This window comes from Alteromonas sp. KUL42 (genome assembly GCF_006538325.1).
Classification (GTDB): Bacteria; Pseudomonadota; Gammaproteobacteria; order Enterobacterales; family Alteromonadaceae; genus Alteromonas.
Genome location: NZ_BJKK01000007.1, coordinates 115,344 through 173,014 on the forward strand (window position 1 = coordinate 115,344; position 57,671 = coordinate 173,014).

Below are 57,671 nucleotides of genomic sequence, written 5' to 3' on the forward strand. Positions count from 1 at the left end.
ACTTGCTTTCAAGTATGTAATGCATGGTTAATAACCGTGAAAAGAATTCGCTTTTGAAGAGGTTAATTATGAACAGACCTGCTAACAGGTTTCTTCTAAAACCCATCAGCTTAGCCGTTGCAGCGGGTATGATGCTCCCAACAACACTTGCTTACTCTCAATCAAATGAAGAAGAAGTGATTGAAGAGGTTGTTGCAACTGGTACGCGTTTAAAGGGTACCGCGACGGCTGTTATGGAAGAACGTAAAAACCAAGCTTTCGTTGCCGATATCATGGGTGCAGAACAGATTGCACGTACTGGTGACAGTGACGCTGCAGGGGCACTACGTCGTGTAACGGGTCTAACACTCGTTGATGGTAAATTCATCTATGTACGTGGTTTAGGTGAGCGATACTCATCAACTCAATTAAATGGTGCAATAGTACCCAGCCCAGATCCTACACGTAACGTTATTCCGTTAGATTTATTTCCCGCAAGTATCATTGAGAGTTTAGCCGTTCAGAAGTCTTATTCTCCTTCGATGCCTGCTGCTTTTGGTGGTGGTAACGTTGACATTCGTCTTAAATCTATTCCGACACAACGCGTATTTAACTTATCAGCTGCGGTAGGTATAGACACAGAAAACTCTGGTGATGTTCTAGATTACCAAGGTGGTGATCGGGATTGGTTCGGTGAAGATGATGGAACTCGTGGTGCCTCAGCTGCAATTCAAGAGCGATGGGACAGTAAGAACTTCCTAGATGACCTTGAGCCAGAAGAAGCGTTAGCTTTGTTCAAAGGTACTAATCGCAATTACGGTATTGAAAGAACTTCGGCAACGCCTGATATGCGCGTAAATGTAGCTTTTGGTGACAGTTACGACTATGACCAAGACTGGCGTTTTGGCTTCTTAGTAACGTCAAGATATTCAGCACAAACACGTTCGTCTGAAGAATACGAATTACAAGATCCAGATTTAGTTGGTGACAATATTATCAACGTACGTTTTTTCGATGATATCAAAGGAACCGAAGAAACTGTAACTTGGTCTACGTTATTGACGATGGGTGTTGACTACAACAGACAGCACAGAATCGACTACAGTATCATTGCACTTAACGATACGCGCGATGAAATACGTGAAATGTTTGGTAACACAGAAAACTTAAACCAAGCAGAAGGCTTACGTATTCGCGACATCGATATCCAGTATGAAGAGCGCTCTCTGTATACTAATCAGTTGAAAGGCCAGCATACTTTCCCTCAGTTTAACTTTATGGGGGTTGATTGGACGTATTCACTAGGTCGCTCAGTGCGTCACGCGCCAGGTAACTTTAATGCACGTTTTGTCATTGAAGATGCAAACCAAGATGGTGTGTTTGACGCAGAAAACGAAATTTTCTTGTCAGATGCCCAAACAGCAGCCCGCTACACGTTCCAAGACTTGCACGACAGACTGGAAAACTTCGGATACAACGTAACTTATCCTATGACAATGGGTAAGTGGGAGACCGAGTACAAAGTAGGTGCTAGCTTTGTAACAAAAACGCGTACTGCTGAAAACCGTCGTTTTGATATAAATACACTGGGTGTTGCTGACCGCTCAATATTGACGGGCAATGACTTTGGTGAAATTTTTAGTGACAGCGTGCTAGACACGATCTCTTTGTCGAGCAGACCGATAATTCGTGACACAACTATCGCGGGTGACGATTATGTTGCTGGGCAGAAGATTGATGCTTACTATTTTGAAGCTGATTTCTTCTACGACAACAAATGGCGCTTCACTGGTGGTGTACGTTGGGAAGATTTCCGTCAGGTGGTTGCTCCTCTCGATCCTCGCACAAACCAGTTCGACTTAAGTGATGAAGCAGACCGCGCACAATTAGCGTTCCAAGAAGATGACTTTTACCCAGCAGTAGCAGTGACGTACTTCTTAGAAGACGATATGCAATTGCGTGCGAGCATCGGTCAAACGGTAGTGCGTCCAGATCTTCGTGAAGTATCTTCGGCTACATACCTTGACCCACTAACGAATTTCCCAATTGCGGGTACGCCTGGTGTAAGTACAACGGATATTATCAACTACGATCTTCGTTGGGAATGGTATCGCGAAGCGGGCAATAACGTTTCAGTTGGTTTGTTCTATAAAGATATGGAAGCCCCAATTGAATCGGTACAGTCTCCTGCTCAGGATGGTCCGCCACTTATTCGTATTGCCAATGCCGAGTCTGGTGAAGTATATGGCATGGAAGTGGAGTTCCTACAAGGACTAGAGTTTATTGGTGACGGTATTTGGGACAACCTATTCGTTACGGGTAACGTAACCGTTAGTGATTCTGAAATTGTACTTGACCGCCAAAGCATTGTAGAGCAAACCGGCGTTTCTGCGGCTATTACTAATGAAGTTCGCCGTATGACGGGACACTCTCAATACGTGTTGAATATGCAGCTTGGCTTTGACTCTGATAACGGAGAGCACTCAGCGTCACTTGTTTACAACGTATTCGGTGAGCGTATCTTGATTGCAGGTATCGATGGCTTCGACGATAACTACGAGCAACCATTTCACTCATTAGATATGGTTTATAAGTATTATCCAGACTTTAATACTACCGTAACACTGCGTGTTCAGAATATGTTGGGTGAAGATCGTGAAATTGAATTCAATGATACTTTGCTAAGATCTGAAACGCGTGGCACTGGTGTTAGGTTGTCGTATAAGTACGACTTCTAATTGAAACTGCGTTTTAAAAAGGTCGCTGCTTAGCGGCCTTTTTTTGTGCCTTCGCCTTTGATGCGAATTATTAAATTATGACAGTTTCGTAATAAAACTGTCACAGAAAACTCCTATCCTACGCGCAGAAATTTATAGTCGGATAAAACCGATTTCTTTTAACTTTAAAGGTTTGAATGTATGAAGCTTATCAATGCCTTGCTTGTTGCCGGTGCGCTAGCAGCGACACCCGTGCTTGCACAAGACGATGAAGTCTTAAAACCCGTTGTCGATGAGGCAGCGAAAATAAACGAGTCAGCGGCGAAATCTCAAGAAAAAATCAATGGGATCACCGACCAAATTGACAGCAAACTTCAACAGTTCAAAACATTGATGAAAGAAATCGAAGGTCTTGATGTGTATAACACTCAGCTTCGTAAGCAAATCAATAGCCAAGAAAATGAAATGGCCGATTTGAACGCTGCCATTGATGAAGTATCAGTTGTCGAGCGTCAAATTACACCACTTATGATGCGAATGATTGACGGCTTGGAGCAATTCGTTGCACTTGACGTACCTTTCCTTCCTGAAGAGCGCAGTAACCGTGTTGCTGACTTACGTGCCATGATGGACCGCGCTGATGTAGCGGCTTCTGAAAAATTCCGTCGCGTAATGGAAGCGTTCCAAGTTGAGATGGATTACGGCCGTACCATGGAAGCGTATAGCGGTATTCACACTATTAACGGTCAAGAGCGTGACGTTGAATTCTTACGCCTTGGTCGTACAGCGCTAATGTACCAAACACGCGATGCAAGCATGCAAGGTGTTTGGAACAAGCAAACCCGTCAATGGGAAGAGCTTGATAGCAGCTACCGTACACAAATTACTAAAGGTCTGCGCATGGCGAAAAAGCAACTTGCTCCAGACTTGCTAATGCTGCCAGTGGCAATTACAGACTAAGAGGTTGATGAGAATGTTTAACACAGTAAAACGTATCGCTGTTGGTCTAGCAGCCCTTAGCATCAGCGTTGGTGCTTTTGCACAAAGCGACCGTGCTATGGATTTGGACGCACTTCTTAAGCAATTAGAAGAAGGTCAGTTCGCACAGTCACAACAAAATAAACAGCGCGAGCGCGACTTCCAAGCGCAGCGTGCAGAGCAAGACCGCATTCTTCGCGAAACCCGCGAAAAGCGTGACCAGATGCTAGTTCAATCTGAACAGCTTGAAACACAGTTTGAAGAGAACGAATTTAAACTAGCAGACCTTAATGGTGCGCTAGATACCCGTCTTGGTTCACTTAAAGAGCTATTTGGTGTGTTGCAGCAAATCGCAGGCGACACTAAGAATAAGTTCTACAATTCTGTAGTTTCTGCACAAATCCCTGGTCGTGCTGACTTCCTTGATAAAATGGCACAAGACATGGGTTCAAGCTCTAAACTAGCATCAATTGAAGAAATTGAGCGCGTTTGGTTTGAAATGCAGCGTGAAATGACTGAATCAGGCAAAGTCACCACGTTCACAACTGACGTTGTTGAAGCTGGCGGTGAAAAAGTGAATAAGTCTGTTGTACGTGTTGGTCCGTTTGCCCTAGTTGCTGACGGTAAATACCTAGAGTACAACGGTGTAACTGGTACAGTGTCTGAACTAGTACGTCAACCTGCTGACCGCTACATGAGCTCTGCGGCTGAGCTGCAAGGTTCAAACGGTGAACTTGTGCAGTTTGGTATCGACCCAACAGGCGGTTCAATTTTAGGTCTTCTCGTTCAAGCTCCTAATCTTCAAGAGCGCGTAGAACAAGGTGGTCCAGTTGGTTACATCATCCTTATCGTAGGTGCATTTGGTTTATTACTTGCCCTTGAGCGTTTAGTGTCGCTAACGCTTATTCGCATGAATGTGAACAAGCAGCTTAAGAGTAAAGAAGTTAAGACAAATAACCCACTTGGCCGTGTACTAAAAGTACGTGACGAGCATCCAAATGCTGACGTTGAAGCGCTAGAGCTTCACCTAACTGAAGCGATTTTAGGTGAGGTACCTAAGCTTGGCCGTAACCTGACTATTATCAAAATCATCTCTGTTGTAGCACCGCTAATGGGTCTGCTTGGTACAGTAACGGGTATGATTAACACCTTCCAAGCAATCACATTGTTTGGTACAGGTGACCCTAAACTGATGGCAGGTGGTATTTCAACAGCACTTGTAACAACGGTACTAGGTCTAGTTGTAGCGATTCCAATGACACTGCTTTACGCAATGCTTAACACACGTTCTAAGAACATTGTGTACATCCTACAAGAACAAGCGTCTGGCGTAATTGCAGAGCGCGCAGAGCGAGGCTAATCATGATCGAGTTTCTGGAAGCAATTCGCGATTTCACAGAAACAGGTGGCCAGGTTCTCCTGGTCATCGGTCTGCTGATATTCGTTATGTGGCTTTTGATCCTCGAGCGTGCCATGTATCTGATGGTTTGGCATAAGCAAGCTAAAAAAGACGCGGTTGCGATGTGGACTGCACGCACTGACCGCTCTTCATGGTTTGCTGAGCAAGTTCGTCAGAAAACTATTTCACAGTTAACAATACGCCTTAATGGCAGTATTCCTATCATCCAAGCGTTAGTGGCCTTGTGCCCATTACTCGGCTTGATGGGAACGGTAACCGGTATGATTGAAGTGTTTGATGTGATGGCAATTGCGGGCTCAGGTAATGCTCGTTCAATGGCATCAGGTGTATCAAAAGCCACTATCCCTACAATGGCGGGCATGGTTGGTGCACTTTCAGGCGTATTCGCCGCTACTTGGTTAACCCGTATGGTGAAATCAGAACGCACGCATCTTGAGGATGCATTGATTATTCAACGTTAATGCTTAACGAGCATTAAGGTAAGGTATTTATTATGAAGCAGCACTTTCAAAATTTAGTCGATGAAGAAGAAGCAGCCATCGACATGACGCCCATGCTGGACGTTGTATTTATCATGTTGATTTTCTTTATCGTGACTGCGTCATTTGTGAAAGAAGCAGGTATTGATGTAAACCGTCCTGAAGCAGCCACTGCTGTGAAAAAGGACCGTGCTAACATCCTTATCGCCATTTCTGATAAAGGCGAAATTTGGATCAACAAACGTCGAATCGATGTCCGTGCAGTTCAAGCGAACATTGAGCGTCTTCGCGCCGAAAACCCACAAGGCTCTGTTGTAATTCAAGCTGATAAAAAGGCCACAACAGAAACCCTGATTAAGGTTATGGACGCGTCACGAGCCGCTGGCGTTTACGATGTTTCGATTGCAGCCCAAGAGCAATAAATCATGCCACGATATTTAATCGCATTTGTTATTTCCCTTGCGATCACGTTAGGCCTGTTCTTCTTGATGCAATCGCTCATCAAGATGGGTGGCAGTGCACTAACTGAGCCGCCAAAGGGAAGCGTGCTTGACTTTGTAAGGGTTAAGCAGGATGAACAGGTTGAGAAGAAAGATCGTAAGCCGAAGAAGCCACCAAAGCCGGAAGAGCCGCCCCCGCAAATGGAGCAGCCGCAGATGGACTCTCCTTCTCCTGATGCAGAGGGGACATCGATGGACTTTGGCGCTGACGTTGGTGATGACATCTCTCTTGATGGCGGACTAGCGCTTGAGTCGGGTGATGGCGAGTACCTTCCAATTGTTAAGGTTGCACCAGTATATCCCAGACGTGCGTTACAGCGTGGTATCGAAGGCTTTGTTATTGTTGAATTTACGGTAACTAAGCAAGGTGCAGTACGCGACCCAATTGTAGTTGAAGCTAACCCGCAAGGCATATTTGAACAAGCAGCAATAGATGCAGCAATGAAATTCAAGTATAAGCCTCGCGTCGTTAACGGCGAACCTACAGAAGTGTCTGGTGTGCAAAACCGTATTACGTTCCAAATTGACGGGTAACAGAATATGATGAAAAAACAGACGAATACATTGCTTCGTGCTCTGGCGTTTGCATTTGCATCGGCCACTGTATCTGTACCAACCATGTTGGTTGCTACCTCTGCGATAGCACAAGAAGAAGCCCAAGAGCAAAAAGCCAGTGACAAGAAAACCCGCCGTGTACCTACGTTGCGCGGCAAGGTTTATGAACAGCTTGCTCGTGCGCAAACGGCGGCCGATGAAGCCGGTAATATTGAAGAAGCCATTGCAATTCTTAAAGAGGTAGAAGATAAATCTAGCTCAATGAATGCTTACGAAAAAGCCATGATGTATAACTTTTTCGGCTTCATTTATTACAACAACGAAGATTACGATAAAGCGCTTGCTTCGTTTGCCAAGGTGGTAGAGCAGCAGCCTATTCCTGAAAAGTTCGAAATGACCACACTTTTCAGCTTGGCGCAGCTAAACCTGATGCAAGGCAACTACGCAGACACAATCACTTATCTTGAGCGTTGGGAAAGTTTAAATACAGGCCCAATTCCGCCTAAGAACAAAGTAATTAAAGCGCAGGCATACTATCAGAATAAGCAATATGCTGAAGCAGCTGACTGGATCACACAAGCCATTCACGATCACGAAGAAGAAGGCATGATCCCAGATGAGGGATGGTTAATTCTTCAACGCGCCGTTTTTTATGAACTAAAGCAACCCGAAAAGGTGAAGGACGTTCTAATCAAAATGGTGAAGTTGTTCGACGAGCCTAAGTATTGGATCCAGCTTGCTGGTATGTACGGCGAATTAGGTGAAGAGCGTAAGCAGCTTGCCATAATGGAAACGGCTTATCAGCGTGGGTTTGTTGAAACGTCAGCAGATATCTTTAACATGGCGCAGCTTTATTACTATCACCGCGTACCCTACAAAGGCGCAAAGTTGATGGAACAAGCCATGAAAGATGGCGCGCTTGAAAAGAATCTTCGCAACCTTAAATTCTTAGGCCAAAGCTGGTCTTTAGCAAAAGAGCAAGATAAGGCTATTCCTGTCATGATGGAAGCCGCAGCGCTTTCTGAAGACGGTGAGTTAGATGCTCAGCTTGCCCAGATTTTGCTGAACGAAGAGCGATTTGACGATGCTATAGCTGCAGTAGATCGTGCAGTTGAAAAAGGCGAACTGAGAAACCCAGGTTTGGTTTACCTTATTAAAGGCATGGCACTGTACAACAAAAAGCAGTATGCCCTAGCCCTTGATCAATTAGCCGAAGCTGAAAAGCACCAGAAGAGCCGTGCTATGGCCCAGCAATGGATGCAATTTGTTCAAGGCGAAAAGCGTCAAGCTGATGCAATTGCACAAGAATTGGGTAGCTAATAAAGATTTTCACGTTCAAAGGCCACATATCATGTGGCCTTTTTTATTGGTTGACTGTATTAAGCAATTTCATACTAATCAAACTCATGTTCGAGTATTGCTAATAGCTAATTCAAAGCTACTTCATAGCTACCTTACAACTACTTCACAACTACTTCGAGAACTCAGGTAAAAAGTTAATCATAGAAGGAATAATTTGTTCATCCTCTAGTTCAAACCAATATTGCTGAGTAGCCAGTATGCGCTCTTTCACTGCAAAAAATTCGTTTACTAATTGTGGATCAAAATGGCTGCCTGCATGTTTCTCTATATAGTCAAATGCTTCATCTGCCGTCCATGCATTCTTATAAGGTCGTTTCATAGTAAGCGCATCAAAAACATCTGCTATAGCGACAATACGAGCGCTTTCGGGGATAGCCTTGCCTCGTAGCCCCGACGGATACCCTGAACCATCCCATTTTTCATGATGATTAAGCGCTATCTCTGCCGCAAGAATAAAAAGTGGCGTTGTTGATTGTGAAAGAATTTTATATCCAATATTAGAATGTGTTTTCATCACCTCCATTTCTTCATCTGAAAGCTTTCTAGGCGCTTTTAGAATATTGTCGGGTATGCCAATTTTACCCGTATCGTGCATAGGTGCCGCTTGAGACAACAACGTGGCCTGTTCGTACGACCAACCACAGCTTAGCGCCAAACATTTACTGTAGGCCGACATACGCCATATGTGATGGCCGGTATCCGTGTCGTTATAATGCCCTGCGGCAGCCAACATGCAAATTGCACTTTGTTGGCTTAACTCTAAGTCTTTTGTTCTTTCACTAACTAAGGCTTCGGTGGTACGCATTTGATGGGCTAAGCTCAAATGTGTTTTTACTCTGGCAAGGGTGATACTTGGGGAAACCGGTTTGGTGATATAGTCCACTGCGCCTACATCAAAGCCTTTTTCTTCATCTTCTCCTTGTGCTAGTGCGGTAACAAAAATAACAGGAATACGCGCTAACTCACGGTCAGTTTTAAGTTGTTTACACACTTCGAAACCGTCCATTCCCGGCATCATAATATCGAGCAAGATCAGGTCAGGTGTAAATTGTTGAACCACTTTTAATGCTACATGACCTGACGGCGCTACCTTAACGTTGTAAAACGGTTTCAATATCCCCAAAAGAATATCGATATTGGCAGGTTCATCATCGACAACGAGAACACTGAAACGTTTTTCGTCGTTGTGTGTGAGTTCATTCATTTTCTATACTTTCTCTTAATGCTCTCGCTTCATCAATCGCCGCGTCGAATTCGTACACGCCTACATACTGTCTGAGTCTGTCTAGACTATTTGCAAACAGACTGTCTTGCATGTCATGAGCTAGTTGGGTAACTAAGTTAATAGCCTCAGCATCATACATCTCTAGTGTGGATATTATATTGTAGAGTTGTGTTAAAATTTTTGCTTTATCGATACTACTAGACGTGTTTTTATCCTGCTTTGTATTTGCCGAATGTGCAATTAGGCGTAAGGTTACGTCCAGATTTAATGAAATTTTTGAGATTTTTCTTTCAAAAAAATCCTTATCTGCTGCAGAATTATTAAAAAACCTTTCTAGTATATTCACTAATGTTGTTGCGCCAATTGTGTAGGCGTCTTCAAGAAGTTGCTGCAGGAATGCCATGCTTTCTGGCTGTTGTGAAACAGCATTGAGTAGCGTAGTCATAATATTGGTTTGTCGATAGTGAGAATAAAAAGCTAACATGGCATTAAGCTGCTTGTCTTCACTGGTAAGCGTGATGGTATCGGCATTCCCTGTGTGTACGTGTAAATCTATTGCATGAATAATATCGTTAGCACTGGCAGGTTTGGCAATATACTCACACATACCCACATGTAACGCTTGTTTACGCTCTTTTTCTGAAGAATGTGTACCTAGTGCGATTATTGGCGCATACCAATTCTTACTTAAAAGCAAGGCTTCTGCGACGTCAAAGCCACTTATCCCAGGCAGCAAACAGGCAACCAGTAGCGCATCAAATTGAATCTTTTGACTGATTTCTATCGCTTGTTCGCCGGTTTTAACCGTAGTTACGTCTATACCGTGGTCTACCAAAATCTGTTGATTAATTTCGATGTCAATAAGATCACTGTCTACTAACAGTACTTTCTTACCGCTCAGTCGCCGACATCGCCACATCTTACTTTCTAGCCCTTGTTCATTAAGCTTTCTCTGTGGGTCAGGTAACGATGATAGAGACGATATTAGTTCCGAATCACTAAAAGGAAGTTCAACAACAGTGATGTTATCCGAGTACAGATTACCCATTCTCTTTCGCACATCAGCTTTACTTAGCGGGCTAATGATGGTTGTTACATTCAGATGTTCAAAATTGCCAAATCGAAACAGGTTTAAAAAGCGGCGCCATGCGTTATCTTTATCATCGAGAAACGCAACAGATTGCTCGGCGGTTTCTGGTAAGTTCTCATCTTCCATATCAGCTATTTGGCAATCAATATTCAAACGGTGATACGTATTTTTAAGTACCTCACATGCAACGTTTACTTTGTCACTGGATTGTAAACAAAGTACTTTTCTACTAATTGATTTTGGTAATGGCGCTGACTTAGGGGCTTTCTCTCCGTCAGAGCACAGTGCCAACGTAAAGGAAAATATGCTGCCTTTTTCTGGTTCGCTTTCAAGGGTTAATTCTCCCCCCATTAGTTCTACCAAACGCTTGCATATAGCAAGCCCAAGTCCTGTTCCGCCGTATTTACGAGATATAGTAGCGTCAGCTTGAACAAACGCATTAAATAGCCGAGTTTTACTGGTTTTGCTAATACCAATACCAGTGTCTTTGACCGTAAATGTTAAATCACCTTTATGCCTGACGATACTGAGCATAACGTAACCCGTGTCGGTAAATTTAATCGCATTCCCTAAAAGGTTGATCAGTACCTGATAAATCTTATTTGCATCGCCAGTACACTGAATATTGATGTTGCATTGAACATCAAACAACAGCTGCAAATGTTTTTCTCTCGCCTTTACTTGAAATACATGGGCGAGCTTTTCAATTACTTTTGCTAATGAAAATTGCTCATTGGCACTTTCTAATTTGTTTGCCTCAATTTTAGATAAATCTAAAATGCCATTAATAAGTTCAAGGAGCGAAGATGCACTGCTTTGCACTTTTTTTAGATAGATTTGTTTTTGTTCATGGTCATCGTCGTTAATCGCTAAGTGAGTTAGGCCAATAATGGCATTCATGGGCGTGCGAATTTCATGACTCATGGTAGCTAAAAACTCACTTTTCGCTTTATTGGCATCTTGCGCTTCTTCATAAGCTTTTTGCAGTTTTTGCTCGGTAGCCTTGCGGTCGCTAATGTCATTGAAAACACCTACATGCCCGTCTAAATTTCCGTTTTCATCGACCAGTGGGACAGCGATAATAGAGATGGGAAAAATTCTTCCTTGCTTATTAGTAAAGCAGTCTTCATCTGAGCGATAGGTTTCACCTTTCAGAATCGAAAGATTTACAGGGCATTGCTCTCTCGATTGTATGCTGCCGTCCAGTCGTTGATAATGGACCGTATCGTGAAACCGGCGAGTCTGTAACTCTTCTAATGTCCATCCTAGTAGGTGTTGTGCCATTGGATTCAAAAAACGCGTTTTTCCCTTTCCATCAACGGCGTAAACACCTTCTCCAATACTGTTGGTAATACTTTGGTGAAATGCTTGATCGTCTTTAAGTTTGTGTTCAAGGCGCTTTTGTTCTGATATGTCGGTACATATCACAACCATGCGATTGACGCGGCTATCATGTTCTACAATAGGTACTACGGTAGCGTACACCGTCCAGGGCGTTGAGTCTTTTGTGAAACTATTTAACTCCCCTTGCCAAATATTGCCCTTTATCAGTGACTTAAATGCGTCAATTTGCTCATTTTTCGATAAGTTTGATACGCGAAGTATGGCAATACTTTGACCGATGAGTTCATCCCGAGTAAACCCAGATAATTGGCAGCATTTGTCATTGGCTGACAACAACCTACCGTTAACATCTATCATTGCCACAATGCCATGCTTATCCATTGCTTCACGCTGAAGCAATAACTCATTTTTAGCAGTTTTTTTGTTCATTGATGAGTTCTAACACGCGAGAAGACAATTCGGATAAATTCGTGTAGTCCTTATCAATAGGGGGTTTATTTTGCTCAGTAAGTAGTTTATTGACCGACGAGCGCAATGTTTCAATAACATGTTGCTGTTGTTTGTTTTCCGCCCTTAGTTTTTTTATTAGCGGCCAAAAGCTCTTCTGAACTAATTTGTAGACTGCGATCTTTGAGTTTCATATCGCGTTCACTAAACGCGTAACTGTCTTCAATACGAGGAATAAGTGTTAGCAGACCTTGCTTTAGTTTCGCCAACTCATTTGAATTGCTTTTATCATTCTCGTTGCTATTGCTATTGCTATGTAAGGCATTCACCCACTCTTGGAGTTCGCTGTCACTTTCTATAGCGAAGGCTTTGCGAAGTTGTCTTGAAAGTAGTGGATTCAAATCAATTCTCGCAACAGCATCATGGTTAATGTTTGGTTGTGTAGCTTGCAATGTGTGGTGTCATGGAATGGGCTTATCTCTCCATAAGAATAGAAGCCAGAAATTGTGGTATTAGCTTGCAGTTGTCGGCTTACTTCTTCAATTTCTTCTTCAACTCTGTCTCCCATCACAAGCTTTCTTCCCACACAGCTTGTGATAATAGCAAGACAAGTGGATGAGGTAGGGGGCTTTGAATTGGCCAAACCGATCGCTTTTGCTGCACCATCAATTAAATCGTCGGTGGATGCATGCATCAAACGCAAATAATGCGTTTCTTTTATTTCTCCCGCCAAAATCAAGCTGTTAGTTTGTTCATCAACACCTAAAATAGTGCGAATAAGTCCTGTGGGCTCACCATCGTCATCTAACACTTCGAAAGGAAAAAGAAGACCGCTTGAAGGAAGGTCTTTTGCGTATTCGCCAAGGTATCGCTTGTAGATATCAAGCGCAGGCATATCGTCTAACTCAAAAAGTTGATTTTCAGTTGCTTTGGTAACGCTTCGCGAGGGACCAAATGAGCGCCAGCCACCGTGTGCACCATACCCAAAGTGCAATTTGTCACCATAAAAACCAATTGCGACAACCTTTTGTGAACTTACTCCAGTTGGCGATAGCACATGTGTTTGTTCAAAAGCGCCATTGTCACCAGCTAAGCCACCACTAATACCTACGTCCTTTGGTAAATTCTCTAGCAATCCACTAATAAGCGCCGACCCATTTATGTCAATGCCAGGAGCGAGTACGTAAATGCCGCGAAGTTTATCTACTTCAATCTGCTTCGAGAGTGTTTGGCCAGTAGTAAAAGAGGATTGCATATTGGGTAGTGTTTCTTCATACAAACGAACGTAGGCGTTGGACTCAAAACGAACGAGTACCAAAGCAATACTGTGTTCATAAACTTGTTTGCCAGCAACTTCTCCTGCCGTACTACAACCTATTGTATTTATACATAACCCATTAAGTGTATTTAAGAACTGAGGTTCAGTAAAAAACTCCGGCGAGGCGAAAGCGATAACAAAAGAAGGCTTAAACCCTACAAGGGTTTTCTGTTGGGTAATGAGTTCATCAACATTGCTGAATAAGAATGTCTTGGCTTCCATTATATCTTGTATTACACCTTGTATTATATTTAGCATGCTCAAACACTATTTATAGTCAAACACGGTGCTTTATACAATTGTCAGGTATTAGCCTTTCGTAGCGTTATTACGAATACTTAAAGTAAAACGCCGCCATATAAGGCGGCGTCTGAACTTACGCTGAGCGCAATTCTCTGCGCAGAATTTTTCCCACCGTAGATTTGGGGAGCTCTTCTAAAACGGTAATAGTTTTAGGTATTTTGTAATTGGTAAGGTGCTGTTTGCAAAATGCCGTTATATTTTCATTGCTCACCGCTTTACTCACTGTGATAAATGCACAAACACGTTCGCCAGTTTTCTCATCAGGTTGACCAACTACGGCGGCTTCCATCACATCGGGGTGTGTGGTCAGTACATCTTCTATCTCATTGGGATAAACATTGAAACCAGACACGATAATCATGTCTTTCAGCCTATCGACAATTTTAATTGCCCCCGATTCTGTTCTTATGCCTATGTCACCTGTTTTAAAGAAACCGTCTTGTGTCATCACTTTCGCAGTTTCGTCATCACGTTGCCAGTAACCCATCATAACTTGAGGCCCACGTACTGCAATTTGGCCTGATTCACCTTCGGGTACTGGAGTATCGCTGTTGTCTAATAAGGCAACTTCTGTGCTTAGAAGTTCGTGCCCGACAGTTCCAATTTCCTCTTTCCCTGGAATATTAAAAGAGACAACGGGCGCGGTTTCAGAAAGGCCGTAACCTTCTGTTATGGTGTTGCCCGTGACGTCTTTCCAAATGGACACGGCAGCTTGGGTTAACGCGGTACCGCCAGACATGGTAAGGTGTAGTTTCGAAAAATCGAGTTTTGCGAATTCTGGGTGGCGACCTAATCCAACAAATAACGTATTGATGCCCATAAAAGATGAAATCGTATGCGGTTTAAGCGTTTGTATAAAGCCGTCGATATCACGTGGGTTAGGAATGAGGATTATTTGGCTGCCTTTTGAGAATAGCGCCATCATACCTACAGTGAATGCATAAATATGATACAAAGGCAGTGGGCATACTAATACTTCTTCGCCGTCTTTAAATCCATCGCCAATGCGCTCAAGCATTTGGATGCAGTTGGCTAACACATTCTTATGACTTAGTGCTGCGCCTTTTGATACGCCCGTCGTACCACCGGTGTACTGCAACATAGCAAGGTCTTCTAAGCTACTACTTGCGCGAGTAAAGCTTGGTAGTGCCTCTCCTTTGTTTACCGCTTCAGTGAGCGAAATAGTGCCCGCGATGTCAGGTGCTGTACTGGCGTCAAGTAACTCTGTGGCAGAGGTGGCAACGACGGTAGTAATAGCCGTTTGTGCTTTGATGTTTTCGAACTTAGGTAATAAGTCACTTAATATGATCAAGGCTTTTGCGTCACTGTCAGTAAATTGGTGAGTCATTTCTCGTTCGGTGTACAAGGGGTTGGTATTGACTACTACCAGCCCTGCGCGTAATGCACCATATACCGCTATAGGATTTTGAATTAGGTTGGGAAGCTGAATGGCAACCTTTGTGCCTGGTGACAGTTTCGCCTCGTGCACTAAAAAGCGGGCAAGCGCTGCAGATTTTTGGTCAATCTCATTGAACGTCAGCGTTTGACCCAACGCGGTGTAAGCTGGTCTATCAGCGAACCGTTCAAATACTTGCTCAATGTAATCAGCTAAACAGGATACGTTGTCAGGGTAAGTTATCATGCTTCTATTCCTAAATAGGGTCTTGTGACAAGAGATTTAGATTAACAGTAGCAAAATTAACGTTTTATTTACATGGCGATTGCCTTATAACACACTATAAAATTTCTTGATGTAAATAATGTGTGTTGCACTCAAATACGGCTATTAAAGCGAAGCTTACCGTAAAGCACCCCCCCAATTAAACCCGCTAAACATTGCGCTGTTGTCCCCAAAGCAGTGCGCGCCCCTGCTATTAATGTGACATTGAGAATAGGTTGCATGGCACTAAGCATAATCCAAAAGGCAAGGGTGCCAGCTACACCAAACATAAATAGATAGATTGTTGGCGAGTGTGGTGTGGACGTCTGCAAGCGTTGTTTATTTTTAATTACGGGTAATGCCCAATGCGTTATCAAAAACGCCAATAACAGTGCAATTGCGATGACCGCGCCATAAGTTGGAAGCAAACCGAATAGATCACCGATCATCATTGAAGCACCTTCGGGCACTGAAATTTCCACATCAATATTGTGCAGCTCGTACAAAACAAAACTTGAGTGAAATACACTTGCTAAGGTAAACGATGTTAACCACGCTGTAAAAAAAGCAAAAAACGAATTAAAAAAAGTGTTTTTTATGCGGTACTTTTTTAAGAGGTACATAGGATTACCTAAGCAAGAGTTTATATTTTTTGGTATACCATAAAAGAACACACACTTGAGTACAAATTATGAAACGTATCGTTAGTCTATTACTCTCCGTATTTTTTTAACTTCATTTGAAGTATCTGCAGAAGCAACGCAGACGGAGTGGATTAAAGACTACGTTGTAGAAGTGACACAGTCACAGCTGCCTTACCCCAAAGCATTATTGGTACTGCCAAACGATGCAATACTTGTTGCCCACAGAGATGGTTACATTACGCGTATTGCTGAGGGTGTGGAAAATGCTCGCTTTTCCTTACCCCTACCTCAATTATTTACAGAAGGGCAGGGGGGAGTGCTCGACATTCTGCTGGTTAGCGGTTTCGGCGACAAAAGTGTATCTAACCAAGTAGATGCGTCAGGACAATTATTGATTTCCTATTCAAAAGGAACGGCAAGTAACAATAAACTAGCCGTTGTGTCTGTTTGGTTGTCACTGAAAGATGGTGTGATTAATGTCGCCCCAGTCTACGAGGTTAACGAAAGTAAAGATACGCCCGTGCATTTTGGCGGCAAATTGTTGGCATTGAGTCACGGTGGCTACTTAGTTACAACAGGTGATGGCTTCGACTATCGCGAAAAGGCACAAGTACTTTCATCTCACCTTGGTAAAGTCATTGGCTTCACGCTAGATGGTAAGCCGTTACCTTCAGCGCCTTTTGATAGCTCGCCTTATGTATATTCTTTAGGACATAGAAACCCGCAAGGGTTGGTGTATTTTGACGGCAATGTTTATCAGCATGAGCATGGCCCGGCAGGAGGAGACGAGCTAAACAAGCTTACCAAGGGAGCAAATTACGGCTGGCCGGTAGTAACTCTGGGCAAAGACTATTCAGGGGCTAATATTTCTCCTTTTACCCATTATGAAAATATGCAAAGCCCTTTAATTAATTGGACGCCTTCTATTGCTCCCTCTTCGATGACCGTCTATCACCACGATGCCTTTACTACGCTCAATGACAGCTTATTAATAACAACATTGAAAGCAAAACAATTGCTTGCCGTTTCCCTGCACGACAAAGAATGGAGTGCACAACGCATTTTTTCTACTCTAGATGACCGCCTACGAGATGTCGATGTAGATGGCTTAGGCAATATTCTGGTACTGACTGATGGTGAAGAAGCCAAAATACTAAAGATTTCTCCGTTATCTACAATGTAAAGTCGGTGTTCTGGGGCTATGGTTGTCGTAACTAAAGTTGTGACAAGTGTGTAACTCAGTAGCAAAACCTATTTTGGGGCTAAATGTGGAAGGCCGACTGGCTTCGTTTAAAGGTTTATCTCTTAATGCTGATTTTTAGGGTGTTGCCTAAAGGTATTGTCCCGAGGTGTATCTGCGATGTGTATTTATGAAGTATATCTGCGAGGTGTATTTATGAGGTATAGTTGCGTGTTATTCACACTGGTAGTACCATAAATACAATAAATGTTTGTCATAAGTGCAACACTATTATTTATCATGCTCGATGGCATAGTTGACTTATTAAAAGAACATTTATTTGTTTTTGTATGTTTTTAAGTTGTTGTAATCAAAGTTTAATTTTGCATTTGGTTGTGCGGCAGTGTGTGTGTTTCATACAGAAAATAGCCTTAATTAAACCATGAAAATAAGAGTATTAGCACCAAGTCTCTTTTACTTTCAAACATTACGTAAAGCGTGAAAATCAGTTAAAATATAGCCCATTTTTATATGCGTATAGCTAAGACCGACTTAACACTACGCCCAAGTAAAACTAAGACCGAGAGAACTATATGAGTTTGTATTCAGAATATCTGGCAGAGATCGAAACCCGTAAAACGGAATTAGGTCTTAACCCTAAGCCAATTGACAGTGCCGATTTACTGTCTGAGATCATCGCTCAAATCAAAGATACAACGAATGAGCATCGCGAAGACTCTCTTAAATTCTTTATCTATAACACCTTGCCAGGTACTACACCTGCTGCTGGTGTTAAAGCACAATTCCTAAAGGAAATTGTACTTGGCGAAGAAAAAGTAGAAGAAATTACTCCTGAATTTGCTCTAGAGCTACTTTCCCACATGAAAGGTGGCCCATCTGTTGAAGCACTACTAGATCTTGCTCTTTCGAGCGATGAAGCAGTTGCTAAGCCAGCAGCAGAAGTATTGAAGACACAGGTTTATCTATACGAAGCTGACACAGAGCGTCTAGAGACAGCGTTTAAAGCAGGTAATGCCATTGCGAAAGACGTGCTAGAAAGCTACGCACAAGCAGAGTTTTTCACCAAGCTTCCTGAAGTGCCTGAGAAAATTGAAGTAGTAACCTATATTGCTGCCGAAGGTGATATTTCAACTGACCTTCTTTCTCCAGGTAATCAAGCTCACTCTCGTGCAGACCGTGAACTTCACGGCCAATGTATGATCACGCCAGAAGCACAACAAGAAATTGTTGAGTTAGGTAAAAAGCACCCGAATGCTAAAGTAATGCTTATTGCTGAAAAAGGCACAATGGGTGTTGGTTCTTCACGTATGTCTGGTGTGAACAACGTTGCACTATGGGCTGGTGAGCCAACAAGTCCTTACATTCCATTTGTAAACAAAGCGCCAATTGTTGCGGGTACTAACGGTATCGCTCCAATCTTCCTTACTACTGTAGACGTAACCGGTGGTATCGGACTTGACCTTAAAAACTGGGTTAAGAAAACTGACGAAAACGGTGAGATTGTTCGTGATGAAAACGGCGATCCAGTTCTAGAAGAAGCATATTCTGTTGCAACAGGCACTGTGCTAACTATCGATACTAAAGCGAAGAAGCTTTACAACGGTTCAGAAGAACTAGCCGATGTTTCAGCGTCATTCACTCCTCAAAAGATGGAGTTTATGAAAGCGGGTGGCTCTTACGCGGTAGTATTCGGTAAACAGCTACAATCTTTCGCTGCGCGTACATTAGGCGTTAAAGCACCAGCAGTTTACGCACCTTCTAAAGAAGTGTCGCATGAAGGCCAAGGCCTAACCGCTGTTGAAAAAATCTTTAACCGCAACGCAGTTGGCGTAAATTCAGATGCACCACTACACGCAGGTTCTGACGTTCGCGTTAAAGTGAACATTGTTGGTTCTCAAGATACTACAGGCCCAATGACGTGCCAAGAGCTAGAGTCAATGGCGGCATCAACAATATCTCCACTTGTTGACGGTGCATACCAATCTGGTTGTCACACTGCGTCAGTATGGGACAAGAAAGCACAGGCTAACATTCCTAAGCTAATGTCTTTCATGAACAACTTTGGTGTAATCACAGCACGTGATCCTAAAGGTGTTTACCACGCAATGACTGACGTTATTCACAAAGTGCTTAACGACATCACGGTAGACGACCGCGCTATCATCATTGGTGGTGACTCGCATACACGTATGTCTAAAGGTGTGGCGTTTGGTGCTGACTCAGGTACCGTAGCGCTAGCACTTGCAACAGGTGAAGCGGCAATGCCAATCCCTGAGTCTGTGAAAGTAACCTTTAAAGGCAGCATGAAAGAGCACATGGACTTCCGTGATGTGGTTCACGCTACGCAAGCGCAAATGCTTAAGCAATTCTCTGGCGAAAACGTATTCCAAGGTCGTGTTATCGAAGTACAAATCGGTACATTGTTAGCTGACCAAGCGTTTACGTTTACCGACTGGTCTGCAGAAATGAAGGCGAAAGCGTCAATCTGTATTTCTGACAACGAAACCATGATTGCGTCGCTAGAGCTTGCTAAGAGCCGTATCCAAATCATGATCGACAAGGGCATGGACAATGAAGCAAACATGCTTCAGGGTCTACTTGACCTTGCTGATAAGCGTATCGCTGAAATTAAGTCTGGTGAAGAGCCAGCACTAGCACCAGATGACAACGCGAAGTACTACGCAGAAGTGGTTATCGATTTAGACCAAATCGACGAGCCAATGATTGCTGACCCAGACGTAAACAACGAAGACGTATCTAAGCGTTATACGCACGACGTTATCCGTCCAGTTTCTTACTACGATGGCAAGCCAGTAGACTTAGGTTTCGTAGGCTCTTGTATGGTTCACAAAGGCGACATGCAAATCATTGCACAGATGCTACGTAACCTAGAGAAGCTAAACGGTTCTGTAGAGTTTAAAGCGCCATTGGTTGTTGCTCCACCAACATATAACATTGTTGATGAGCTTAAAGCGGAAGGCGATTGGGATATTCTTGCTAAATACGCTGGCTTCCAGTTTGATGATGCTAAACCAAAAGAAGCAGCACGTACTAAGTACGAAAACATTCTTTATCTTGAGCGTCCTGGATGTAACCTATGTATGGGTAACCAAGAAAAAGCTGAGCCAGGTGACACTGTAATTGCAACATCTACTCGCTTGTTCCAAGGTCGTGTTGTTGCTGACTCTGAAGAGAAGAAAGGTGAGTCGCTACTAGGTTCAACACCACTAGTTGTACTTTCAACTGTTCTTGGGCGCTTCCCAACGACTGAAGAGTACAAGCAAGCGGTTGCAGGTATCGACCTTACTAAGTTTGCTCCTCCTTCAGAAGACTTGGCCGTTAAGCCTAAGTTTGAGCCAAGCGTAGCGGTAAAGAACGTTTAATTACTCGCTAAAGCGCACTGAAAACGAAAATGCCCCAACTTAGGTTGGGGCTTTTTTATGTGCTTTTAACTAAAAAGCCGCCCGTGATGAGGGCGGCTTTAATTTATTGAAAACTGCTAACGATAGACAAGTACTTATTCATTAACCTCTTCAACTTCTTCAATGGTGAAAACCTCATCTGCCTCATCTTGACCTAATATATCAAAAATAAGTAGTCCTTCATTCTCAATAGTAAATGCTTCTTCCACGGTTGATTTCACTGTGCTTTCAACAGTCGTAGTGTTTGAGGTTAAGTTAACCCTATAGCTCAAGGGGGCAGCTAAGGCGATGTCGCTTGCTTGACCACCAAAACCCACACGCATTATACGGTTACCATTACCACTTTCTGCAACAATAAACTGGCCATAATTTGGTCGCCTTATGGCTAAATCAGCACGCCCATCACCGTCATAATCAGCAGGTACAGGAATGTCATCAATATTTCCACCAAAGTAGGCTCTAACGATCTGGTCGGTAGATGAGTATCGAATAAACCACATACCTATACTAGGGCGTCTAACGGCAAAATCCGTAATGCCATCGCCATCGTAATCAGCTTGTACAGGAATATCGTCGGGTTGGCTGCCGAAGAAAATTCGTACTATTTTATTGTCACTGGATTGCTTTACAAACCATTGCCCCGTTTCTGGACGTCGAATCGCAATGTCATCAATTCCATCGCCGTCATAATCACCAATCACTGGGATGTCTGTAGCGCTAGAGCCAAAAAATGTGCTCGTAAAGTCTTTTGGAGAACTTGATGGGCGTATTATCCAAGTGCCGGAGCTTGGTCTTCGAATTGCGATGTCAGCAATACCGTCACCATCGTAATCCGCAGGAACAGGCATATCACCAGATTGTGTGCCAAAGGTTATCCTAAAAATAGAGTCATCTTCGGAGTTTTTTATTAACCAGTGGCCAGACTCGGGGCGATAAACCGCAATGTCGGCTTTGCCGTCTCCATCGAAGTCTCCTGAAATGGGAACATCTGTTGACAGCGAGCCAAAGAAAGTTCGTTGAATACTGTTGTCAGAAGTCCATTTAATAAATTGCATTCCTGCTGAAGGGCGTCTTACAGCAAGGTCGGCCAGTCCATCACCGTCGTAATCAAAAGCCGCGCTAGCAGTACGCGACTTATTGCTCACTAAATTTTCGTGAATGTTAGGTACTAATAACGCGGCTTTTCCATCAGTAGCTTCCCAAAAGTTATTTAATCTTTGGTAGTCATCTTCGCCCTGTTTGGTGAAGTTGAGTACTTGATGTTCATAGTTGTGCCATTCATCCTGTGTTAATGGGGTTTTAGATACTACGACAAACAAGGTGTTATGTACTTTGCGTGAGCTATTTACATCGGGCTGTCTGATACCATTTTCCTGCACAATGGTATCCATAGATATGTGATTAAAGCTATCAATCTCAAATAGCGGGTTCACTTCTAACTCAACCGGCGGAACACTTGGCTCTCTGATGTCTGCTACTTCAGAAGACTCTACAAGCCCCATTAAATACAGCTCTAAATCGCTGTAACCAATGAAGTTGTTGCCTGGTCCGATACCATTAAAGCCAACAAGTCCTTCACGCGCATCGTTGATTAAATAGGTGGTAGTAATGTTATCGCCAAAGGCTTCATCTTGCTCATACCAGCCACCTAGTTGACCACCTACATCACGCAAACCCCAGTGATAAGGTATAGAATCTGGGTGCATACAGGAAACCCAGCCTATTTGGTTCTCAGCATCCATACTGCCTTCCAAATAATTTCCCCATCTGTGACCTAACTCATGCAATGAAGGGCCATGTATAATGTCTTTTGAGGAGCTTAAGACAACAACACTTTCTAAACTCCCATTACTGCCATAGTCATCACTGAAATCAAATTCTCCCATACCCAAGCCGGTAATACTGTTTTGAACTGGAGTATGGTAACCATAAGGGGCAGGGTGAGGGGCTTTGTTTTCTTCATTAAATACTAAAAATACGAAATCAAAACTGTCTTGTACTTGCTGATAAATAGATTGAGTGACTTTTTTTAGTGCCGTTTTTTGCGCATCACTACCATCACCTTTCCAGATAAGGTCGTAATCTTGATGGTCTTCTAACACCAAATTAAGTACGTTGCCCGTCTCGTTGACCAATATACGGTCGCCATTTTCATTTTGAAATTCAGTAATGCTTTGTTCGGTAAAAGGCTGGTAATCACTTGGGCTCGACGTACTAACATCAAACTCTATTCGATATACCCGCTTTTCGTTCTCATCCCAAGCGTCTTTTGAGTATTCAAAGTAATAAAGTGAGTTACCTTCAACAGCAAGATCAAATATCTCTTGCATGTCTGATGGGTTGGGCAATGGTACACCGTGATACCACTGCTGTTCCTGCGAGTCATAAATATACGTTTTCCAGAATGAATTAGGGCTTATGGCCCAATCGGTTTGTCCATAAACAACAAGAAGAGGGCCAACGGCTGATATCTTTTTATTGACCAACGCTTCTGGCAGAGTGAGCGTACTCCAGCTGTTTTCGCTGATAGTATAAATGTCGAGGATGTCACTGGGGGTAACCCAATCTTGCTCTGCGCTCAAAAATACCTGTTCGCCTATAATCGTGCTAGCTCGAAATGGTTTGTCAGTTGGAGCATCATTCACAACTGTCCATTCTTGATTTTCGATATTGTAAACTTGAACTTCTTTCCGCCAACTGGCCTGTTCTTCAGCTTCAGAATAAAAAGCTTGGCTTTCGCCCAATTTAGCAAGCGCTTCTGGATTTATCTTAACAATGAGCTTGTTAAAGGTATCAAACCCCCAACCGCCAAATACGTACACATTGCCGTTATAGTACTCAGCCATTGCGTCTTCACGTGCCAGAGGTGCTGCATTTTGCTGACGATACGCTTGCGTTACAGGGTCATAATCGAAAACGTTGTTGAGTTTGTGATTAAAAAAGTTACCTGAACCACCCACTGAGAGTATTCGCCCGTTGTGTTCTACGGTGGCGTTACCGCGTAAAAAGTTTTGACTTAACGTGGTGTCAACGGTGAATTCACCAGTCGTTAAGTCCATCACTAAAACTTCATTTGTAGCGTTACTGCCTCCGCTATACCCATTACCTGCTAGCCAATAAGCTTTGTTCCCGATAATACGAGGATGATGAGGTACGTCCGATTTATATTCATCCGCATAGCGTTTGATACCACTATTCGTATTCACCAACTGCCATTCAGCATTTATAGGGTAATCCTCTATTGCAGACTCTTGAGCTAAAACGTTATTTGGCAACAAACCCAATAATAAGAATGAGCATAAGGTAGCCCGACGTCGAAAGAGGGATGTAAAGAGCTTGGGTGGAGGGAGCTTCATATAGAATTAGTCCATTAAAACAGAATGTTACTAGATTAGCAGGATAGTACATAAAAACAACATTCAGAATTATTTAAAGGGGTGTTCCCTAGGCTCTAGATACCTTCTAAAGACTAATACACATAACTAAAAGTCTATATATAATCTGGGCTGTATTAATTTTAAACAGTCCGGAAGCCACATGATAGAAAAGCAAAGCCTGATGTCAGGCTCCCTGAGTGATGTAACGTCTAAGTTGCGTCGAACGGGATTCGGAATTCTACTGGCTTTTTCTATACTTATCATAATTGCCGTCGTATTTAATCGCCCTGAGAATCTGTTTGTGGCGGTTCTCCTTTCTTTAGTGTGGTTTGTGGTCGCTTTGGTAGGGCTGTGGCTTCCTAACTGTGGTGACGAAGTAGCAAAAGTATGGGCGCTACTGTCAATTCCTATAGCGCCTTATTTGGTATTAAGTAATGGACTCTTACCGGCAACGTTAATTCCTATTGGCACCATCTTTCCCGTATTGCTTCTTAAAGGATGGTGGCGTCTATTACTTATGGTAATTCTGGTGAGCTGCTCATTTTTAGTTCCTTTGCATGCTGGTACTTATGATTCGGCAATTTGGCTACGAGTTTGTATTACCAACGTAACCGTATCAATGCTGATTTTTGCGCTTTCTCACTTGCTAGAATCAGCGTTAACTGAGAGCAAAAATAAAGCACTAGAGCTTGATGATGCGCTTGAAAAAGAAAAGCAAGCATTGGCTTCCCAATCTCGTTTCCTCGCGACTATGTCTCATGAAATTCGCACGCCGCTGAATGGAATTTTAGGGCTGACAGATGTTGTTCTAGCTAACACAATTACCGAGCAAGCACGGCCGAATTTAGAAAAAATACAATGTTCTGGGCAGTCCCTTAATCGAATTCTCAATGATATTTTGGATTTATCGAAACTTAATGCGGGTAAACTTAATCTTGAATTTATGCCAATCGATCTCAAGTTAATCGTCAAAGAGTGTATGGCACTTTATGCGCCCATCGCCAATGAAAAAGGCGTTTCGCTGCATATAGATATAGCTCGCGACATGAGTACACTTGTTATAGGCGACGCTACACGAATATCACAGGTGCTTAATAACCTTATCAGTAATGCGGTGAAGTTTACTCAGCAGGGGAGCGTTAGGTTGTCGCTCACATTTCAATTCACGTCATCAGGTGATCATGTCGTTCACTTTTCAGTGATGGACACTGGGGAAGGTATCAGCGAACAGCAACAACACATTATCTTTGACGCCTATGCCCAAGCTGACAGTCGCGTAAATAGAGTGCACGGTGGTACAGGGTTAGGGCTACAAATCGTCAAAAACCTCGTTGAGGCGATGGGCGGTGAAATAGTGGTAAACAGTTCTCCTGGAAATGGAAGCCACTTTCAATTTTCACTACCACTTGCCATAACAACGATAAAAGAGCCTAAATTTACTATTGTTGAACCTAAGCGGTATTTTTCAGGCCACGTACTAGTGGCAGAAGACAATCCAATCAACCAAGCGGTTGCAAAGTCGTTACTCGAGATGATGGGGATAACAGTCGCACTGGCAAACAATGGGCAAGAGGCAATCGACAGTGCCTTGGCGATGACTTTCGATTTGATACTAATGGATTTGCACATGCCTGAAGTAAATGGTGCGGAAGCTGCTAAGTTGCTGCGGGAGTTAAATGTAACTACACCTATTATTGCTTTTACCGCTGCGGTCATCAGTGATGAAATTAATAATGCCCTTAAATCTGGAATGGATGGATATTTAACCAAACCGGTCAACAAAAACGCATTACATACGGTGCTTTCAAAGTATTTGCGAACAAGTCAAAACCGTGTTGACTCATCCATCAGTCGCTGCTGACACAACGTTTCTTTAATCGAATAAACGGCTTGATAAATAAGTAGGAAACTGTTATAAAAATGTGACTAGAATTAGGTTATAGGGCGCTCTATTATGATCGGCTTTAAATTTACCTATAACCAGAGTGACTTTATGAAATTTCCTATTCGAGCAGCGGTATGCTTGACGACCTGTGCGGCCTTCTTTTCTTCTCACCTTCACGCAACAATCGTAGAGTTTGTAACTTCCCAAGGCAATGTTCGTGTCAATCTACATGACACTACCACCCCCAAAACAGTAGAGAACTTTCTTAGCTATGTAAACGATGGGGCATACCAAGATACGATCATTCATCGTTTAGAGCATAATTTCGTGGTGCAAGGTGGTGGCTTTAAGTACGACAATGGATTTGAGCACGTTGCTGTTGAAGCAGGTGATACGGTAGAAAACGAACCAGAGCTGTCTAACGTTAAAGGGACCATTGCCATGGCCAAAGTGGCCGGAAACCCAGATAGCGCCACTAACCAATGGTTTTTTAATATTGCAGATAATAGCGCTAATCTTGACCTACAGAACGGTGGTTTCACTGTCTTTGGTCAAGTAGTCGAAGAAGATATGCCCGTGTTAGAGGCAATGCAAGATTTAACCCGTTGCTTAAACACCTACGGTAACACCCCAATGTTCAATTATAGCGCGGAACAGTGTACTGATGGAGTGCTGCCGGGTTACGAAAATTTTGTAACCGTTTACGCAATTAATGTAATAGACAGCAACCAGGTGACAGACAGTGAGCTCGATAAAACGCCCAATACTCTGATTGATCAGCAGCCAGGGAATGGCGGAAATAATGGTGGCAATAACGGCGGCGGTAGCAGTGGTGGCGGCGCAGCGTACTGGTTGCTGTTGCTAGGTGCATTTGGGTTGCTAAGAAAGCGCCTAAAATGAAACTAAACTTACTTCAAGAGTAGTTCATTCCTACGAGCCTCTGCTTTAATGTAAAATGGGGGCTTTTTTATTTGAATTCAAACGCTCACAGCGCGTTACGTCCACACGGCACATTGCCGCTTCGAGTAACGATATAGCACTATTTGTGCTGGCAATGTCACTAGCAGCAAAGTGATAAAAATACTCACAATGAGTAAGTTCATTTGGCCTAGCAAGAAATATAAAACACAAGATAGTAGTGCGATATCCACGATTACAATGCTCCAGAAGACACACAGCCAAAATACTCTATTAAAAACTAGGGGTTTTACTTATATATCCAATAAAGCTAGCTATTAAAAGTGTAACAACAAATATGGGTACATAGCGGCTGATAACACCACCGCTATCGGTGGTAATTTTTTGTACTAGTCTGCCCAACGCAAGCGTTATCAACAGTAATATATACATACCATGCCATAGACGCAGGTTTTCATGCGTATTAAGCCAAAAAGACATCTTTAATTTCATTTGAGACAGCAACATTGAACGTTGTGATAATTTATGCATAAAGGTAATTATTAACGATGTTTAGGACATTGTGTTAAATCAAGGGTGAAGTAAAGGTGAAGCAATTCTTTTTGAAAGTCCGATTGGATGACTTCATTCTTTGGGTTTGATAGCGTGTGAAAAAGAGCGGTGAATAGCGCAGAGGAAAAAGTTATGTTAAAGGGCGAGAAGGTTTCAATTCGAGCGGTAAAAGAGAGCGATTTAGACGCACTCTACACGCTCTCACAAGATTTTAGTGATCCAGGAGAGTTCATGCCTGTGGTGATTAGCTCACAAACTAGCTTCAAAAAAGAATTCGCCGAGACGGGGTTTTGGCATAACCAAACAGGTAAATTAATTATCGAGGATAAGTCTTCCAATATTGTGGGGGAAGCTGGTCTGTTTTCTACATCACACTACTTAGATGGACGGGAATTGTACTATCGAATATTTAGTGGTTACAGAGGCAAGGGGTATGCAACGGAAGCGCTCTCTTTATTAACAACATTGTTTTTCACATCAAGTAACTTCAATCGCCTACAAGCAGTGACAATTCAAGGCAATATGGCGTCTGAACATATCCTTAAAAAAGCGAACTTTATTTTTGAAGGTACATTGCGTCAGGCGCGCTATTTCAAAGGTGAACTCGTCAATTTAAATATGTATTCGCTCCTTAGAGAAGATTTTCAAGTTTAGGTTGTTACCGACAAAGACACACCATTCTTAAAGGGTAAAAACCGCCTAACGCTCAGTAGTCATTATTCTCTCTCTCCTTACACTGAGGTTTTTACATTTGGGAGGGAATAATGATGCTAAGAGCACTTATTTGTTCGTTTGCGTTACTTTTTGTGAGCGCTACTTCGGGGAAGTCTAACGACACACTTCCTCTTCAACTTGCTACTGTATACCAAGAGTCTGGTGATTTAACCATAAATGAGTATTACGTGAGTGAAAAGCTTGATGGTATTCGCGCGCGCTGGACTGGAAAAATGCTGATAACGCGAAAAGGAAATATCATTCACTCGCCACCGTGGTTTACGCGTAATTGGCCTGATGAGGTACTAGATGGCGAGCTTTGGGTTAGGCGAGGAGCTTTCGAGTACACCGCTTCCATTGTTCTTCGGGATAGTCCAGATGAGCGCTGGCGAGATGTTACCTTCATGGTCTTTGATTTACCTAATTCTTTACATACCTTTGAGGCTCGCCTCGAGCAACTAGGAGCAATCGTTCAGTCAGTATCCCCAAATTCACTTTCTGTGATCCCTCAATTTACTCTACCGACGCAAGAAGCCTTAAAAAGTAAACTAGACGACATTGTTGCTGCTGGAGGTGAAGGCCTAATGCTGCATCACAAAAAAGCTCTTTATAACGATGGGAGAAGTGAGTACTTGCTTAAACTTAAAAAATTTCAAGATGCGGAAGCCAAGGTTTTGGCACATATTCAAGGGAAAGGCGCCTTTGCCAATCTTATGGGGTCGTTATTGGTAGAAACTGAAGCAGGTGTTCGTTTTAAACTTGGTAGTGGGTTTAGTCATGCAGAAAGAGCAAATCCACCTGCAATTGGAAGCTGGGTAACATATAAATACTACGGTTTAACGGCTTATGGAAAACCAAGGTTTGCCAGCTTTCTGCATACTCGGCCATTACAAGACCTTCCTCAGTAACATGTTCTTAAGCCTTTTAGGGTAGAACCGTGAGCATGAGTTTCTTGTGCTGAATAATGATTATAAATGAATAATAAGTGGTCAAAACTTAACTTATCGGGCTTTGTGGTTATACTTATTTTCGATTTATTCGACTTATCCTTGCGTCAAGTGCAAACACAACCGTTAACTCATATTGCGCAAGCCTATCAAGAGGAAGAAACAGTGTTACAAGAATACCGTAAACATGTTGAAGAGCGTGCTGTAACTGGCATTCCCCCTAAACCTCTAAATGCTGAGCAAGTTGCGGACTTGGTTGAACTTATCAAAAATCCGCCAAAAGGCGAAGAGACGTTCCTTTTGGATTTGTTGTCTGAACGTGTACCACCAGGTGTAGATGAAGCGGCCTATGTTAAAGCAGGTTTTTTAAGTGCAATTGCAAAAGGTGAAGAAACTTGTACGCTAATTTCGCAACAGAAAGCCATTAGCTTATTGGGAAATATGCACGGTGGTTACAATATCGCTACCTTGGTTGAGTTACTAGACGATGATGCGTTAGCCCCACTTGCCGCTGTAGAGTTAAAACATACACTGCTTATGTTTGATGCCTATCACGATGTAGAAGAAAGACATAAAGCGGGTAATCAACACGCTACTGACATTATTACATCTTGGGCTGAAGGTGAATGGTTTACATCGCGTAAACTGATGGCCGATAAAATTACCTACTCTGTTTTTAAAGTCACAGGGGAGACTAACACCGATGATTTGTCTCCTGCACCAGATGCATGGTCGCGCCCTGATATACCCCTGCACGCGCTAGCTGCGTATAAAATGCCGCGTGAAGGTCTAGAACCAGAAGAACCTGGCGTTAAAGGCCCAATGACGCAAATTGAAGCGGTGAAGAGCAAGGGGTATCCGGTTGCATTCGTAGGCGATGTAGTGGGTACAGGTTCATCGAGAAAGTCTGCAACTAACTCTGTGCTTTGGTTCTTCGGGGAAGACTTACCGGGTGTTCCTAATAAACGCGGTGGTGGTGTTTGTATTGGCGGCAAAGTAGCGCCTAGTTTTTTTCAATACAATGGAAGATGCCGGTGCGCTCGTTTTTGAAGCAGATGTGGATAAAATGAACATGGGAGATGTGATTGATATCTATCCATTTGAAGGGAAGATCACCAACCATGCAACCGGAGAAGTACTTGCACAATATAATTACAAATCCAAAGTTATTTTGGACGAAGTTCGCGCCGGTGGGCGCATTAACCTGATTATCGGTCGCGGGCTAACAGAGAAAGCGCGAGAAACACTTGGACTTGGGCCAACCGATTTATTCAGAAAACCTGAGCAACCACAAGACAGCGGCAAAGGGTTTTCATTGGCGCAAAAAATGGTGGGTAAAGCGTGTGGTGTTGAAGGTATTCGTCCGGGTACATACTGTGAACCCAAAATGACCACAGTAGGCTCACAAGATACCACCGGCCCAATGACCCGCGACGAGCTCAAAGATTTGGCCTGTCTTGGTTTTACTGCCGATTTAACCATGCAGTCTTTTTGCCATACCGCAGCCTATCCAAAGCCAGTTGATATTGAAACACAGCATACTTTGCCCGACTTTATTATGAATAGAGGTGGCGTATCACTGCGCCCAGGTGACGGCATTATTCACAGTTGGATAAACCGCATGTTATTGCCTGACACTGTGGGCACTGGCGGTGATTCACATACCCGTTTCCCATTGGGTATTTCATTCCCGGCAGGGTCTGGCTTGGTGGCTTTTGCTGCGGCAACAGGCGTTATGCCCTTAGATATGCCCGAATCTGTTTTAGTGCGTTTTAAAGGCGATATGCAGCCAGGTATTACGCTTCGCGATCTTGTCCATGCCATTCCACTTTACGCCATTAGACAGGGCCTGCTGACGGTGGAAAAGAAAGGCAAAGTGAATGCATTCTCAGGGCGTATTCTAGAAATTGAAGGGCTTGAGAATTTAACCGTTGAGCAAGCTTTTGAATTGTCTGATGCGTCGGCTGAGCGCTCTGCAGCAGGCTGTACTATTAACTTGTCAGAAGCATCCATAGCGGAATATTTGGCTTCTAACATCACAATGCTTCGCTGGATGATCAATGAAGGGTACGGCGACCCTCGTACCTTAGAACGTCGCGCGAGAAAGATGGAAGAGTGGTTGGCTAGCCCATCATTGATGCGTGCAGACGCTGATGCAGAATACGCTGAAGTGATTGAAATAGACCTTAACGAGATAAAAGAACCCATTGTATGCTGCCCTAATGATCCTGATGATGCCAAGACACTATCGGAAGTGGCGGGCGATAAGGTGGATGAAGTGTTTATTGGCTCATGTATGACCAATATTGGTCACTTCCGTGCAGCCGGTAAATTACTTGAGCAGTACAACAAAACGCTTCCCACCCGTTTGTGGATGTCTCCGCCGACAAAAATGGATAAAGCCCAATTGATGGAAGAAGGTTATTACAACATTTACGGTAGAGTGGGTGTGCGCACTGAAATGCCTGGATGTTCATTGTGTATGGGTAACCAAGCACGCGTCAATGCCGGTACCACCGTACTTTCAACGTCTACGCGCAACTTCCCCAATCGTCTGGGTGATGGCGCTAATGTGTATTTAACATCAGCTGAACTTGCAGCGGTAGGTGCAATTATAGGGCGCATACCGACTGCCTCAGAATACATGGAGTATGCAACCAAAATTAACGCTATGTCGGGTGAGGTATTTCGTTACTTGAACTTCGATAAAATGCCAAGTTTTAAACAAGCTGAACAAGAAGCAAAAGCGCGGATTATTCCAACGTTGAATGTTGCATAAAATAGTGTATAAACTTGAAAGCCGGTGCCTGTAGAGTGACACCGGCTTTTTTATGGCAAAAAGGAATGTCTAATGGGAAAATCTTTCTTTATTGTAGCGGTACTTGTATTAACCTTAGGGTGTGCAAAAGCGCAGGTCGACCCGGTAGCTTCGCTAAATCAAGTAAGCTTTGATTCAATTTCATTGAAGATCGGCGACAAGCTCTATGAGGTTGAGTATGCCAAAACATTTGAGCAGCGCGCGCAAGGACTGATGTTCCGTAAAACGCTGTGTGAAGATTGTGGCATGTTTTTCAAATTCTCTTCCCCCAAATACGCAGGTATGTGGATGAAGAATACGTTTGTTCCCTTAGATGTAGCATTTATCGATAGAAATGGCGTAATAACAGATATAAAACCTCTCACTCCACACAGTTTGGAGTCGGTGGGATCATCGAAAGAGGTACTGTACGCGTTGGAAATGAACCAAGGGTGGTTTGCTGGCAATGGAATTCATGTCGGCGACCATGTAACGATTGACTAGTTACGTACAAGCACGTGACTTTACTGGTTGAATGCCAGTTTTATTTTGGAGTTTAATATAGTGACAAATGCCTTATCGATAGCTAAGTTCGGTGGAACTAGCGTTGCCAATTATGAAGTAATGCAAAATTGCGCCCGAATTGTTGCCGGTAATGACAAAACGCGCATTGTTGTGGTGAGTGCAGCGGCAGGTGTAACTAATCATTTGGTTAGCTTGGCGCATACGCCAATGACCCAACAACAAATAGAAGAAACTTGCCAAGCAGTTATCAATATTGAGCTTGCTATTCTGAATAAGCTCAGTGATAAAGATGCGGTAGAGCCTAAGCTTAATGATTTACTTGATGAAATGCGAAGCTTAGCTTTCCACGAAGAAATTCTTCATCGAGATGACTTAAAAGATCAGCTGCTTTCTATGGGTGAGAGAATGTCGTCTTTGATGTTCGCATCTGTTTTGGCTGAAGAAGGTGTCAACACCATGAATTTTGACGTACGCAAAGTGTTGCGTACTGATAGCGAATTTGGTGAAGGTGCCCCTCAAATTGAAGAAATTGAAAAGCTAGCTAAGCAGCTATTGGCACCAGAGATTGAAAACGCCATAGTGGTAACACAAGGCTTTGTTGGTGCCGATGAAGAAGGTCGTACTACCACACTAGGTCGCGGTGGCTCAGACTTTACGGCAGCGCTACTGGCTGAAGCATTAGATGCAGAGTCCTGTGAAATATGGACAGATGTTATTGGTGTTTATACCACAGATCCTCGAATTACCTCGGCAGCACGTCCACTACCAGAGCTGAGCTTTGAAGAAGCGGCAGAAATGGCAACCTTTGGTGCTAAAGTATTACACCCTGCAACCATGGAGCCCGCTTTACGCAAAGACATTAAAGTTTTTGTAGGGTCGAGTAAAGAGCCTGAAAAAGGCGGAACCTGGATAGTTCGCGACTGTGAAAATGAGCCGCCATTTCGCGCAATTACCCGCCGTAAAGAACAGGTTATGGTAACAGTGAAAACACCAAAAATGATGTATGCGCAAGGCTTCCTACAACAGGTTTTTGCTATCATTGCTAAGCACAAATTAAGTGTTGATTTGGTTACAACCTCTGAAATTTCGGTGTCTTTTACGCTAGACAACCCCGCTAATTCAGTGGCACAGCGGTTAAATAAAGAAACCATTGCTGATCTTGAAACTATCTGTGATGTGAAAGTAGAAAAAGGGTATGACCTTGTAACGGTTGTAGGAAACAACATGCAAGCGGCGGTGGGTGTATCAAGTAAGATATTGTCGGCGGTTTCCGACTTTAATCTACGCATGATTTGTTTCGGCGCAAACCCACACAACCTTTCTTTCTTGGTGAATGAAGGCGACAGTGAAGATATCGTTCGCAAACTTCACAAAGCGCTATTTGAATAATACTTTAAGACATGCGACCGAACCTGTCGGTCGCATGTCTTTCATTGATTCAAATAGTTTCTGAGTCAGATTGGAAGGCAACCCGATTTCTTCCCCGCGCCTTCGCGGTATATAAAGCTTGGTCAGCAAGTTTGAAAATATCTTGAACATCTAACAACATGTTGACCTGCTTAGTGGCTACGCCAATAGAGATAGTAATATAGTCAGACAAGGGAGATGTATTGTGCTCATAGTGTTTGTTTTCAATATGTTGGCGAATGTTTTCTGCCACTTTTACTGCCTCTTCAGAATCGGTATCTTGAAGCACTACCACAAACTCTTCTCCACCATAGCGAAAAGCGTGGTCTGTGGATTCATGAAGTGATTGTTTAATCGCTGTAGCAACCAAAGTTAGTGCTTCATCTCCTTTGGCGTGACCATAATGGTCGTTAAAAAGCTTGAAATAATCGATATCTATAATTAATAGGCTGACTGCAATGCTGGGCGTATTTGCGTTGCTAGAAAGCGATGCCATCCACTCATCAAAATAACGTCTATTCGACAGTCCGGTGAGTGCATCTGTGCGGCTTAAGTTTTGTAGAATTTTATTTTTTTCCGACACGGCACTTTGCTGTGCCTGTATTAAGGCGAGCAGGTTATTAAGTCGCTTGCCTAATTGATAAACCTCGTTGCTACCTTCTAACTCGCTTCGCACGGAAAAGTCTTGTTCAGTTTGCGCTCTCTGTACTAGTTGTAGTAAATCGTAAACGGGTGTTATCAGTTTTCTGTTTATGAAACCGTAATACACAATAAGTGATAGCACAGAGACAACTATGCCACCAATTAAGCTTCCGTCCATTATTATATGCTTATCAGGCCCTTTGGGACGTTGAATTGAAATAGCAAAAAGTGATGTTTTAGTCGGTGATTCGAAGCGAACATACAGTCTGTTTAATGAACTTTCAAATTCAAGCAAGTCGAGCTTTTTATTAATAAGAGCACCAAATAGTATGCTGTTTGTGATAGCGTCTTGTGACAGAGAGTCTGTGGAATGAAATTGTATATCGCCTTCAATATTAGGTGTTATTTTGTCGATAAAGGCTTGGTTGATTTGTTGAACAATAATCGCAGTACCATTCGATTCACCTTGCTCGTCAGAGGGAAGAATGTGACTGGCAATGAGCGCAGCTGGTTTTCCATCGATTAATTCAAACAACGTATGAACAATGCTGTCTTCGGTGTGATGTATTTCATCTAATAAACCACTTTGCACAATTTGCCGTGATATATCATCTAGCGGGTACGTTGCCGAAAAGTGTTCTCCGGCAACAAGATTTTTATTACTGTCAAAGAAAAACCAGCCATGAATACCTAAAGTTGAATAGCTAGCAGCTGAGAAGTAGGTTTTTTCAAACCAAGCCACATCTTTTGTTTCAAGTGCTCTGTATGACTCGTCCCATACTGCGTTGTCGTAAACTAGATTTTCGAGCGCTCGTATTTCTTGATGTATTTCAGAAGCAACCCGTAACAGCTCATATTTGTCGTGCTTTTCTGATAACGACTTTAACTGCGGATAAATAACAAATGCGCGTATTGTCATTTGAACTGCAACAAACATTGCAATCACAATGGCCACACCAACAATAATCTGGGAACGAAGTGAATGTATGCGCAAGTTGGAAACCTATTGTACTTACTACTGAAAAGTATAGTTCATTATGTGAAATGCGCTGGTGGTTTCTATTTATATTGACATGCCTGCTTTTGCTTCTGCCACTGCTCCATGTATCGACATCTGCCTTCGGTTTCTCACCGGATCAACATGCATAAAAAAAGCGCCAAGAAGGCGCTTTTGTCTAATTCGATGGAAATTGTCTATTACTACACTTTAAATTGGCGAATAGATTGTTGTAGCTCTTCAGCCAATCTTGCCACTTCATGGCTAGACTCTGATGTCTGCTGTGCTCCAGCCGTTGTTTCTTCAGCGATACCCACAATTGTTTCAAGCTTTTCACTAATTTCTTGAGATACCGTGTTTTGCTCTCTTGCAGATTGCTCGATTTGTGAGCTCACGTCATGGGCTTTGTGTACTGCATCAGAGATAATATCCAATGCTTGTGTTGCGCGTTCAGTTTGCGCTACACAGGCTACCGTTTGCTCCTTACCTTGATTCATTACAGCTACCGCACGCTCAGCCCCCGCCTGTAGGACCTCTATCATCGCATTAATTTCTTGAGTTGACTCTTGAGTGCGGCTTGCTAGCGTTCTTACCTCATCTGCAACAACTGCAAAGCCTCTACCTTGTTCTCCAGCACGAGCAGCCTCGATAGCTGCGTTTAGTGCCAGTAAGTTGGTCTGGTCAGCAACACCACGAATTACATCTAATATACCGCCAATACTCGCGCTGTCTTGATGTAGTTTGTTGATAACATCAGCAGCGTCTTGAACGTCTTTTGCAAGAATCTCTATGGTGTTTTTGTTATCCAATGAAATTTGTCTAACGTTTTGCGCTTCTTTGTCAGCGTGGCGAATTTGGCTAAGTGTATCTTCTGCATTTTGAACAACAAGTTGAGATGTAGAGTGCATCTCTGTAGTTGCCGTTGCAACCTGACCAATTTGAGATTTTTGATCTTGAATTGAGTGGGTTGTTTGTGCCGTTACCGCTGAAGTTTGTTCAGATGCTGCCGCTAACTGCTCAGCGCGAACGTTAATTGCAGTAATTAACTCTTTTAAATTGCCGATTAGTGTATTGCAGTTTCTTGCCAACAAACCAAACTCATCTTGTGCAGAGTCATCTAGGCGATGTGTTAAGTCACCAGAAGAAGCAACTGTTAATAACTCGTTTACACGGTACAAGGGACCGGTAATTGCGCGAACAGTCACAAAGCCGATGAATGCTGCTACACCTATCGATAAAAGTACAACCACAATCACAACTGTATTCCCTGAGGCAATTGTATTGTTTACTTGGTTTTCGATATCACTCGCTTTTCTATCAGCTACTGCAAGTAACTTCTCTAAATCAATGACGCCTTGTGCAATGTTCTCATCAGAGGCATTTAACGCTTTTTCTGCGTCATTTCTACGCTCTAACCGGTTCACATGAAGTTGTACAACACCATTACTTGATTTAATCGCATTAACGGCATCGTTAACTAGCGTGTTTATATCATCTAGTGTACCTGAGTCATCGCGTCCATCGGCAGCGTCTACCATTTCACTTAATTGCGTTACAACCTTGTCGACTACCAAATCAACTTCGTTGCCCAGTGTTTGAGAGCGAACCAGTGTTTGGGTTTTTACGTATTCATTTGAAACAGTCAGCATTGACAATAACGAAGTTTCAAGTTGGCTACCAATTTCCGAGGCACGACGAAGTTTTGTATCGTTTTGAACCGTGTCTAAATCAGAAAAATCCAAAAGATAAGTCGACGCATCGTCTGCATTATCTTCAGCATCACCCAAACGGTCTTGGATTGTGTTACGCAAACTTAAGTATTTTTGATGGTTCTGATACATCACTTCTACATTTCTTGTGTAGGCGTCAAATGACTGACGAACAGAATTCAATGTACTTTTTAATTCAGGTTGGTTTTCAACGGCATGTGCGAGTTGTTTATATTCGTTTTCAAAGCTTTCCTTAGCCGAGTTGAATTCGGAACGCTTTGTTTCCAATCCATTTAACTCTTCAACAATATAGCTTTCAAAAGTGAGTCTACCCATGTTGAGAAAGCTCGCTTTTAGGGCATTACTGCCCGCCACTGTCGGTAACGCAACATCGTTTACTTCTTCTGTCGCAGAGCCTATTGAATTAAGGTTGTATAGTGAAACAACACTAATGACGATCAGAAGTGCGCTGATCGCAACAAATCCCCCGATTACGCGTGTAGCTACGGTTATTTTCATCGGAACTCCTGGATGAGTACATTTTTGTTTTTTTCATTGACGATATTAGCGCGCTCCTTGAAGAAAATACACCCATGCCAACGCGGGGTATCTGGAACTCAAGAAGAGTGCATCAACACATCGTCTTTATTCGCTCAAATTATTGTATCGGCTACAGTAAGTTAATGTTTACTTTATTTAATGTATAAGAGATACGAACTCTTCTGGTCTTACCAGTAGTTAAGTCGAACAAACTACTTCATATTTTAGTGCGAAGCTTAACCAATTGCTACTAAAGTTGTGCGTTGTGTCTGGTTTTAATACTTGATTTAGGGGAAGGCGCACGTTATCCGTCTTTCGCATCTATTCGGATAACCTCTTTGCTATCGATACATAGCAAACTCATTGATTGTCCCCACACATAACCGGTATCTAAACCTATGAACTGTGGATTGCGGGTTTCACCAAGCAGCGCTGCCCAGTGGCCAAATATTACCCTTTCGGTTGTCCTTAGTTGTTCATTAGTTCTCTCAAACCAAGGCGCTAACTTTTTTCGTTGATTGGCTGGTACGCTATCAGGGTGAGATTTATTGTCGAAGTCGAGTTTTCCACTTTGCTGCACGAAGCGCATACGCGTACAGGCATTAACCACGAAACGCAGGCGGTCTTGCATTGGTAAATCCGGTGACCAAGAGTCAGGATTATTGCCATACATTCCCGCTAAAAAGTTTACATAACTATCGCCTTTCAGGGCCTGACTGACCTCATTACTAAGCGAGATGCATTCATCAATAGACCATTTTGGATATAATCCTGCGTGTACAATAAGCGTGTTTGAATCGATTTTGCTAGCGAGAGGGAATTGTCGTAGCCAGTTTAGTAAATCAGGTAAATCGGCTGCATTGAGTAAAGAGGTTAACTTATCCGACTTTTTGGCTTTTCGAATACCGTTAGCAACGGCAAGCAAATGTAAGTCGTGGTTGCCTAATACGGTACTAAAACTTGCATTTAAATCACGGAGAAACCGCAAGGTACTTAATGAGTCTTCTCCGCGAGCGACTAAGTCACCCACGGCATATAACATATCATTTGAAGGGTCAAAGTGTGCTTTATCAAGCAGGCGACGTAAACCTTTATAACAGCCTTGGATATCTCCAATAACAAAAGTTTTGCCGTGCAACATGAACACCTCCTAGTGGAGAATACTGGGAATGGCTAAACGAAATAAGGGAATGGTAACGCGAAATCGTTCACCGTTTTCTTTTTCCATTTCGTAATAGCCTTCCATATTGCCCACTGGTGTGTCAATTACAACACCGCTTGTGTACTCAAAAATTTCACCAGATTTTAAAATAGGTTGCTTTCCGACAACACCAGCGCCTTCAACTTCAGTCGCTTTACCATTAGCATCAGTTATCCGCCAAAAACGGTTGATAAGTTGTACCGTTTCACTTCGCTTATTCTCAATAGTGATGTGATAAGCGAAAGCGAACTGTTTAGAGTCTGAGGGCAGGTGTTCTGGCAGGTGGCGAGTTTTTACTCGCACCTGAATTTCTAAGTCATCCATAAAACGTTTACTGCTCTTGTTGACTTTCTTTAGCAGAGACGGCGTTGGCAATGGTAGCGAAGTCACTTAACGACAATACTTCCGCTCTATAAGTAGGGTCGATACCTAATGCGCTTATTTCTTCTTCAGTCAAACTGTCTTTGAGTGAATTTCGAATGGTCTTTCTACGCTGATTAAAGGCTTGAGCACAAACGCGTTCCAGCGTATTTACTGACACAACGTCTACGGGAGGCGCATCGTGGGGGACTAATTTTACCACGGCAGAGTCAACTTTTGGTGGTGGCTTAAACGCTCCAGGTGGCACGTTAAGCACAGGGATAACGTGGCAGTAGTACTGAGCCATCACCGACAGGCGTCCGTAGTTTTTAGAGCCAGGGCCCGCAGCCAAACGGTTAACGACCTCTTTTTGAAGCATAAAGTGCATATCTTCTATACTGCTTGCATGATCAAAAAGGTGGAACATAAGAGGAGTAGAGATGTTGTAAGGCAGGTTACCAAACACCCTTAGCTTCTTGTCTTTCTCTGGCATGTCTTTACTCAATGCCGTAAAGTCCATTGTCATCGCATCTTGTTCAATGACGGTGAGCTTTTCTCCGTTGAAGGGGTGGTGACGCAATCGCTTCGCTAAGTCTCTGTCTAACTCTATAACTGTTAACGCATTTACCTCTTCGCAAACAGGATCTGTTAACGCGCCTAAACCTGGGCCTATTTCAACCAAGTTTTGTCCGTTTTTGGGAGCGATAGCAGATACGATTTTCCCTATCACGTAATCGTCGTGAAGGAAGTTCTGGCCGAATCGCTTTCTGGCCGTATGGCCTAAATGTGTTTTACTCATTGTTGGTGGTGTGCAAGCTCAATGGCTTTTTCTAATGCTTTTCTAAAACTGCCGGCATCTGCTTCACCGGTTCCTGCTAAATCGAGCGCGGTACCGTGATCGACAGACGTGCGAATAAAAGGCAGGCCTAATGTTATATTCACTGACGCGCCAAAACCTTTGTATTTTAGCACGGGTAGGCCCTGATCGTGATACATCGCTAAAACAACGTCGGCGTTTTCCAGATATTTGGGTTGAAAAATAGTATCTGCAGGGAGCGGCCCCGTAATGGTAATCCCTTCTTCACGCAATTCGTCAAGTGCAGGGATGATGGTGTGTATTTCTTCTGTGCCAATATGGCCATCTTCTCCCGCATGCGGATTAAGACCACACACATATATGTGTGGATCTTTAATACCGAACTTTAGCTTTAAGTCGGTATTAATGATATGGATAACCTTATACAAACGGTCGCGAGTGATTGCTTTAGACACGTATTCTAATGGAATGTGTGTGGTTGCTAGAGCAACGTTCAACCCCTCTGTGGCCAGTAGCATTACCACATCAATGGTATTGGACTGGTATGCAAAGAACTCAGTATGACCGCTAAATGAAACACCAGCTTTGTTAATAATGCCTTTGTGCACTGGTCCAGTAACAACGGCATCAAAGTCGCCATCTATATTAGCCTGACAGGCTTGGCGAAGTGTCTCAACCACATACAACCCATTTTCACTGTCCAGTTTACCGGCTTCTACATCAACTGACTTTTCAATGTGTTTAATAAACAACGAACCCGCAGGTTGAATTTGCGGGTTAATAGGGTCGTACTCAATAAGAGTTAAAGGAAGGGCAAGCTGCTCAGCCCTTGCCCTTAGCATGTCGGCATCGGCAAAGACAACAAGTTGTGCTTGCCACGCTTCTTGGGCCAGTTTAATGATTAAATCTGGCCCTATTCCTGCCGGTTCACCCGGCGTAATTGCAATTTTAATTGGTGTGCTCATAAGTTGTTCTGTTGTTATGCATCGACAACTTCAACGTATGCTGCATCGCGCATTTCGCGAAGCCAGTTTTCCGTCTCTTCTGCGAATTTTCTATTAAAGATGAGCTGATACGCTTTTTCTTCTTTGCGCTTCTCTGTGGCGTCATCCACGCGACGCTCGATAAGTTGTATAAGGTGCCAGCCATGTACTGAACGTACCGGGTCGCTGTACTCACCAGGTTCAAGCTGCGCTAGAGCGTCTCTAAAGGCAGGAACATAGTTTTGAGGATCTGACCATCCAAGTTCACCGCCACGTAGAGCAGAGCCCGGATCTTCAGAATGCTCCTTTGCCAAAGCCTCGAATTCCGCTTCACCGTTTTGCAGTTCTTTTTTGAAACGGGCCAACATACTCTTGGCTTTTTCTTCACTTAGAATAATTGATGGCTTAACCAATATGTGACGAGAATTTACTTCTTCAATCGTCACGGTTTCAATACCACGGGTATCAAGCACTTTCAAAATGTGGAAGCCCGCACCACTGCGGATGGGGCCAACTAATGTGTCTTTGTTTTTATTTTGTATAGCTTCTGCAAATAAGGTAGGCATAGCATTAATATTCAACCAACCCATATCACCACCTTCCAACGCTTCGTTACCCGATGACGAAGCAATGGCTATTTTGGCAAAGTCTGAACCCGACTCCAATAGTGCAATAACTTTATCAGCACGCTCTCGCGCCGCTTGGATATCTTCATCTGTTGGCTCTGGCGGGAAGCCAATAAGAATGTGACCAAGGCGGTACTCTGCTTGTTCAGCACCTTGCTGCTCTATCAAACCAACCAGGGTTTCTATTTCCTGTGAGGTGATATAAACACGGCGGCGGACATTGGCGCGACGAACTTCACCCATGATGATTTCTTCGCGAATATCTTCGCGGTAATCGTCATAAGCAATACCTTCAGCGGCAAGCTGTGCGCGCAATTCGTCAATAGAGGCATTTTGGTTAGCAGCAATATTTCCGATAGTTTGCTCAAGCTGTGGGTCGCTGATTCGGATACCCATTCTTTCTGCCATTTGCAGTTGTAAGCTTTTGGTAATAAGGCGCTCTATCGCTTGAGTGCGCAGTGCACGATCTGACGGTAGCTGTTGATTATTTGCCTCTGCATTGCGCTTAACATCTTTTACCAGTGCGTCAATTTCACTTTCTAATACAACGCCCTGGTCAACGATAACGGCAACGCGGTCAAGCATAACTTCTTGCGCAACGCTGCTAAATGAGAGTAGGGCACCTAACATCAATGCTCGGGTAATGAACTTCATACACACTCTTTTATTATTGGTTAATTACATTTGAGCATACCTATGCACACTCAACTGCGGGTTAATTTAAACTATATGGCTGTCGATAGCCAAACATACCATCTTCTAGCATGCTTCTTCGCGTTCCCGACGAACCGATCCCTTTAAAAATAAACTGTAACGATACGCCTGAGTCGAAATCGTCAATCGATTGCTCGCCAAGGGCGTTATAACGGTTATTGAGGCTTCGTTGTGCAACAAGCCTAACAGCCCAGCAACATGACTCGTATTGAATGCCTGCATAAGTTTCAACACTTCGGTTGCGCTCAATATCACGATAAGTTCGACCTACCCACTGCCAGTTTTCAGAAATAGGCCAGCTTGCCGAAATACCTACTTGGCTAATCGTCTCACCACTGAGGTCGCGCACATATCGATGGTTTACTTGTATAAAACGCGCATCGTCTTTGCGATATTCAATACCAGTGCTACTGAGGTCGACTTTGTCTGTATCTGTTGTTACTTGAACGTCAGTATGGAAGAACCAATTCTGATTAAAGCGCCAATCAACTTCAGCAGCCAATGCTGAGCGATCTTGGTTTTTGGTCGCCGCAATAACTTTATTATCTTCAAGGTAGAATATCTGACCCACACTTAAGACCAATTGTTCCCGATTGTTTTTATCTAGTAATCGGGTTGTGGCGCCAAGCGTAATTTGGTTGTTATCACTTATGCGGTCAAGCCCAGTAAATTCCTGACCTCGGAAGAGCCCCTCAACATCGGTAAGCAGTGGCGTTGAATCATAAAAACCAATCGCCGTTTGGTCTTCATAAGACGTGTAGAGGTATTGAACTTTCGGTTCTAGTGTCATTGATAGGTCGTCATTGAACCAAGAGCTATCACGCTCGAAGTATAGCGCACCGTACAATCTTGCTTGACCGAGCGTTCGTTCTACATCTTCCTTAAGTTGTGTTCCCTCTACATTATCTTGACGGTAGATGGTCTGAAATAATGTCGTTTCAGCGATTAGCTCCCCCCATGCTGAACGGAAAGGTACCGCCAGTGTTGGGGCAATGTGAAAACGGGTTGCTGTTGGTGCCGTTTCCAAAGTGTTATCGAAGTGCGCAACTTCAGAGTCCACATTGAACTCGAGGAATCGGCCAAATGACGTGCGATAGTTCATTTTAATTTCGGGGACTGCGCGATAACTGTCTGGCGTGTTGCCCAACACCTCAAAGTCTTTAATTTGCATATTAATCGACAGTTTTTCTGAGTAGTAACTCAGACCGACACTTCGATATAAGTGGGTATCTGCGCGACTGTAATAATCTGAACCCAAATCGACCAGATAGTTGTTGTCACTTAACCCGTTGAAATCAACATTTAGTAGCCAGTTGTCCCCAATTAGCCCTTGGTGCTCTAGGCGATAGAAGTAACGATTGGGATTACCGGCAATGTCAGTATCACTAGGCAAATATTCGATATACGCTTTACCTTGGCTGGTGTCGGTAAGATACCTAAACTCAGTATTGAGTTGGACGCCGCGCAATGTCATTAAACGCGGCGAAATGGTCATGTCGTAATTAGGCGCAATGTTCCAGTAAAAAGGCTGTGTGTAATCGACACCGGTTCTTCTTGAGCTGGTTAGCTCAGGAAAAAGAAGGCCAGTTTGGCGCTGGTTACTGATGGGGAAAGCAAAATAAGGTAAATAAAATACGGGCACGTCTGCGATGTAAAAACGGGTGTGTTTGGCTTGCCCCCAAACTGTTCCCTTTTCCAAACTGATTTCACTTGCACGAATTTGCCAGTCTTCTCCACCTGCAGGACAGGTAGTAAAGCTCACATTCTTTAACGAAATGCCCGTGTCAGTGTCTAAAACAATGTCTTTAGCTGCACCTTGACCAACAAACCCGGTTAATTGATAGCGTGTGTTGATCATCTCTAGTCGCTCTTCTTCTGAGCGTAGAGTGACCGCGTCGCTTTCAACTTTAATTTGTGCGTCTTGATAGGTCACATTGCCTTTGGCAATCAGATCTTTACCGTTGCCATTAACCTGTGCCTGAGAAGCACTTATCTGCGCCGTATCAGAAGTGATATCTACGTGACCTGAAAACAGTGCGACAGTGTTTTCAATAATTTCAGTTCTATCAGCTTGAACTTTGATGTGCCCTTCAGGCATGAGTTGGCTGCTGGTAAAGGTTACAGGTTCAACAGCACAAAAGGCGAGAGGTGCCTGATTTGGCTCAGTCATTGGCGCTGAATCTGTAGTTTCTTGTGCAGACGCGACGGTGGGCAAGTAGGTCGCGAAAACAACCATGGCGCAGGTTTTTCTCATGCGTAAAAGAATGGCCTATGTGTTAAAAATTGCTTTATTATTCAGCTAAGACGACAAACGCCTTATTTAGTTCTGTTATTGTAAAAGACGCCGACCAACAACTGAATACAAAAGCATTACACCCTTAGCAGCGACATTTTTAATTAGCGCACAATTCTAAGCACTTCTCGCGTAATTACCAACCATTGATGTAAAAAAATGCATATTATCTGCATTTATTGTGCTAATCAGCGTGTACTTGCCTTTATTAGCCCTTGAAATTAGGCTTTCTGTACTTACTTCTTTATCTCAAACGCTTTGTTATAGTAGGCATCAAATATATCTGATTTACTTGTGTTAATTCTCGCTTTAGTTGAGCACTTCCATATATAAGCCATATCAACGCGTTGGAACAGTGTAGAGCAAAGGGCTGTGGCCTTCAGTATCAAACGGAGAAATAATTAATGGCAATTTGGGGAAAGATCCTCGGTGCTTTGTTTGGGTTCTTTTTCTTAAAGATACCCGGCGCCATTTTGGGATTAATAGTCGGGCATTTCTTCGACAAAGCATATAGCCAAGATTTTAATCAATTAGGTGGGTTTGGGCGTTTTTTCTCTGACCAAAACAGCTTAAAGCAACAAGCTATTTTCTTTCATAGTTTGTTTAGTGCACTAGGCCATTTAGCGAAGTCTGACGGCAAGGTTACTGACAGAGAAATTCAGATTGCCACTGCGCTTATGGATGACATGCAATTAACCGGTAGTGCAAGACGAGAAGCACAGGACGCATTTCGCGAGGGAAAAGCCAGAGATTTCCCGCTTGCCGATACGCTAAAAGGGTTTTATGAAGCCAGTCATGGGCGTCGCGACATCCTACAAGTTTTTCTAGAAATACTTATCCAAGCGGCCTTTGCCGATGGTCAGTTGTCGCAAGAAGAATACAATGTACTAGAGAAAGTGGCTAAGCCATTGGGCTTTAGGCGTCGCGACCTCGATTATCTTATTTCCATGTACGAAGCAGAAATTCGTTTTCGTCAGCGCGGTGGGCAACGAAATAACACGGGCGGGCAGTACCGACAAAGTTCGCAAGGTCGCCAGCAAAGTGCTTATTCAGAGCAGCAAAGCCTAGATGATGCCTATCGCATATTAGGGGTGTCTTCTTCTGACGATGAGAAAACGGTCAAACGCGCCTATCGCAAGCGGATGTCTGAGCATCATCCCGACAAGTTGGTTTCTAAGGGGTTACCTGAACAGGCCATGGAAATAGCCAAGAAGAAAGCGCAGGATATTCAGTCAGCATATGAACTCATTAAGCAAAAGCGTGGCTTCTAAATGGTGCCTTTATAAATAATGTCTAAAGAACGCGAATTAACTTATGTGCCTGCGGCTAGTCAGGCACATATAGACGGCTTTATTGAGATGCTTTGGCTTGAAAAAGGGTTATCGGAGCATACTCAACAAAGTTATCGTACCGATCTGACTAAACTAGCAATATTCAGCAACAATCAGGGCGTTAAAGATATTGCGGTACTTACTACCGAGCAGTTGCAAGATTACTTGGCTTATCGCCATGAAAAGGGCTTGTCCGCCCGCAGCACGCAGCGCGCGTTGAGTGCCATTCGCGCTTTTTTCGTCTTTCTTATTACCAAGCAAGTACGAGTAGATAGCCCTGTTTCTTCCTTATCGAACCCTAAAACGCCAAAAGCTCTACCGACGTCGTTAAGCGAACAACAAGTGGAAGACTTGTTAGCGGCCCCACTTACTGATGACCCCATTGAGTGTCGTGATAAAAGTATGCTGGAAGTACTGTATGCCACTGGTTTGCGCGTAAGTGAGTTAATTGGTTTAACTATGGACCAGATTAGTTTGCAGCAAGGTGTGGTGCGCGTTGTGGGCAAAGGCAACAAAGAGCGCTTGGTTCCATTGGGTGAAGAAGCCATAGAGTGGTTGCTTACTTACATCAAAGCCGCACGTCCAATACTGGCGAGTAAGTCGTCTGACTTCGTTTTTTTGAGTAAGCGCGGGCAAAAGATGACTCGCCAAACATTTTGGCATCGTATCAAATATTACGCGGTAAAAGCAGGGATTGAGCAACACTTGTCTCCACACACATTAAGACATGCATTTGCAACTCATTTACTCAATCACGGTGCAGACCTACGTGTAGTACAAATGCTTCTAGGGCACAGTGACTTGTCTACCACACAAATATATACCCATGTTGCAACTGAACGACTACAAACGTTAATACAGAGTCATCATCCGCGTGGCTAACATGAAATAATGCTATGGAATACACAGTGGTGCGACCAGTGAATGCGATGCAATCTTTTAAATACGAATGGGTGTGTTAGGATATTGCGCCTTTAATATGTTCACGTATTACACGCATAGAAAACTGTCATGCAGTTGCCGCGAGTGATGATGTATATGAAATTTTTATTCGGCATTGACGGTCTATTTTAGATATATCCGCACTGTAGAGAAAGTGGGGAGTGTTTATTCAATACGTTGTTTAACTGTATTGCGGTTAGTTCATCAGTGCCAATTAAGTTAAGTCGGGCCGAGGTAGGCTCAATGGAGTGTGTTGTAGTGAAAGCATTTAAGCAGTATTTATGTGCCGGTTTTGTCGCGGCAACGACCTTACTTAGTACGGCCGTTCAAGCGGATGAGAGCGCTATTCGAGAGAAGCTTACCACTAAGCTTGGTTTGGACGTTGATTCTTTAGCAGACTCTCCAGTACCTGGCTTGGTGCAAGTCGCAACCGACCGAGGTTTCTTTTACGTCAGTGATGATGGAGAGTACCTATTACAAGCACGTGTTTTCAATATCGACAATCAAATGCGTAATGAAACAGAAGTAGCGTTATCGTCAATACGTCTGGCGGGTGTTAACGACATGGCTTCTTCTGCTATCACGTTTAAAGCAAAAGATGAAAAGCATGTCATTAGCGTATTTACAGACACCACATGTGGTTACTGCCGTAAACTGCATAAAGAAATAGGTGAGCTAAATGACAATGGTATTACAGTTCGCTATTTGGCGTTCCCTCGCTCAGGATTAAATAGTCAAACTTACAAAGACATGGTATCAGTGTGGTGTGCGGCTAACCCTCAACAGGCGTTGACGGATGCTAAATCGGGTGACGATATCGTAAGTGCTAGCTGCCAAAACAAAGTTGCTGAACAGTACAAGTTAGGGCAGAAACTGGGTGTAAATGGAACGCCGAATATCATTCTTCCTGATGGTACACTTATTCCAGGTTACCAACCTGCCGAATTGCTCGTTCAGGCGCTAGAGCAAGCAGGGTAGGCTGCCAAAACTTAATGCAGCTAGAACTCAGCACAAGCAAGAGTCAGCATGGTCCACATTAAATAGAAAACGCACGCAAGTGCGTTTTTTAATTTGTACGGAGCGGTCTATTTTTGTACGCTAATAGTAAAGCTGAGCTTCTTATTCGTTATTAGTTTCAAGTAAACTTTAAGCAATTCTTTGTTATATTCACCAAGTGGTCCTCCATGATATTGCCCATTGTACGCCGTGAAGTAAACGGCACTGCATTAAGCACTGAACTTCACCCTGTGATAGATAAAATTTATCGCGCTCGAGATATTCATCACCTCGATGATTTAGAAAATGGACTTAAAGGCCTTACGCATTTTAATGCATTAAAAGGTATTTCCGAGGCTGCGAGCCAGCTGGCGAACGCAGTAGAACAAAACAAACGGATAATCATAGTTGGTGATTTTGATGCCGATGGGGCAACCAGTACATCGGTGTGCATACTTGCTCTGAATATGATGGGATTTCGCAATGTTGATTACCTCGTCCCCAACCGCTTTGATTTTGGTTATGGCTTAAGTGTGCCGATTGTTGATGTGGCGATAGAACAAGGAGCTGACCTCATTATTACCGTTGATAACGGCATTGCCTGTATTGACGGTGTAACTCATGCAAAGAGCAAAGGGCTTGAGGTAATCGTAACCGACCACCACTTGCCGGGAGATAGCTTACCTCCTGCTGACGCCATTGTTAATCCAAACCAACCTGGTTGTACATTTCCTTCTAAAAATTTAGCCGGTGTTGGCGTTGCGTTTTACATAATGTTGGCTTTAAAAGCCGAACTACAACAGCGGGGTTACTTTCAAACAGCTGACATAACACCACCGAACTTAGCGACGCTCTTAGATATTGTCGCTATTGGCACTGTCGCCGATGTAGTGGTATTGGATAAGAACAATCGTATTTTGGTTCACCAAGGGTTACAGCGTATTCGCGCGGGCCAATGTCGTCCTGGTATTAAAGCGTTGGTCGAGGTGGCAAATCGAGACTGTGCGCACCTTACGTCGACAGATTTAGGCTTTGTGGTTGGGCCAAGGCTAAATGCCGCTGGGCGTCTTGATGATATGTCGCAGGGTATAGCGTGTTTATTAGAAAACGACACCCTGCAAGCAAGAATGATTGCCTCTGAGTTAGACGCGCTAAACCGGGAACGTCGTGAAATTGAAACCGGCATGAAAGCGCAAGCTGAACAAGCACTTGAGCAAATGAAGCTAAATGAGGGTGATATGCCGCCTGCACTAGTGGTGTATCGTGAAGACTTCCACCAAGGGGTTATTGGCATTGTTGCTGGTCGTTTAAAAGAGCAATATTTAAAACCTGTGATCGCCTTTGCCCATCAAGATGAAGAGGTAATTAAAGGGTCAGCTCGCTCAATACCTGGCGTACATATTCGCGATGTGCTTGACGAGGTGAATACTCGATATCCGGGGATCATCGATAAATTTGGTGGGCACGCAATGGCGGCTGGGTTGAGTTTACCTGTTAATAAGCTTGCTGAGTTTGAGCGTGCCTTTATTGAAACGGCTAGTAAGCACATGGCGAAATTAGACGGAAATCACGCACTGCTCTCTGATGGAGACTTAAGTGCGAGTGAACTGTGTTTGCCCTTTGCGCATCTTCTAAGGCAGGCGGGGCCATTTGGACAAGGTTTTGAATCGCCTTTATTTGATGGAGAGTTTACGTTAGTTGATCAGCGTGTAGTTGGCCAAAAGCATCTGAAAATGGTACTTAAATGTGAAGATGCTAAAGAAGTGGATGCCATCGCGTTTAATATTGATGTTGCGAGTTGGCCAAACCCGACTGCCAAGCGTGTTCATATTGCTTACCGACTAGATGTAAACGTGTTTCGCGGACATGAGACCGTTCAGCTTATTGTTGAGCAACTTGAAGCAGTATCATAACGTTTTAGGCTTCTTATAATTACACGGGATAAAGGTAAGTAATCGACCCGATAGTGTAAGTAAAATGGTGCAAGAAAGATGCTATAAGCACTGCCGAAAAGAGGCTGTGACAATAGATGGCGACAAGGGCTAGCGAAAGAGGTAGCAAAAAGAGATGGCCAAAAGTGAAAGGCAAAAATTGGTTGAAAAGCACAGCCAGTTAAACCAGTCAGATAACCTTAAAGTTGTGTCTCATGTTCAGCGCGAAGAAAAAGACAGCGATTGGATCCGTCATACTATTATGCTTGAAGGCATTGATGTTCCGTTTATTTACCGAAGAAAGCAACAATATCAAAGCCTGAAAGGGGCACGAGTTAACGTAACCTATTATCGCCATGTTGAAGATGTGGCGGGCATTGAATTTGAAACCATGAAAGTGGTGCGCATTAAACGCAGCTAAATTAGCGCGCGTTTATAAAAGAACATACAAAAAACATATAAAAGTTAACGTAAAAGTGAAGAAGAATGAACAATGAATGGCTAAATGCCTATGTTCTCCATAGACGCCCTTATCGGGAAACTAGCTATATTGTTGACTTTTTCACCCTTGAAGAAGGGCGTATTAGTGCCGTAGCCAAAGGGGTAAAAAACAGTAAGTCTGATAAAAAGAGCTTACTTCAACCCTTTCAGCATCTTCGTCTGCAACTTAGCGGAAAATCAGACCTTAAAAACCTGCGTCATGTGGAAAGTGTGGCCCCCGCAATTTCGCTAATGGGTACGCCACTTTTTTGTGGCATGTATCTGAATGAATTAACAAACCGTATTATGCCCACTGGGTTAGCCAGTGACGGGGTGTATCACGCCTATGAAGAGGGTCTGACAAGCTTGCTTCAAGGGGATGATATTGAAGTTGCCCTACGCAAGTTTGAGTTTGCATTACTTGATGAAATGGGGCTGCTTCCAGATTTCACTACCGATATTGAATACGAACAACCCATATTACCAAATTGCAACTATCGCTTTCAGCACGACACTGGCTTTGTGTGCTTACCAGCGGAGCATGAGAATAGTAAAGGGCTTCCTGGCGAAGCTTTAATGTCGTTAGCGCACGGGGAATTTACGCCGCTTAGTAAGAAAGTGGCTAAGGTATTGTGCCGTGATTTACTTAAGCCATTAATTGGCGATAAACCATTGAAGAGCCGAGAACTCTTCGTCGCAACTACAAAACGTCGCTAATTAACCGCTTTTCTCCTAATAAAAACTAATTCTGTCAGGTTTTTAAGCAGCTATTCATTGGTAATATTTGCTACAATTGCACCGTCTTAATTATTTAATAGCTAGTATTCCTAGGTGGTGAAATGAGCACGATTTTATTAGGTGTGAACATCGATCATATCGCGACGTTGCGCAATGCGCGTGGTACCCAATATCCAGACCCAGTTCACGCAGCAGATATTGCTGAGCGCGCGGGTGCTGACGGGATCACCGTTCACTTGCGAGAAGACCGTCGTCATATTAAAGACCGAGATGTTCGCTTGTTAGCACAAACCATCAATACGCGCTTGAACTTAGAGATGGCAGTGACTGACGAAATGCTGGCTATTGCTGAAGAAGTTAAACCTGTATTTTGCTGTCTTGTCCCTGAAAAGCGCGAAGAGCTTACTACAGAAGGTGGTCTTGATGTTGCGGGCAATCTGCAAACTATAAAGGCGGCATGTGAACGACTTGCCAACGCGAACATTCTGGTATCACTTTTTATCGATGCCGACAAAGCGCAAATTGATGCCGCTGTGGAATGTAATGCGCCTTATATCGAGATTCACACGGGGCAGTATGCAGAGGCAAGCAATGAAGACGAGCAACAAGCCGAGCTGGCAAGATTGATTGAGGGTATTGAATATGCTCACAATCGCGGACTCAAAGTGAACGCGGGGCACGGTCTTCACTATCACAATGTAAAGCCTATTGCGGCTATTCCTCAATTGGTCGAATTAAATATTGGGCACGCCATTATTGCGCGAGCAGCGTTTGATGGTTTGCACACTGCAGTTGCAGACATGCGTAAGCTTATGCTTGAAGCGCGAGCTGGAATTTAGTTTTATGCTTATTGACGGACTCATATTGTGGCAATTGCTGGATTAGGAACAGACATCATTGAAATAGCGCGCCTAAGTGGCAGCTTAGAAGTGAGTGAGCGTTTAGCGAAGCGCGTACTTACACCTAATGAGTGGAAGCAGTTTAGCGAGCATAAAATGCCTGAGCGTTTTTTAGCAAAGCGCTTTGCCGCCAAAGAAGCCGCAGTGAAAGCACTGGGTACTGGTATTGGTAATGGAATTAGTTGGCAGCATATTGAAGTGCGAAACAATGCGTTAGGTGCTCCAGAGCTCATTTTTTCAGGTGAGTTTGCTGCCCGTTGCGAAGCCCGAGGTATTACAAATAGCGTAGTCAGTATTTCTGATGAGCAACACTATGCTGTGGCAACGGTTATTCTTGAGTCAGATTAAATTCAACGGAGCAAACATTGGCTAACCTTTTTAAGCAGTCTCGAAGTAAGCGCGTAAAGAGCGAGTCTTCGTCAAAGCGCAAAACCAGTGCTAATGCTCAAGTAGCGGGGCTACGATTCGCTAAACAAACCACTAAGTCAAACGCGGCTGGTGATTTGTCAACGAGTAATAGATCAATAAGTGATAGATCCACGAATAATGCATCAACGAAAATCACGTCTGCCGATAACATCAAAACGGTGACCATCGATAGCCTCGACTGGATGGGGCAAGGCGTGGTGCGCGGTAACCCCATGTATTTTGTGGAAGGGGCATTACCGAACGAGGTGTGTGAAATAGAGGAAACCTCAAGGAAAAAACAGGTAGTACAGGGAAAAGTAACCCGTGTGGTGACGCCGTCTAACACGCGTGTTGCCCCTTTTTGCCCAATGTTCAACACCTGTGGTGGCTGTCAGTTACAGCACATTGACCCTGCTACCGCCCTTGAACACAGAGACAATGCCTTAAAAACCATGATGCAAAAGCAGCTTGGTATGCAAGACGCTGCTTGGCAGCCCCCGCTTGTTGGCGAGCGCCCTCAATATCGCAGAAAAGCACGACTGGCGATTGATGCAAGAAACCCTGATAAAGTTAAGTTAGGGTTTAGAGCAGCAAACAGTAATAAAGTGGTTAATATTACGGCGTGCCCTATCTTGGTAGACCCACTCAGCGCACTAATTAACCCGCTTCATGAGGCCATCGAAGGTTTCGACAGTGCAAAGTTCATTGGTCATATTGTTTTAATGGCGGGTGATGACCGAGCGCAAGTTACCGTTAAGCATACGAAAAACCTTGAGTCATCCTTACTCGATTCACTAGCAGACTTCGCTAAAGCTAATACTGTTGAATTGGTGTTGGAAGATAAGAAAGGTGTATTTCGCGTAATCCATAGCATTGGAACAGACGGTGAGAAAACACCTCATAAAAACGTTCCGAGTTTAACTCTGTCTACGGCGCAAACACTGAGTATTACACCTGCTCCTAATAATTTTATTCAGATAAACAAAGTAGTTAACCAAAAAATGATTGAGCAAGCGCTCGAATGGTTAGCGCCGAAGTCGGATGAGCGCATTGCGGATTGGTTTAGTGGGCTGGGTAATTTCACCTTGCCTATTGCGAAAACCGGTGCTCAGGTTCAGGCTATTGAAGGTGTGGCTGATATGGTGCGACGTGCGCAGCACAATGCACAGAACCAGGGCATAGACAATATCACCTGGTTGCATTTAGATCTGGCCAATCAAGAGAATGTACATACTTCCCTCAAGCAAGGTGTTGATAAAGTACTGCTTGATCCTTCCCGTGAAGGCGCATTGACGGTTTGTCATGCCCTTGTAAAAGCGAAGCCAAAAACGATAGTGTATGTTTCTTGCAACCCAAGTACTTTTAGCCGAGATGCAAAAGTTCTAATTGCGGGCGGTTATGAAATAAAAAAAGCTGGTGTGGCGGAAATGTTCCCGTTCACACAGCACATGGAAATGATGGCTCTATTTACGCACAAGCAGCAGTAGCGAGTAAAAGAAATGGTATCTACAAGAAAGGTTCACGAAGCGGATAGACCCCCCTTTGAGGCGTGGTTAGACAGTCTTAACCTTAGTGCTGAAACGAAAGAGAAACTCAGTGCGGTTTCCTCTATCCCAGAGCGCTTACTTGTAGGTCAGGAAATGGTGGAAATTCTCTGCCAGCTAAACATGGATGACGCTACGTTGCAGGCCGCTCTGGTTTTCCCTTATTGCGAACAACACGCCTTAAGTGAAGATGATATCTTCGAAGAATTTGGCGCTGAAATTCGCGACCTAGTGGTGGGCGTACGCCGGATGGACGCCATTAAATCACTGCATGCGCGCCGCGTGAACGGTTCCGGTTTCGCTGAAAAATCTGATGAACAACACATCGATAGCATACGTCGTATGTTATTGGCTATGGTTGAAGATGTGCGCGCCATCGTTATTAAAATGGCTGAACGCATATGCGCACTGCAGCAAGTTAAAAAGGCCGACGAAGAAACCCGCGTAATGGTAGCCCGTGAGTGCGCCAGTATTTATGCGCCTCTTGCGAATCGCTTAGGCATAGGCCAGTTAAAATGGGAACTGGAAGATCTAGCCTTTCGTTATTTGCACCCAATCACGTATAAGCAGATTGCGCTGCAATTAGATGGAAAACGCAAAGCCAGAGCAGAGTACATCGACGCCATTGTTGATGAACTGCAAGGTATTTTAGATAGCGAGCACATTCGCGCCGAAGTATACGGCAGGCCTAAACATATATTCAGCATATGGAAGAAAATGCAGAAGAAGCGCCTGACCTTCGAGCAGCTTTTCGATATTCGCGCGGTGCGTATTATTGCCGAGCGTTTGCAAGACTGTTACGCAGCGTTAGGTACCGTGCACGCTAGCTACAAACACTTACCCAATGAATTTGACGATTATATTGCCACGCCTAAACCCAACGGTTATCAGTCAATTCACACAGTGATTGTTGGGCCTGAAGGTAAGCCTGTTGAGATTCAAATTCGCACCCAAAAGATGCACCAAGATGCAGAGTTGGGTGTGGCAGCCCACTGGAAGTACAAAGAAGGCAGTACGGGTAAGCAGTCGGGTTATGACGAGCGCATCAACTGGTTACGCCGTATATTGGCGTGGCAAGAAGAGGTGGCAGAGTCTGGCGATTTAGTAGAAGAGCTACGCAGCCAAGTCTTTGATGACAGGGTGTATGTGTTTACCCCGAAAGGTGACGTAATAGACCTACCTCAAGGGGCAACACCACTTGATTTTGCCTACTACATTCACAGTAATGTTGGGCATCGCTGCATTGGTGCAAAAGTAAACGGGCGTATCGTTCCTTTTACCTATTTGTTGCAAAGCGGCGACCAAATAGAAGTGCTTACAGGTAAAGAGCCTAATCCAAGTCGCGACTGGATGCACCCTGGGTTGGGTTACGTACATTCCTCTCGTGCTCGAGCAACTATTCATTCGTACTTTAAAAAGCAAGATAGAGATAAAAACCTCGCTGCTGGACGCGAACTATTAGAGCGTGAACTACAGCGTGCACATTTGCCTGCCAAAGTACCAAACGAGGCGTTTGAGAAATTTAACTTACAAAGTGTTGATGACCTTTTCACTGCTGTAGGTGCCGGTGATGTGCGTGTGATGCAGGTGATTAACTTCATCCATCATTTACAAGAGCCTGCACCTGTTGAACCTGAAATTAGCCCGAAAGTTAAAACCCGTAGAACAGCAGCTGGCGCTGGTAAAAAAGATGCTGTAGTTGTGCAGGGGGTAGGGCACTTGATGAGCCAACTTGCCAACTGTTGTAAGCCGGTTCCCGGCGAGCCCATTTTAGGGTACATCACCCAAGGCCGAGGGGTGAGTGTTCACAAAGAAAGCTGTGATCAATTACAGCACTTATTAACACAGCACCCAGAACGCCAGATTGAAGTGAACTGGTCAGAAGAATTAAAGGTTGGTTTTGAAACATCAATAGATATTTTCTGCCACGATAGAACAGGCTTGTTACGTGACATTACCACAGTGCTTGCCAACGAAAATGTGCCTTTGCTTGGTGTAAATAGCCTAAGTGATAAGAACAGGCAGACGGCGCTTATTACCATATCTATTGAAGTGCAGGACCTAGAGGCGGTATCTAAAGTTATTACTCGACTAAGACAGCTTAAGAGCGTGACAGATGCCAAGCGCAAGCAAAACTAACCTAGAGCAAGTGCAGCGCTTGCTGCGGATTATGGTTGAGCTACGAGACAAAGAATCGGGCTGTCCATGGGACGTAAAGCAAACCATGGAAAGCCTGACACGCTACACCATAGAAGAAGCCTATGAAGTGGCCGATGCCATAGCACAAGGCGATATGGCAGACATTAAAGACGAATTAGGTGATCTGCTCTTTCAAGTGGTGTTTTACGCGCAAATTGCAGCGGAGAAGGGCGATTTTACGTTTGATGATGTGGCACAAAGTATTAGCGACAAGCTAGTACGTCGTCATCCTCATGTTTTTTCAAAACCTAGTGCAGGTGAGAAAGATGGAAAAGGCGAAGCTATTTCGCTGAGCTCTTTACAATCAGCGTTACAGCCAGCGTTACACAGCTCGCCTAATAACACTCTGCCAAATAACCCGCCCCTCAATGACAGTGAATTGAACGCGCAATGGGAAGCGATAAAAGCAGAAGAAAAGCGCATTAAACAACAAGCCAGCGAGACAACTTCACACACCAGTATTTTAGATAGTGTACCTAAAGGAATGCCTGCGTTGATGTATGCGCAAAAGCTACAAAAAGCTTGCGCAAAAGTTGGGTTTGATTGGCCTGATGCAGCCCCTGTGATTGACAAAGTACGCGAAGAAGTAGAAGAAATTCAGCAAGAACTTGATGCAAAAGCCCAAAATAAGCATCTAGATAATCAGCAGTCCATTGAAGAAGAAATTGGTGATGCATTGTTTGCCATGGTGAATTTAGCAAGGCATTGTAAAGTGGATGCCGATAGTGCACTAAGAAACGCCAGCCATAAATTTGCAGCCCGTTTTAAAGGGGTTGAAGCCCTTGCCAAGCAAAAACAATCTCAGTTGGACGATCTAAGTCTTGATGAGATGGAAGCGCTGTGGCAAAAGGTTAAACAGTCGTCAAATGCTTAGTGATTTATACATACCGCTGTAGCCAAAAGATAAAATAGACAACGGCGAGTAGCAATATTGGGAGCGTTCGTTTTTGTATTCTTGTCAATGCAGATGTTTTTGTGCGTTTCCACGTCATAAGTACACCAGTTGCGGAAAGCGTCGTTAGGCCTGCGCCAAATACAAACCAAATTAACTTAGTTATTAGGCCACCAAAATAACCGAAGTGAAGCGGATCCGCATATTCGTTGAGGTAGTTCGTCCACGTCATAGTTTTAGGCTCTTGAACGCCAACAATATTAAGGTTTGTTATATCTACATCGACACTATGAGCACGTTCCCGCAGCAAAGGATTACTTCCTACACCTGTAAACCGCAAAGCTGCTGTGTTGGAAGAGGGAAATAGGACGCTGGTAATCTGCCAATCATCAATTGTCTGCACCGTACTTTCAAAAGCATCATAAAACTGGTTAGCTGATACGGGATTAAGCTCTTCAAAATTAGTAATTAAGGAAGCTTTCGGGGCGCTTGGTGCAAATCTGTTCCCTATAACAGCACTACCAAATTCAAATAAATACCACCAACTAGTTATTACAATGACGACGAAAAACCAAAGGCTCCAAAGCCCAATGAGTTTGTGAAGATCACTAAACAATACTCTTGACCCTTGATTTAGGCGAAGGCGGGTGATGGCGGTCTTCC

The 57,671-nt window shown here is 43.6% G+C and carries 42 protein-coding genes and 1 pseudogene (1 of these 43 only partly in view); 27 read left to right on the forward strand and 16 right to left on the reverse strand.

From position 1 onward, the window contains the following. The first annotated feature begins 68 nt into the window (after positions 1-68). The 7 genes from EYR97_RS11625 (at position 69) to EYR97_RS11655 (ending at position 7,948) form a co-directional block, all read left to right on the forward strand. Positions 69-2,717 carry a TonB-dependent receptor domain-containing protein gene (locus tag EYR97_RS11625; protein WP_131093978.1) on the forward strand — a complete coding sequence of 883 codons (2,649 nt, stop codon included), beginning with the start codon at positions 69-71 and terminating at the stop codon, positions 2,715-2,717. A 180-nt stretch (positions 2,718-2,897) separates the two neighbouring features. Beyond that, positions 2,898-3,656 carry a DUF3450 domain-containing protein gene (locus EYR97_RS11630; protein WP_131093979.1) on the forward strand — a complete coding sequence of 253 codons (759 nt, stop codon included), beginning with the start codon at positions 2,898-2,900 and terminating at the stop codon, positions 3,654-3,656. Between the two features lie 13 nt (positions 3,657-3,669). Next, entirely contained in the window at positions 3,670-5,034 is a 1,365-nt protein-coding gene (locus tag EYR97_RS11635; protein WP_131093980.1) for a MotA/TolQ/ExbB proton channel family protein, read from the forward strand. 2 nt (positions 5,035-5,036) lie between these two features. Then, positions 5,037-5,555: a MotA/TolQ/ExbB proton channel family protein gene (locus EYR97_RS11640; RefSeq protein WP_131093981.1), complete on the forward strand. Its 519-nt coding sequence runs from the start codon at positions 5,037-5,039 to the stop codon at positions 5,553-5,555. A gap of 32 nt (positions 5,556-5,587) precedes the next feature. Then, positions 5,588-5,995, forward strand: a complete 408-nt coding sequence (locus EYR97_RS11645; protein ID WP_014948289.1) for a biopolymer transporter ExbD — start codon at positions 5,588-5,590, stop codon at positions 5,993-5,995. 3 nt (positions 5,996-5,998) lie between these two features. After that, entirely contained in the window at positions 5,999-6,607 is a 609-nt protein-coding gene (locus EYR97_RS11650) for an energy transducer TonB (RefSeq protein ID WP_131093982.1), read from the forward strand. 6 nt (positions 6,608-6,613) lie between these two features. Next, entirely contained in the window at positions 6,614-7,948 is a 1,335-nt protein-coding gene (locus EYR97_RS11655) for a lipopolysaccharide assembly protein LapB (RefSeq protein ID WP_131093983.1), read from the forward strand. A 151-nt stretch (positions 7,949-8,099) separates the two neighbouring features. Here EYR97_RS11655 and EYR97_RS11660 read toward each other — a convergent pair whose 3' ends face one another. The 6 genes from EYR97_RS11660 to EYR97_RS11680 all read right to left on the reverse strand — a co-directional run bounded on the left by EYR97_RS11660 (position 8,100) and on the right by EYR97_RS11680 (position 15,829). Next, positions 8,100-9,194, reverse strand: a complete 1,095-nt coding sequence (locus EYR97_RS11660; protein WP_131093984.1) for a two-component system response regulator — start codon at positions 9,192-9,194, stop codon at positions 8,100-8,102. Continuing rightward, entirely contained in the window at positions 9,187-12,078 is a 2,892-nt protein-coding gene (locus EYR97_RS11665) for a PAS domain-containing hybrid sensor histidine kinase/response regulator (RefSeq protein ID WP_242634998.1), read from the reverse strand. The genes EYR97_RS11660 and EYR97_RS11665 overlap by 8 nt, the downstream gene beginning before the upstream one ends. A 110-nt stretch (positions 12,079-12,188) precedes the next feature. Next, a complete protein-coding gene (locus EYR97_RS22360; protein WP_242634999.1) occupies positions 12,189-12,497 on the reverse strand; it encodes a hypothetical protein in 309 nt (102 codons plus the stop codon). Then, complete coding sequence (locus EYR97_RS11670; RefSeq protein WP_242635000.1) at positions 12,494-13,672, reverse strand: FIST signal transduction protein; 1,179 nt, start codon at positions 13,670-13,672, stop codon at positions 12,494-12,496. The genes EYR97_RS22360 and EYR97_RS11670 overlap by 4 nt, the downstream gene beginning before the upstream one ends. 118 nt (positions 13,673-13,790) lie before the next feature. After that, on the reverse strand, positions 13,791-15,359 hold the full coding sequence (locus EYR97_RS11675; protein ID WP_131093985.1) for an AMP-binding protein: 1,569 nt from the start codon (positions 15,357-15,359) through the stop codon (positions 13,791-13,793). Between the two features lie 131 nt (positions 15,360-15,490). Beyond that, positions 15,491-15,829, reverse strand: a complete 339-nt coding sequence (locus EYR97_RS11680; RefSeq protein ID WP_258313219.1) for a hypothetical protein — start codon at positions 15,827-15,829, stop codon at positions 15,491-15,493. A 343-nt stretch (positions 15,830-16,172) separates the two neighbouring features. Between EYR97_RS11680 and EYR97_RS11685 the strand changes: the two genes are divergently transcribed. Together EYR97_RS11685 and EYR97_RS11690 are read left to right on the forward strand one after the other, a co-directional pair. Next, the gene (locus tag EYR97_RS11685; RefSeq protein ID WP_165478037.1) at positions 16,173-17,204 is read left to right on the forward strand and encodes a PQQ-dependent sugar dehydrogenase; all 1,032 of its coding nucleotides are present in this window, start codon (positions 16,173-16,175) and stop codon (positions 17,202-17,204) included. Between the two features lie 590 nt (positions 17,205-17,794). Beyond that, positions 17,795-20,605, forward strand: a complete 2,811-nt coding sequence (locus EYR97_RS11690; protein WP_131093988.1) for a bifunctional aconitate hydratase 2/2-methylisocitrate dehydratase — start codon at positions 17,795-17,797, stop codon at positions 20,603-20,605. 134 nt (positions 20,606-20,739) lie between these two features. On the opposite strand, the gene EYR97_RS11695 is transcribed toward EYR97_RS11690, so the two are convergent. Further along, positions 20,740-24,000 carry an FG-GAP-like repeat-containing protein gene (locus EYR97_RS11695; protein ID WP_131093989.1) on the reverse strand — a complete coding sequence of 1,087 codons (3,261 nt, stop codon included), beginning with the start codon at positions 23,998-24,000 and terminating at the stop codon, positions 20,740-20,742. A 181-nt stretch (positions 24,001-24,181) separates the two neighbouring features. Here EYR97_RS11695 and EYR97_RS11700 point away from each other — a divergent pair, with 181 nt between their 5' ends. The 7 genes and pseudogenes from EYR97_RS11700 to lysC all read left to right on the forward strand — a co-directional run bounded on the left by EYR97_RS11700 (position 24,182) and on the right by lysC (position 33,748). Further along, positions 24,182-25,882 carry an ATP-binding protein gene (locus tag EYR97_RS11700; RefSeq protein ID WP_131093990.1) on the forward strand — a complete coding sequence of 567 codons (1,701 nt, stop codon included), beginning with the start codon at positions 24,182-24,184 and terminating at the stop codon, positions 25,880-25,882. A gap of 132 nt (positions 25,883-26,014) precedes the next feature. Then, positions 26,015-26,806: a peptidylprolyl isomerase gene (locus tag EYR97_RS11705; RefSeq protein ID WP_131093991.1), complete on the forward strand. Its 792-nt coding sequence runs from the start codon at positions 26,015-26,017 to the stop codon at positions 26,804-26,806. A 702-nt stretch (positions 26,807-27,508) separates the two neighbouring features. Then, positions 27,509-28,030 (forward strand): GNAT family N-acetyltransferase, encoded by a 522-nt coding sequence (locus tag EYR97_RS11715; protein WP_131093993.1) that lies wholly within the window; start codon positions 27,509-27,511, stop codon positions 28,028-28,030. A gap of 110 nt (positions 28,031-28,140) precedes the next feature. Continuing rightward, complete coding sequence (locus EYR97_RS11720; protein ID WP_131093994.1) at positions 28,141-28,998, forward strand: DNA ligase; 858 nt, start codon at positions 28,141-28,143, stop codon at positions 28,996-28,998. Positions 28,999-29,202: 204 nt separating this feature from the next. After that, positions 29,203-31,816, forward strand: a pseudogene (gene acnB / locus EYR97_RS11725) (bifunctional aconitate hydratase 2/2-methylisocitrate dehydratase). 72 nt (positions 31,817-31,888) lie between these two features. Next, positions 31,889-32,338, forward strand: coding sequence for a DUF192 domain-containing protein (locus EYR97_RS11730; RefSeq protein WP_131093995.1), 450 nt, complete (start codon positions 31,889-31,891; stop codon positions 32,336-32,338). Positions 32,339-32,398: 60 nt separating this feature from the next. Next, positions 32,399-33,748 carry a lysine-sensitive aspartokinase 3 gene (gene lysC / locus EYR97_RS11735; RefSeq protein ID WP_131093996.1) on the forward strand — a complete coding sequence of 450 codons (1,350 nt, stop codon included), beginning with the start codon at positions 32,399-32,401 and terminating at the stop codon, positions 33,746-33,748. Between the two features lie 49 nt (positions 33,749-33,797). Here the strand turns inward: lysC and EYR97_RS11740 are convergent, their stop codons facing one another. From EYR97_RS11740 to EYR97_RS11775, 8 genes are all read right to left on the reverse strand, one after another. Further along, positions 33,798-35,402 carry a diguanylate cyclase gene (locus EYR97_RS11740; RefSeq protein ID WP_131093997.1) on the reverse strand — a complete coding sequence of 535 codons (1,605 nt, stop codon included), beginning with the start codon at positions 35,400-35,402 and terminating at the stop codon, positions 33,798-33,800. Positions 35,403-35,608: 206 nt separating this feature from the next. Further along, entirely contained in the window at positions 35,609-37,633 is a 2,025-nt protein-coding gene (locus tag EYR97_RS11745; protein ID WP_131093998.1) for a methyl-accepting chemotaxis protein, read from the reverse strand. Positions 37,634-37,958: 325 nt separating this feature from the next. Further along, entirely contained in the window at positions 37,959-38,795 is an 837-nt protein-coding gene (locus EYR97_RS11750) for a symmetrical bis(5'-nucleosyl)-tetraphosphatase (RefSeq protein ID WP_131093999.1), read from the reverse strand. A 9-nt stretch (positions 38,796-38,804) separates the two neighbouring features. Continuing rightward, a complete protein-coding gene (gene apaG, locus EYR97_RS11755) occupies positions 38,805-39,179 on the reverse strand; it encodes a Co2+/Mg2+ efflux protein ApaG (protein ID WP_131094000.1) in 375 nt (124 codons plus the stop codon). A gap of 7 nt (positions 39,180-39,186) precedes the next feature. Then, complete coding sequence (gene rsmA, locus EYR97_RS11760; RefSeq protein ID WP_131094001.1) at positions 39,187-40,014, reverse strand: 16S rRNA (adenine(1518)-N(6)/adenine(1519)-N(6))-dimethyltransferase RsmA; 828 nt, start codon at positions 40,012-40,014, stop codon at positions 39,187-39,189. Next, a complete protein-coding gene (gene pdxA / locus EYR97_RS11765; protein ID WP_131094002.1) occupies positions 40,011-40,997 on the reverse strand; it encodes a 4-hydroxythreonine-4-phosphate dehydrogenase PdxA in 987 nt (328 codons plus the stop codon). The genes rsmA and pdxA overlap by 4 nt, the downstream gene beginning before the upstream one ends. 14 nt (positions 40,998-41,011) lie before the next feature. After that, complete coding sequence (surA, locus tag EYR97_RS11770) at positions 41,012-42,295, reverse strand: peptidylprolyl isomerase SurA (RefSeq protein WP_131094003.1); 1,284 nt, start codon at positions 42,293-42,295, stop codon at positions 41,012-41,014. A 61-nt stretch (positions 42,296-42,356) separates the two neighbouring features. Continuing rightward, the gene (locus tag EYR97_RS11775; RefSeq protein WP_131094004.1) at positions 42,357-44,609 is read right to left on the reverse strand and encodes an LPS-assembly protein LptD; all 2,253 of its coding nucleotides are present in this window, start codon (positions 44,607-44,609) and stop codon (positions 42,357-42,359) included. A 443-nt stretch (positions 44,610-45,052) separates the two neighbouring features. Between EYR97_RS11775 and djlA the strand changes: the two genes are divergently transcribed. From djlA to mazG, 11 genes are all read left to right on the forward strand, one after another. Further along, positions 45,053-45,919 (forward strand): co-chaperone DjlA, encoded by an 867-nt coding sequence (gene djlA, locus EYR97_RS11780; RefSeq protein WP_131094005.1) that lies wholly within the window; start codon positions 45,053-45,055, stop codon positions 45,917-45,919. A gap of 18 nt (positions 45,920-45,937) precedes the next feature. Continuing rightward, positions 45,938-46,861 carry a site-specific tyrosine recombinase XerD gene (xerD, locus tag EYR97_RS11785; protein WP_131094006.1) on the forward strand — a complete coding sequence of 308 codons (924 nt, stop codon included), beginning with the start codon at positions 45,938-45,940 and terminating at the stop codon, positions 46,859-46,861. Between the two features lie 318 nt (positions 46,862-47,179). Further along, the gene (dsbC, locus tag EYR97_RS11790; RefSeq protein ID WP_242635002.1) at positions 47,180-47,899 is read left to right on the forward strand and encodes a bifunctional protein-disulfide isomerase/oxidoreductase DsbC; all 720 of its coding nucleotides are present in this window, start codon (positions 47,180-47,182) and stop codon (positions 47,897-47,899) included. A gap of 206 nt (positions 47,900-48,105) precedes the next feature. Then, positions 48,106-49,830: a single-stranded-DNA-specific exonuclease RecJ gene (recJ, locus tag EYR97_RS11795; protein WP_131094008.1), complete on the forward strand. Its 1,725-nt coding sequence runs from the start codon at positions 48,106-48,108 to the stop codon at positions 49,828-49,830. Between the two features lie 154 nt (positions 49,831-49,984). Then, entirely contained in the window at positions 49,985-50,269 is a 285-nt protein-coding gene (locus EYR97_RS11800; protein ID WP_131094009.1) for a hypothetical protein, read from the forward strand. A 65-nt stretch (positions 50,270-50,334) separates the two neighbouring features. Then, positions 50,335-51,045 (forward strand): DNA repair protein RecO, encoded by a 711-nt coding sequence (gene recO / locus EYR97_RS11805; protein ID WP_131094010.1) that lies wholly within the window; start codon positions 50,335-50,337, stop codon positions 51,043-51,045. Between the two features lie 122 nt (positions 51,046-51,167). After that, on the forward strand, positions 51,168-51,905 hold the full coding sequence (gene pdxJ, locus EYR97_RS11810) for a pyridoxine 5'-phosphate synthase (RefSeq protein ID WP_131094011.1): 738 nt from the start codon (positions 51,168-51,170) through the stop codon (positions 51,903-51,905). Between the two features lie 27 nt (positions 51,906-51,932). Beyond that, positions 51,933-52,313 carry a holo-ACP synthase gene (acpS, locus tag EYR97_RS11815; protein ID WP_131094012.1) on the forward strand — a complete coding sequence of 127 codons (381 nt, stop codon included), beginning with the start codon at positions 51,933-51,935 and terminating at the stop codon, positions 52,311-52,313. 17 nt (positions 52,314-52,330) lie between these two features. Beyond that, entirely contained in the window at positions 52,331-53,860 is a 1,530-nt protein-coding gene (gene rlmD / locus EYR97_RS11820; RefSeq protein ID WP_131094013.1) for a 23S rRNA (uracil(1939)-C(5))-methyltransferase RlmD, read from the forward strand. A 12-nt stretch (positions 53,861-53,872) separates the two neighbouring features. Further along, the gene (gene relA / locus EYR97_RS11825) at positions 53,873-56,056 is read left to right on the forward strand and encodes a GTP diphosphokinase (RefSeq protein ID WP_131094014.1); all 2,184 of its coding nucleotides are present in this window, start codon (positions 53,873-53,875) and stop codon (positions 56,054-56,056) included. Continuing rightward, a complete protein-coding gene (gene mazG / locus EYR97_RS11830; protein WP_131094015.1) occupies positions 56,034-56,990 on the forward strand; it encodes a nucleoside triphosphate pyrophosphohydrolase in 957 nt (318 codons plus the stop codon). Before relA ends, mazG begins: the two co-directional genes overlap by 23 nt. Before the next feature lie 4 nt (positions 56,991-56,994). Here mazG and EYR97_RS11835 read toward each other — a convergent pair whose 3' ends face one another. Next, on the reverse strand, positions 56,995-57,671 hold the 3' portion of the coding sequence (locus EYR97_RS11835; RefSeq protein ID WP_131094016.1) for a PepSY domain-containing protein. Its footprint extends 532 nt past the window's final position; the window shows 677 of its 1,209 coding nt (coding positions 533-1,209); its start codon lies off the right edge, out of view; its stop codon occupies positions 56,995-56,997.

Coding starts and splice junctions, on each gene's coding strand:
- mazG (WP_131094015.1), top strand. CDS start 56,034: ATGCCAAGCGCAAGCAAAACTAACCTAGAGCAAGTGCAGCGCTTGCTG.
- EYR97_RS11625 (WP_131093978.1), top strand. CDS start 69: ATGAACAGACCTGCTAACAGGTTTCTTCTAAAACCCATCAGCTTAGCC.
- EYR97_RS11655 (WP_131093983.1), top strand. CDS start 6,614: ATGATGAAAAAACAGACGAATACATTGCTTCGTGCTCTGGCGTTTGCA.
- EYR97_RS11650 (WP_131093982.1), top strand. CDS start 5,999: ATGCCACGATATTTAATCGCATTTGTTATTTCCCTTGCGATCACGTTA.
- recO (WP_131094010.1), top strand. CDS start 50,335: ATGAACAATGAATGGCTAAATGCCTATGTTCTCCATAGACGCCCTTAT.
- EYR97_RS11635 (WP_131093980.1), top strand. CDS start 3,670: ATGTTTAACACAGTAAAACGTATCGCTGTTGGTCTAGCAGCCCTTAGC.
- EYR97_RS11715 (WP_131093993.1), top strand. CDS start 27,509: ATGTTAAAGGGCGAGAAGGTTTCAATTCGAGCGGTAAAAGAGAGCGAT.
- EYR97_RS11675 (WP_131093985.1), bottom strand. CDS start 15,359: ATGATAACTTACCCTGACAACGTATCCTGTTTAGCTGATTACATTGAG.
- EYR97_RS11730 (WP_131093995.1), top strand. CDS start 31,889: ATGGGAAAATCTTTCTTTATTGTAGCGGTACTTGTATTAACCTTAGGG.
- pdxJ (WP_131094011.1), top strand. CDS start 51,168: ATGAGCACGATTTTATTAGGTGTGAACATCGATCATATCGCGACGTTG.
- EYR97_RS11630 (WP_131093979.1), top strand. CDS start 2,898: ATGAAGCTTATCAATGCCTTGCTTGTTGCCGGTGCGCTAGCAGCGACA.
- EYR97_RS11640 (WP_131093981.1), top strand. CDS start 5,037: ATGATCGAGTTTCTGGAAGCAATTCGCGATTTCACAGAAACAGGTGGC.
- EYR97_RS11700 (WP_131093990.1), top strand. CDS start 24,182: ATGATAGAAAAGCAAAGCCTGATGTCAGGCTCCCTGAGTGATGTAACG.
- EYR97_RS11800 (WP_131094009.1), top strand. CDS start 49,985: ATGGCCAAAAGTGAAAGGCAAAAATTGGTTGAAAAGCACAGCCAGTTA.
- EYR97_RS11720 (WP_131093994.1), top strand. CDS start 28,141: ATGATGCTAAGAGCACTTATTTGTTCGTTTGCGTTACTTTTTGTGAGC.
- EYR97_RS11665 (WP_242634998.1), bottom strand. CDS start 12,078: ATGAACAAAAAAACTGCTAAAAATGAGTTATTGCTTCAGCGTGAAGCA.
- EYR97_RS11705 (WP_131093991.1), top strand. CDS start 26,015: ATGAAATTTCCTATTCGAGCAGCGGTATGCTTGACGACCTGTGCGGCC.
- djlA (WP_131094005.1), top strand. CDS start 45,053: ATGGCAATTTGGGGAAAGATCCTCGGTGCTTTGTTTGGGTTCTTTTTC.
- pdxA (WP_131094002.1), bottom strand. CDS start 40,997: ATGAGCACACCAATTAAAATTGCAATTACGCCGGGTGAACCGGCAGGA.
- EYR97_RS11745 (WP_131093998.1), bottom strand. CDS start 37,633: ATGAAAATAACCGTAGCTACACGCGTAATCGGGGGATTTGTTGCGATC.
- EYR97_RS11690 (WP_131093988.1), top strand. CDS start 17,795: ATGAGTTTGTATTCAGAATATCTGGCAGAGATCGAAACCCGTAAAACG.
- rsmA (WP_131094001.1), bottom strand. CDS start 40,014: ATGAGTAAAACACATTTAGGCCATACGGCCAGAAAGCGATTCGGCCAG.
- EYR97_RS11775 (WP_131094004.1), bottom strand. CDS start 44,609: ATGAGAAAAACCTGCGCCATGGTTGTTTTCGCGACCTACTTGCCCACC.
- xerD (WP_131094006.1), top strand. CDS start 45,938: ATGTCTAAAGAACGCGAATTAACTTATGTGCCTGCGGCTAGTCAGGCA.
- apaG (WP_131094000.1), bottom strand. CDS start 39,179: ATGGATGACTTAGAAATTCAGGTGCGAGTAAAAACTCGCCACCTGCCA.
- recJ (WP_131094008.1), top strand. CDS start 48,106: ATGATATTGCCCATTGTACGCCGTGAAGTAAACGGCACTGCATTAAGC.
- EYR97_RS11670 (WP_242635000.1), bottom strand. CDS start 13,672: ATGCTAAATATAATACAAGGTGTAATACAAGATATAATGGAAGCCAAG.
- EYR97_RS11680 (WP_258313219.1), bottom strand. CDS start 15,829: ATGATGATCGGTGATCTATTCGGTTTGCTTCCAACTTATGGCGCGGTC.
- EYR97_RS11645 (WP_014948289.1), top strand. CDS start 5,588: ATGAAGCAGCACTTTCAAAATTTAGTCGATGAAGAAGAAGCAGCCATC.
- EYR97_RS11750 (WP_131093999.1), bottom strand. CDS start 38,795: ATGTTGCACGGCAAAACTTTTGTTATTGGAGATATCCAAGGCTGTTAT.
- EYR97_RS11660 (WP_131093984.1), bottom strand. CDS start 9,194: ATGAATGAACTCACACACAACGACGAAAAACGTTTCAGTGTTCTCGTT.
- EYR97_RS11695 (WP_131093989.1), bottom strand. CDS start 24,000: ATGAAGCTCCCTCCACCCAAGCTCTTTACATCCCTCTTTCGACGTCGG.
- relA (WP_131094014.1), top strand. CDS start 53,873: ATGGTATCTACAAGAAAGGTTCACGAAGCGGATAGACCCCCCTTTGAG.
- surA (WP_131094003.1), bottom strand. CDS start 42,295: ATGAAGTTCATTACCCGAGCATTGATGTTAGGTGCCCTACTCTCATTT.